This window comes from Herbidospora galbida (assembly GCF_005233835.1).
GTDB classification, from domain to species: domain Bacteria; phylum Actinomycetota; class Actinomycetes; order Streptosporangiales; family Streptosporangiaceae; genus Herbidospora; species Herbidospora galbida.
Genome location: NZ_SZQA01000052.1, coordinates 1 through 40,519, shown reverse-complemented (window position 1 = coordinate 40,519; position 40,519 = coordinate 1). Strand labels below are relative to the sequence as shown.

The window sequence follows — 40,519 nt, the reverse complement described above, 5'->3', positions numbered from 1 at the left end:
GACGCCCCCGCGACCGACGCCCCCGCGGCCGGCGGCGCCGCGCTCGCCGCGACGGCCGACGTGCCGGTCGGCGGCGGCGTGATCACCGAGCAGGCCGTGGTGACGCAGCCGGAGGCCGGCACCTACAAGGCCTTCAGCCCGGTCTGCACCCACCAGGGCTGCAAGGTCAAGAGCGTCGACGCGGGCAAGATCGTGTGCCCGTGCCACAACTCGCAGTTCTCGATCGCCGACGGATCGGTCCAGGGCGGCCCCGCCAAGAGCCCGCTCCCGGAGGTTCCGATCAAGGTCGAGGGCGACCAGATCCTCCTCGGATAAGTCCGAAAGTTTGGCACCATTACCACCAGTGGTACGTGGCCGGACGTACCACTTCCCACCTGCTTAAACTTCCTTTGAGCCAGGCGTTTCGGACGGACTCGGTAGCCGCGCGACCGCATCCCGGTGATGGACGCGCAGGTTGGACGGATCCTAGAGTCCTCTCATGACGTCCGGTGATCTCCAGCTTCGCAGAGCAGAGAAGACCGACGCGGAGCAGATCTTCGCGTTGGCTCGCGAATTCGCCGTGTCGTTCCGACCAGAGCGGGCCGCGTTCGACGCCGCCTTCCCCGAGCTCCTGGAGAACGAGGAGGCGCTCCTCCTCGTGGCCACCGTCGACGGCGTCGTCAGGGGCTACCTCCTGGGCTTCACCCACCTGACCCTGTTCGCCAACGGCCGGGTCGCGTGGGTGGAAGAGGCGATCATCGAGAGCGGCTTCCGCCGTCACGGCCTCGGCCGCCACCTGCTCGCGGAGTTCGAGCTCTGGGCGCGCAGCCGCGACGCGGGATACGTCGCGCTGGCCACGCGCCGCGCGGCCGAGTTCTACAAGGCGACCGGCTACGAGGTGTCGGCCACCTACTACCGCAAGCTGCTCCGCCCCAAGAACCCTTAGGACGTGAGCTGCGCGTCGAGCCGGTAGCCGTCGACGGTCACGTAGACCGAGTCGCCCGGCCGCGCGTTCAGCCGCATCAGCACCGGCTGCAGCGAGTCGAAGACCGGCTGCCGGTCGCGCCACACCAGCACCACGGCGTTGTCGCCGGGGCCGGTCACCGACAGCAGGGTGCCGGGACGCATGCCGAGCTGGGCCGCGTAGTTCTCGGGCACCGCCACCGGCTCACCGCGCAGGTGCCCGCTGGTGACGTCGATGCGCTGCCAGCGGCGCGGGTCGGAGGCCGGGCTCGGCGTGCTGCGCGGGCTGGGCACCAGGTGCGGGCGCGGGGCGCCGCCCGTGAGGGCGTTGAGCGCGGCCAGGGCGGTCGCCGGGTCGGGGCCGCTGTGGGCCATCTTCGGTATCGGCACGCCCGCCGGGCGGGCCGGGTGGCCGTTGGCGCCGGGGGTGCGGCGCGGCAGAGGCGCGTCGCCCACAGGGGCGCCGCCGTTGACGGGGGACGTCGCGTTCGCGGGAGTTTTCGGCAGGGCTTCCATCCAGGCCTTGGCGGAGTGGGAACGGATGCCGAGCTGGCCGAGCAGTTCGATCACGTCGGCGTCGGCCGGGTGGGCCGACAGCAGCTGGCGGGTGCGGTCGCGCAGGCCGCCCAGATCGCCCACGACGAGCCAGCCGTCCTGCAGCCGGCGGTCGGGCATGAGCGTCACCAGGACCCGCCACAGGGGCGTACGCAGCGCCGGGACCTCGATCGGGTGGGACGGGTCGGCGCCGATCAGCTGCTCCTGGGTGGCGGCGGTGCCGAGCCACTCGGTGAGGCCGAACAGGTGACCCGTCAGGGCGGCGGAGTCGGGGGAGCGCAGCCACATCAGCACCCGCTCCTCGGCGGTGCGCTGGGCCTGCGACAGCAGCTCGCGGTCGACGTTGAGCTCGTGGGCGAGGGTGCGGAGGCTGATCGGCTCGGCGGCGAACAGGCGCTGCGCGGCGACCGCGCGCTCCAGCTGGTTCCACTCGCGGAACAGGTGCTCGACCAGGCCGACCATCGGGTGTTCGGCCGTGTTGAGCGGGGCGGGCTTCTCGGGCTCCTTGGCCGGGGCCGGCACCACGGGGGTGCCGTTGACGGCCGGTTTCGCGCCGTTGACCTGGCCGCGCGCCGGGATCGCCGGGATCGCGGCCATCATGCCGGTCTCCTCGACGGCCGGCACGGGGGCCGACAGCGGGACGGACTTGGCCGGCTGCTGGACCGGGGCGGGCGCCTTGGCCTGCGGCGCGGCGGCCGTGGCGGCCGCCGCGGCGGCGGTCTCGGCGGGGATCTCGATGCGGATGTGCGTGAAGATCTCCTTGAACACCGCCGTCAGCACCACTTCGGGCGTCGCCGCCGCAGACGGGGTGTCGAGGTCGCCCGCGGTGAGGCGGCGCAGGCGCTGCCAGCCGCCCAGCCCGATGATCACCGAGCGGACGGGGTCGGGCCAGCCGGGCAGCTGACGGTCGACCGTGTGCACCTGCACGGCCGGCATGAAGTCGGTCAGCGGCAGATGGTCGAGGTGGGTCACGGCGAGCCGGGCGAGCCGCTCGCAGACCCAGTCAACTCCGGTCGTGCCGAGGGCACGGCCCAGTGCGACGGAGCCCCACCAGCCGCCGGGGAGGCGTGGATCTCCCAGCACCTCGGCCACCTGCTGGGGGCGGCTCCAGCGAAGAGCGGGAACCAGATCGCTCAGGCAGATCGTTGACTCGGCGTCCATCGGTTTGACCGCACCCTCCCGAGAGTGACGCTTGTTGCTAATGGTGCAGCTTACGCCGCAAGCTATCAATTGGTGTCAATAGGGTAAAGCTCTGTTGCGTTCTTGACGGCCGGAGGACGGCCGCCGACAAGCCCAACGGCCCGCCGGCCTGCGCGGCAGCCCGCTTCGAGACATTCGGAACGGGTGGAACCCGCGAGTCGTGCCGTGAGGAACCCGGCCGCGAACGCGTCTCCCGCGCCCGTGGAGTCGACGACGCGGTCGGCCGGCCCCGCCGAGACGGCACCGGCCCGAGCAACGATACGCCCGTCTTGGGCGAGAAGCGCGCCCGCCGGGCCGAGCTTCACGACGGCGGTTCCGTAGATGTCGCCGAGGAGTTCGGCCGCCCGCTCGGGTTCGGCGGCTCCGGTCAGCGCGAGCGCCTCGTCGCGGTTGGGGATGATCACATCCGCCGCCCGCGTCTCGGCGAGGAAACGTTCGGTCCCGAACTCGCGCAGGAACCTGGTCGAGGCGGGGTCGACGCTGACCGTGACGTCCTTCGCGGCCCGCATGGCGATCCGGGCCAGCTCCAGCCCCTCCGGCGTCCACATCAGGTAGCCGGACAGGTGAAGGCAGTCCACGCCGTCGAGCAGCGCGTCGGTCCAGTCTCCCGGGCCGAGGTGCCGCGCCGCGCCCCGGTTGGTCAGGAACGACCGCTCGCCGGCGTCGTCGACCATGGCGATCACGACGGCGGTGGGGCGGGCGGGGTCGACGGTCACATGCGTTTTGACGCCGCTCAGCGCGTTCAGGTGCCACGCCGCCGTGTCGGCGCCGACGCGGGCCAGCAACCGGGCGTCGCCGCCCAGGTGGGCGGCCCACGCGGCGGTGTTGGCGCCCGAGCCGCCGGGCCGCAGCGTGATGTCGGCCTCGGTGTCGGTGCCCGTGGCCACCGGCTCCGCATGGAGCGCGACGACGTCGGTCACGACATCGCCGATCACCAGTAGCCCCCTCACGTCCCGGGTCACGGGGCCCCGGATCCGGCGTCGGTCACGACATCGCCGATCACCAGCCGCGCCTGCATCCCCGATCCCATGTCCCTCAATTCTCCGGCGTCCAGGATGACGCGATTTCCGCCGCGAGGCGGGTGTTTCCGCGTACTGCCGCGAGGTTGGCCGCAAGTGAGGCGCCTTGGGTGGCCTCGACCAGGTATTCCAGCAAGTAGGGGGTGATGGCCTGACCTGTCACTCCGCTGGTCTCGGCGGCCGCGAGGGCCTCGGCGAGGACGCGGTCGTGCAGGGCCGGGTCGAGCTGCTCGTCCTCCGGTACGGGGTTGGCGACGATCAGGGCGGTCTCGGGGCCGCCGAGGGCGTCCTGGGCGCGCATGATGCCGGCGGCCTCCTCGGCCGACTCGATGCGCCAGTCGACCGGCTCGCCGGAGGTGTGCAGGTAGAAGCCGGGGAACGCGTTCGTGCGGAACCCGACCACGGTGACCTGGCGGGTCTCCAGGCGCTGCAGGGTGGCGGGCACGTCCAGGATCGACTTCACGCCGGCGCAGACGACGGTGATGCGGGTGCGGCTCAGCGTGTCGATGTCGGCCGACTCGTCCTGCACGGAGGTGTAGCCGCGGTGCACGCCGCCCAGGCCGCCGGTGGCGAACACCCGGATGCCGGCGCGGGCGGCCAGGAACGAGGTCGCCGAGACCGTCGTCGCGCCGCTCAGCTTGAGGGTCGCGCACGGCGCCAGGTCGCGGAAGCCGAGCTTGCGCAGCCCCGGCTCGGTCGCGACCCGCACCAGCTCCTCGTCGGTCAGCCCGGCGCGGGGCACGCCGTCGAGGACCGCGATCGTGGCCGGGACCGCGCCGCCCGCCCTGACGAGTCCTTCCAGCTCACGGGCCACTTCGAGGTTCCTGGGCTGCGGCAGGCCGTGGGAGATGATGGTCGACTCCAGTGCCACCACCGGCCGGCCCTCCGCGAGCGCGGTCGCCACTTCCTCGGAACGCTTGATCATTTGAAATCTCCCCATACGTCGCAGGTGGTCCCAGAGCACTCACAAATGTAAGGTGCGGGCATGGTGTCCCCGCCGCAGCCCCATTGGCAGACCGGTCTCTAGCCACGCTCCCGTTTTCGTTGCGAATCTGCCCAAACGACGGGTAAACGAGGGGAACCACCATGTTCGACGTCGTCATCTGCGGTGCCGGCCACAACGGCCTGGTCGCCGCCGCCTATCTCGCCCGCGCGGGCAAGAGCGTGCTCCTGCTGGAGCGGTTCGGCCACGTGGGCGGCCTGGCCATCTCGGCCCAGGCCTTCCCGGGCGTCGAGGCCCGGGTCTCGCGCTACTCCTACCTCGTCAGCCTGCTGCCCTCCAAGGTCGTGACCGACCTGGGGCTGCCGCTCGACCTGCGGCGGCGGCGCTACTCGTCGTACACGCCGGTCGGCGACGGCGGCCTGCTGGTCGACGGCGGCGACGAGGACCGCACCGCCGCCTCGTTCGCGAACATCACCGGTGGCGGCCACGAGATCGTGGCCTGGCGGCGCTTCTACGCCATGACGGCCGCCGCCGCGACCGCGATCGCGCCCACCCTGATCGAGCCGCTGATGCCGCGCGACGCGATGAGGAACCTGGTGGGCGAGGCGTGGACCGATCTGTTCGAACGGCCCATCGGCCAGGTGGTGAACGAGTGGTTCGCCGACGACGTGGTGCGCGGGGTGGTGCTGACCGACGCCCTGATCGGCACCTTCGCCGACCCTGACACCGACCTGCTGGCCAACCGGTGCTTCCTCTACCACGTCGTCGGCGACGGCACGGGTGACTGGAACGTCCCGGTGGGCGGCATGGGCGCCGTCACGGGCGGGCTGGCCGCGATCGCCCTGAAGGCCGGCGCGCAGATCCGCCTCAACGCCGAGGTGGTCGCGATCGACCCGGCGACCGGCGAGGTGACGTACCGGGACGAGACCGGCGAGCACACCGTGACCGGCGCGAAGGTCCTCGCGAACGTGCCGCCCTTCACGCTCGCGGGCCTGCTGGGCGAGGAGACCCCGCAGCGGCCCGAAGGCGCCCAGCTCAAGATCAACATGGTGCTGAGGCGGCTGCCCCGGCTGAAGGACCGCTCGGTCGACCCGCGCGAGGCCTTCAGCGGCACCTTCCACATCAACGAGAGCCGCGACCAGCTCGCCGCCGCCTTCCGGCAGGCGTCGGCGGGGGAGATCCCCGATCTGCCGCCCGCCGAGGTCTACTGCCACTCGCTGACCGACCCGTCGATCCTCGGCGCCGACCTGCGCACATCGGGCGCGCAGACGATGACGCTGTTCGGCCTGCACATGCCCGCGCGGCTGTTCGACCGCCCGGGGGCCAAGGACGAGGCGGTCCGCCGGACCCTCGCCTCGATCGACTCGGTCCTGGCCGAACCCATCGAGGACGTGCTGCTGCCCGGCTGCCTGGAGGCCAAGACCCCCCTCGACCTGGAAAAGGACGCGGCCCTCCCCGGAGGGCACATCTTCCACCAGGACCTGTCGTGGCCCTATGCCGAGGGCGAGGGCCGCTGGGGCGTGGAGACCGCCCACGAACGGCTGCTGCTGTGCGGGGCGGGCGCGCGGCGCGGCGGCGGCGTGAGCGGCATCCCGGGCCACAACGCGGCGATGGCCGTTCTGGAACGTTAAGGGTCCTCTCAGAGGCGGTCGTTACCGTGTGACCGTGACGGACGAGACACCCCGGCTCCTGGTCGTCGACGACGAGCCCGCCCTGCGTGAGGCGCTGCGGCGCAGCCTGGAGTTCGAGGGATACCGGGTCGGGACGGCCTCCGACGGGCTGGCCGCGCTGGCCGAGCTCCAGCGCGAGGCCTACGACGCCGTCCTGCTCGACGTCATGATGCCGCGCCTCGACGGGCTCACCACCTGCCGCCGCCTGCGGGCGGTGGGCGACAGCGTGCCGATCCTGATGCTGACCGCCCGCGACGCCGTCGGCGACCGCGTCTCGGGCCTGGACGCCGGAGCCGACGACTACCTGGTCAAACCGTTCGAGCTCGACGAGCTGCTGGCCCGGGTGAGGGCGCTGCTGCGGCGCAGCGCGCTGGCCTCCGCGGACGGCGACGAGCTGGCCTTCGAGGGACTGCGGATGCACCCGGCGACCCGGGAGGTGCGGCGCGGCCGCCGGCCGCTCGACCTGACCCGGACCGAGTTCCTGCTGCTGGAGCTGTTCCTGGCCCACCCCCGCCAGGTGCTCAGCCGGGAGCAGATCCTCAGCGCGGTGTGGGGCTTCGACTTCGAACCCTCGTCCAACTCCCTGGACGTCTACGTCATGTACCTGCGCCGCAAGACCGAGGCCGAGGGGGAGCCCCGGCTGATCCACACCGTGCGCGGGGTCGGCTACGTGCTGAAGGCCGCGCCGTGAGCCTGCGGCGGCGGGTCACGTTCGTGATCGCGGTGGCGGTGGCCGTCGCCATCGCCGTCTGCGCCGGGGCGAGCTGGCTCATCGTCCGCGACCAGATGCGCGACCAGCTGGTGGAGTCGCTGGAGCAGTTCCCCGTGCTCGACGTGCAGGTCGCGCAGGCGCTGGCCCGCTGCGGGGAGGACTACCGCGACCAGCCGTGGGACCCCTCGGGGCGCGGCTGGCAGCTCGTCAAGGCCGACGGGTCGATCTGCCAGGAGGGCTCCTCGGCGCTCGACCCCCTGCCGGCCGAACTCGCCCTCACCGCCGGCAAGGGCCGCCCGGTGGTGCGCGACGGCGTCCTGCGCGGCAAGTACCAGACGCCCGTCATCGCCTACACCGAATGGTTCAAGCCCGGCACCGCGCTGACCGTGTTCCGGTCGACCCGCGAGATGGACACCTCGCTGCGGGCGCTCGGCCTGGTGCTCGCCGGGGTCTGCGCCTTCGGGGTGCTCGGCGCCTGCGTCACCGGCCTCTATCTGGCCCGTACGGCCCTGCGCCCCGTCGCCTCGCTGACCGGCGCGGTCGAACACGTGGCCAGGACCGAGGACCTCGAGATCCGCATCCCCGTCGACGGCAAGGACGAGATCGCCCGTCTGGGCGCCGCCTTCAACACGATGACCGCCGCGCTGGCCGCCTCCCGCGACCGCCAGCGGCAGCTCGTCTCCGACGCCGGCCACGAGCTGCGCACCCCGCTCACCTCGCTGCGCACCAACATCGACCTGCTGCTCCGCAGCGAGAACACCGGACGGCCGCTGGAGGCCGAGAGCAAGCGGCTGCTCCTGGTCAGCGTGAAGGAGCAGTTCGAGGAGATGTCCTCGCTCATCGCCGACCTGCTGGAGCTGTCGCGGAACGCGGAGAACGCCCTGGTGTCCGGCGAGGTGGAGTTCCAGGACGTGGTCTCCGCCGCCGTCGACCGGGCCCGGCGGCGCGGCCCCGGCCTGGTCTTCGACGTGGAGTTGTCCCCGTGGCGGGTGTGCGGGGATGTGCGCGGGTTGGAGCGCGCGGCCGTTAACATTCTGGACAATGCGGTCAAGTTCAGCCCAGAGGGGGGCACCGTGACGGTCCGCTTGCGGGACGGCGAACTGACCGTCCGGGACGAGGGGCCGGGCATCGCCGACGAGGAACTCCCGCACGTCTTCGAGCGCTTCTGGCGCTCGCCCGCCGCCCGCAGCCTGCCCGGTTCGGGCCTCGGCCTGGCCATCGTCGCCCAGGCGGTCAGGGCCGCCGACGGGGAAGTGCGCCTGGCGAGCGGCCCGTCGGGCGGGACGACCGTGACCGTACGGCTCCCCGGTTCCGCCGCGTGATCGAGATCGTGCTGCCCGTCTACAACGAGGAACGGGTGCTGGCCTCCAGCGTGTCCACGCTCCTCGACTACCTGAAGCGGGAGTGCCCCTTTCCGGCCCAGGTGACCGTGGCCGACAACGGCTCGACCGACGCCACCTGGTCGATCGCCAGGTCTCTGGACGACGTCCGGACGATCCGCCTGGAGTCCAAGGGCCGGGGACTGGCGCTGCGGGAGGCCTGGTCGTGGAGCCAGGCCGACGTGGTGGCGTACATGGACGTCGACCTGTCCACCGACCTGGCCGCCTTCCTGCCGCTCGTCGGCCCGCTGCTGGCGGGGGAGTGCGACGTCGCGGTCGGCAGCCGGCTGGCCCCCGGCTCCTCGGTGGTGCGCGGACCCCGGCGCGAGCTCATCTCCCGCACCTACAACCGGCTGCTGCGCTCGCTCGGCGCGACCTTCACCGACGCCCAGTGCGGCTTCAAGGCGCTGCGCACACCGGTCGCGCGGGAGTTACTCCCGCACGTGGCCGACGACGCCTGGTTCTTCGACACCGAACTGCTGCTCAAGGCCCAGTGGCGCGGCCTGCGCATCCGCGAGGTGCCCGTGCGGTGGGTCGACGACCCCGACAGCAGCGTGGACGTCCTGCGCACCTCGATCGCCCAGCTACGCGGCCTCGCCCGGGTGGTGTCGGAACGCGATCGCGGGGTAGCCGCAGCCGCATGGACAAACAGGCATTCATCGCGCTCCTGAACGAGGACCTCGAGAGCGAATACCGCTCGATCGTCCAGTACACCCAGCACGCGGCGACCATCAAGGGCGCCGAATACCAGCCCATCGTCGAAGAGATGCGCGCCCACCTGACCCAGGAACTCGAACACGCCTCCGCCCTGGCGGAGCAGATCGACTTCCTCGGGGGCGTCCCCTCGGTGAAGGTCCCGCCCATCCCCGACACCCCCGACGGCGCCGCCGCCCTCCGGCTGGACCTGGAACTGGAGGAGACCCAGCTCGTCCGTTACCGCGAGCGGGTCGAGCAGGCCATCGAACTCGGCCTCCCCGACGTCGCCGAAGCCCTGCGCCCCCTGCTCCAGCAGACCCAGGACCACGTCATGGACCTGCAGGGCGCGCTCGGCAGATGACGGCGTCGACCGCCGTCGCGGTCCGGCCCCGCAGGATGACGGGGTTGACCTCCACCAGCGCGAAGCCTTCCTGACGGGTCATGTCGGCGATCGCGACGGCGGTCCGGGCGAGTGTCCTGATGTCCGGAACGAGCCTGGCGGCCTTCATCTTCTGTACGGCTCCCGCCACGCGCTCGGGCGTGACGGGGAGCGGGACGACCGCGGCGTCGTCGAAGACCTCCACCCAGGCCCCGCCGAGGGCGATGACGACGACCGGGGTGACGGCGTCGTACCTGACGGAGACCATGACCTCGACGCCCTGGGGGATCATCTCCTCGACGAGGACGGGCGGAGGAAGCTGCCTCAGGGCCCGTTCGAGGTCCTGCTCCGTGGAGACGCCGAGGATGACGCCGCCTTCGGCGGCCTTGTGGCGGACGTCGGCGGAGTCGACCTTGACCACGACGGTGCCCAGCTCCTTCAGGAGGGCTTCGGCCTCCTCCGCGTTCTCCGCCACCGCGCCCCGGGGGACGGCGACGCCGTGGGCCTTCAGGAGGGCCTTGCCCTCGACCTCCCTGAGCCAGCGATCCGGGCTCCGGGGGGCGCACGCGGCGATCTCGCGCAGGCGGCGCGGGTCGAAGCGGGCCGTGACGGCGTGGGCGCAGACCAGCCCCTCGGTCAGGCCCGCCACCGGGATCACGCCCAGGTCGATGAGGTGCTCGGCGGTCGCCTCCGGCATGAGCTCCGGGAGCGTGGCGGCCACGACGACCGGGACGTCCAGTCGCGCCGCCGCGTCCGTGATGCCGTTCAGGGCGGCGTCCCAGGCTTCGGTCTGCTCTGCGTCCATTTCCTCTGGACGGTCGTAGGAGGCGAGCACGACGCCGACCGCCGGGTCGTCGCCCGCTGCGGTGATGATGTCGGCCGTTCTTCGTGTCTCGCCGAAGACGACGGCGGTGTAGTCGAGGGGGTTGGCGGCGGTGGCCGTACCGGGAAGCAGGCTTTTGAGCCTCTCCACCGTGACGGCGTCGAGCGCCGGAAGCAAGACGCCGAGCCGGGCGGCCTCGTCGGCGGCGACGGCCGCGTCGCCACCCGAACACGTCACCACGAGGACACCGTCGCCGTGGCCGGCGTCGTGCATTCGGCCATGCGCGGGGCTGTGCCTCCCGACCTGGCTCAGGGCTTTCGACGACTCCAGGAGTTCGTGCGGGTTGCGGGCCCAGGCTCCGCCCGCCTCCTCGACCAGCGCCTTCAGGACGCGGTGGTCGCCCGCGACCGCGCCGGTGTGGGCGGACGCGGCGGCGGCGCCCCGCTCGCTGGAGCCCGCTTTCAGCACGGCCACGCGGATGCCGTGTCCGGCCGCCAGGGCGAGGGCGGCCGGGAGGCCGGGGTCCTCGGTCTCCAGGTAGAGCGCGACCGAGCGCACCCCGTCGAGTTCGGCCAGCGCGGCGAGGTAGTCGGAGGCGTTCAAAACCGCCTGGTTGCCGCACGAGACCACGGTGTGGAGGCGCAGCGCGCGCCTGCTGAGCAGCGCGTTGACCGCCACGTTGCCGCTCTGCGAGACCAGCGCCACCGGGCCGGGGCGTCTGGGCAGGTAGGCGTCGCCCCACATCGGGGCCCGCCCGACCACCGAGACGATGCCGTTCCCGTTGGGGCCGCAGACGGGGAGGTCGTGGGCGAGGGCGGTCCGGCGGAGGTCGTCCTGGAGGGCCCGGCCCCCGGGGATCTCGGCAAAACCGGCCGCCAGTACGACCGCACCGCCACAACCTCGTTCCCCCGCCTGCCGCAGCAGGCCGGGCACGGTGGCCGCCGGGGTGGCGATCACGAGCGCGTCCGGGGCGATCGGCAGGTCGCCGATGGTCGGCACGCACGACACGCCGTGGACGTCGCGGGCGGTGGGGTGCACCCCGTACACGGGGCCAGGGAAACCGGCGGTGACCAGGTTGGCGACCGCCTGGTTGCCGTAGGAGCCGGGACGGGTCGAAGCGCCGACGACGGCGACCGAACGGGGAGCGAGCAGGCGCGCGGGTCTCACCCTCACCACACTGGTTGGTCAACCAGTCAGCAGTCAAGGATGGTCGCCGACGCGAGGCGGTGCTGGGGTAGAGTTGCCGGGTGCGCAGCGCGGAGGGCGCCCGGAGCAGCCGGGCCGATCAGGCAGATCAGCGCCGGGCCGAACTGCTGGACGCCGCCCGGCGTGTGGTGCTGGAACGAGGTCTCGCCAGCACCCGGGTCTCCGACATCGCGAAAGCGACCAACGTCAGTGGCGGGTTGATCCACTACCACTTCGCCACCAAAGACGACCTGATCACCGCCATGCTGCGGGCCACCTCCGAGAGCGAGGTCAGGCGGCTGCGCGAGATCATCGCCGGCCCCGGCACCGCCATCCAGCGGCTCGATCGCGTGCTGCGCTTCTACATCCCGTCGTCGCGGTCCGACCAGAGCTGGATCCTGTGGCTCGACGCCTGGGCGCTGGGCGTGCGCGAGCCGCACGTCCGCGACATCCTGCTCGAACTCGAAGGCGGCTGGATCGAGATCCTGTCCGAGGTGATCTCACAGGGCATGGAGGCCGGCGAGTTCGCCTGCGACGACCCGCAGGGTGCGGCCGAGCGGCTCGACGGCATGCTCGACGGGCTCGTGGTCCGCTACACGCTCCACTCGGGGGCGATGTCGCGCAAGCGCCTGCTGGAGCACGCGCGGATCGCGGCGGCCCGCGAGGTGGGCGTCGACCGGTCGTCGTTTCCGGCTTGACAGGGTGATCGCTCCCCGATTTGACTGGGTCGCCAGTCAGGGATCGTGGGGAGAGCGACATGTCGCTGATACGGCTGTCGGACGAGCAGATCGAGTTGCGTGACCGGGCCAGGGCCTTCGTCGACGACGTGCTGATTCCACGCGAGGAGTCGGCCGAACGGGCCGGCGGGCGGCTGCCCTCCTCCGACGTCGGCGAGATCATGAAGGCCGCCCTGGCGGCCCGGCTCAACGGCGGGCGGCACTCCGTCGAGCACGGCGGTCAGGGATGGTCGGCCACCGACTACGTCGTGGTGCACGAGCAGTTCGGGCGCAACACCAACGGACTGTGGTGGTGGGTCCCCGACGCCTACAACGTCCTGTCGGCAGGCACACCCGACCAGATCTCCCGCTACCTGCGCCCCGCCCTCCTCGGCGAGGGATGGGTCTCCTACGCGGTGACCGAGGAATACGCGGGCTCCGACCCGTCGGGCATCTCGACCGTGGCCGAGCGGGTGGGCGACCGGTGGCGGCTCGACGGCGAGAAATGGTTCGTGACCAGCGGCGACGTGGCGGCCGTGCACATCGTGGTGGCCCTGGCCGAAGACGCCGGGCCGACGCTGTTCCTCGTCGACGCCGAGGCCGACGGGGTCGAATACCTGGACGATCCGCCCTTCACCCACTCCTTCCCGCACGGGCACCCGACCCTCCACCTGAACGGGGTGCTCGTCGGCGACGACGCCGTGCTCGGCGGGCTCGGCCAGGCCGACGCGCTGCAGCAGAACTGGTTCGTGGAGGAGCGCCTGGGCATCGCCGCCCACTGCGTCGGGGCGATGGGACGCCTGCTGGAGGAGGCGGTGGCCTGGGCCGCCGAGCGCGAGCAGGGCGGATCGCGGCTCATCGATCACCAGGGCGTGGCCTTCCCGCTGGCCGACTCGGCGGCCGACGCGGCGGCGGCCCGTTTGATGGTGTACGAGGTGGCGGCGCTGGCCGACGCGGGGGCCGACCGGAAGGTCGTGCACGCGAAGGCGTCACTGGCGAAGCTGTTCGCCTCGGAGGCGGCGTGGCGGTGCGCCGACCGGGCGGTGCAGACGTTCGGCGGGCGCGGATACATGCGGACCAACGTGGCCGAACGGTACCTGCGGGAGCTGCGGGTCGACCGGATCTGGGAGGGCACGAGCGAGATCCAGCGGCTCATCATCGCGCGGGCGATGGAGCGGCGGGGAGTCCGGCAGGTCATCGCCTGAGCTCGGCGGTCCCCGGCTTTGTCGGTGGGCGTTCGTAGGGTCGAGGCATGACTCCAGTCACGATTCTCGGGCTCGGGCCGATGGGACGAGCGCTGGCCCGAGCCTTCATCGCGAACGGCAATCCGACGACGGTCTGGAACCGGACCCCCGGCAAGGCCCCCGACGGGGCGGTCGAGGCGAAGACGGTCGCCGAGGCCGTCGGCGCGCTGACCATCGTGTCCGTGCTCGACTACGGCGCGGTCGAGGCGATCGTCGACGCCCAGGCGTTGCGCGGCAGGACGCTCGTCAACCTGACGGCCGACACCCCCCACCGCGCCCGGGAGATGGCCGCCTGGGCGGCCGACCACGACATCACCTACCTCGAAGGGGCCGTCGCCTGCCCGGCCGAGGCGATCGGCACGCCCAGCGGCACGATCTTCTACAGCGGGCCGTCGCCGGTGTTCTCCCGATGGGAGACCGAGCTGTCGGTGCCGGCCAACCCGATCTACCTGGGGGAGGACCCCGGGCGCGCGGCCGCCTTCGACGTGGCGGTGCTCGACGTGTTCTGGAACGCGCTGGCGGGGGTCGTCCACTCCTACGCGCTCGCCTCCGCCGAAGGCATCGAGCCGGGCGAGCTGACGCCGATGCTCAAGGGACTCGGTGAGATCCTGCCGACGCTCATCGAAGAGTGCGGGGCCAACCTCGAATCGGGCGAACACTCCGGCGCGGCCTCGTCGATCCGGTCGACCCACGCACAGATCTCCCACGTGATCGCGGCCTCCGAGCGGGCGGGCCTGGCGACCGGGGCCCTGCGGGCGGCCCGCGACTACGCCGAGCGGGCGACGGCCGACGGGCGGGGAGACGAGGCATTCTCCGCCCTGTCGGCATACGTCGCCGAACGCGGCAAGTGATCAGCGCCGTGCATCGTGGAGTGATCCCCGCCGTTGCACCAGCCGGCCGAGCAGCACGGCCAGCACGGATGCGACCACCAGCAATGTCGCCAAGGCGTTCAGCGCGGGGGTCGGCGCGTTCCGCACCGCGCTGTAAAGCTTGATGGGAACGGTCACCGACGACGCGTCGGGCGACAGGAACGCCGAGATGACGAAGTCGTCCATCGACGACGCGAACACGACCATGGCGCCGGCGAACACGGCGGGGGTCAGCAGCGGGAGCAGGATCAACCGGACGGCCGACAGCCGCCCACAGCCCAGGTCGCGGGCCGCCTCCTCGTAGTCGGTCCCGATCGACGCGAGCCGGGAGCGGACGATCACCACGACGTACGAGACGGAGAACGTCACGTGACCGATGACCTGCGCGGGCTGGCCCAGCGGCACGAACAGGTAGAGGTTGGTGAAGACGAGGTAGAGCGCCGAGCCCATCACGATCTCCGGGGTGGCCAGCGGCAGCAGGGTCAGGCCCCCGACCACGCGGCCCGGACGCCCCCGCCAGCGTGACAGCCCGAGCGCCGTCGCCACGCCCAGGGGAGTGGCGATCAGCGTCGTCAGGCCCGCCACCACCAAGCTGTTGACCAGGGCCAGCCGCAACGAGGGATCCTCGGCCACCGAGCCCGACGAGCCGAAGTACCACTGCAGGGAGAAGCCCTGCCAGGTGCTGCGCGAGCGGCCGTCGTTGAACGAGAACTGGATCGCCACCAGGATCGGCACCAGCGACCATACGACATACGCCCACGTCACCGACGCGAGCACCCACGGACGCCGTCTCATGAGATCTCCTTTCCGGCGGGAGTCACGTAACGTGAAAGCCCGCACGCCAGTGGCGACATGACGGGATGCGGATGGTGAAGTTCGTCAGGGTCGAACGACAGGCGGATCCCTATGGATTCCTGGTGAGTGCCGAGGAGTACCTTCAGGCCCTGCCCCGGTTCAAAGAGGAGCTTCCTCCCGGTGCCCGGGAATTCGCCTCGGATCCCGCCCACTACGACTTCTACGGTTCGCGCTGCGTGAAAGACCTGACCCTGGTCACCGTGCATCTCTCGGATGACGGCCTGCACCTCACCTTCGGCCCCAATGAATGGAAGCACGAAGGTGGGCTGGAAGTGAGCTACACCGAGGTCGGCGAATTCGACGTCCGGCTTCGGAGACGAGGCACGGAGGCGGCGGCACTCGGAAGCCTGATGCTCGATGAGATTCTCCCGCACTCATTGGGCTGCAGTCATGAATTCGTTTTCACCGGAGGCTCGGTGCGTATCGTTTCCGGCGATCTGTCCGCCAGATGGATGGACGCTGTCGCCGAGGACGCCGCGTCACGACACCTCCTCCTCGGCCCGGCGGCTGGAGATCAGGTAGTAGACCATCAGCACCATGAGCAGCGCCGACAGCAGCAGCACGAGTGACGCCCCGAGTTCCTTCCGCGTCCCGCCGAGCAGGTAGAACTCGATCTGGTTGGCGATCATCGTGGTGGTGGGGGAGCCCGACACGAGGGTGTTGGTGTAGTAGTCGCCGAACATCGGCAGCGCGGTGATGGCCGACGCGGTGAGCAGCCCCGGGCGGGACAGCGGGAGCGTCACGTGCCAGAACGCGCCCCGGCTCGAACAGCCGAGGTCGCGTGCGGCCTCCAGGAGCAGCGGGTCGATGCGGTCGAGGGTGGAGAACAGGGGCACGATGAAGAACGGGATGTACCCGTAGACCAGCGCCAGCACCACCGTCACCGGGTTGCCCGACAGCCAGCGCACCGGTTCGTCGACGATCCGGGTGAGCAGGAGCAAATCGTTGACGTAGCCGTCGTCCTGGAGCAGGTTCAGCCAGGCCAGCATCCGGGTCAGGTAGTTCACCCACCAGGGCGCGAGGATCAGGCCGAGCAGCAGGGCCCGGTGGCGTCCGGCGTGCCGGGCGACGTAGTAGGCCACCGGATACCCGATGACCACGCACAGCCCCAGGGCGAGGGCGACGTACAGCAGCGTGCGCAGGAAGACCGGTCGCAGGTCGCCGGTGATCGACCGCGTGAGGATCTCGGTGAACGCGGTGAAGTCCCAGTAGCGGGGGTCCCATTCCGGTACGGGCGCGTTGAACACCGGATCGGTGTAGCCGAAGGCCACGGCGGCGACGGCGTAGAACGGCACCGCGAACAGCAGCGACAGCCAGAGCGTGCCGGGCGCGGCGAGCAGAGCCCACAGCCCACCACCCGGGCCCCGGTGACGCCGCCGCCCAGACGTCGGCCCATCGGCTGGAGCCCCGACATTTCGGCGCCGCTTTTCTCCGACCTGGAGACGGCCGGGTGGTCTCGTGCCGGGTTCGGGCGGGTCGGTCTGCGGCGATTCCGCTGCTCCAGGGGAGTCCGAGGAAGCCTCACCGTCCCCGCTCACTGGCCTGCCTTGAACTGCGACCACGTGTCCAGCCAGACCGCCTCCGCCGCGGGCGAGATCTGGAAGATCTGCTGGCTGCGCGCGTAGACGTCCGGTGTCACGATCGCCGACTTCAGGCCCTCGGTCACGAACTCGTCGGTGACCATCTTCTCGGGCGTGATCGCCGACAGGGCCGGCTGGTAGCCCGTGAAGGAGAAGTTCTCCTGCGCCACCACCGGATCCAGCAGATGGTTCAGCAGCATGTGGGCGAGAACCGGCTTGGTCGCCGAGGCCGGTACGGCGAGGGAGTCGGTGCCGACCACGCCGAGGTCGTCGGACGGGTACCAGTAGCCGAGCACGTCCGCGTCCACCCCCTTGGGCAGATAGGACTGCGCGTTGATCATGTCGCCCGACCAGCAGTGATGCACCGTCGCCTGGCCCTCGGCCACCAGCTGGTAGGCCGCGATCCCGGTCTTGATGTTCATCAGCGGCACCAGCTCGGAGAGCCACGTCCCGGCCTGCTTGATCTTCACCGGGTCCTCGGTGTTGATCTCCCGCGACCCGTTCTTGAGCATCGCCAGGGCCAGCCCCTCGCGATGGTCGTCGATCAGGTACGCCTTGCCCTTGTAGGCGGGGTCCCAGAGCAGCCCGTACCCGAACCCGGCCGTCACCTCGTCGGCCCGGTAGCCGACCCCGGAGGTGTAGGCGCAGTAGGGCACGGAATACCGCGACCCCTCGTCGTAGAAGGGCGACTGGAGCTGCGGCCACGCGTTGGCCAGGTTCCCTAGGTACGTCTTGTTCAGGGGGAGGAGCAGCTTCCCGACGGCCGCCTTCCCGATCACGTCGGGCGTCGGGAACCACACGTCGAACGACGCGCCGGGCGTGCGGAGCTTGGAGATCGCGTCTTCCATCGTGTTGAAGGTCGTCACCTCGACCTCCACCCCGTGCTTCTTCCCGAAGGCCTTCAGCACGTCGGGGGAGACGTACTCGGGATAGTTCAAGATCTTGAGCACCCCGCCGGACTCCGGGGAGAGCCCGTCCGCGATCGGAGGGATGTCGTCGTGCAGTGGCAGAGCGCCGGGTGAATCCGTTCTGGTGAGCGGCACTGCGGAGGACCCCGTCGAGCGGCCGGGCCGCTCGCCTCCACATGCCGCCGTCGCAGCTAAGGCGCTGACCAGCAGAAACCTGCGTCGATCCATGCTGTTCCCTTTTCTGGTACCGAATCTCCTCTTGCCAGACTGACTGGTTAACCAGTTAGTCTGCTGGTGTGGCCCCCAGGGGCCGCAAGGCGTGCGGGCATAAGTTTTCCGGGTCGTAACGCCATGCAGAAGGGGTACAGCCGGTGAAACACGCATACGACGCGATCATCGTCGGGGGCGGGCACAACGGGCTCGTCGCCGCGGCCTATCTCGCCCGAGCCGGACTCTCCACCCTCGTCGCCGAAGCCCGCCCGGTCACCGGCGGCGCCGCCACGACCGAAACCCCGTGGGGCCCCGAGTTCAAGGTCACCGCTCTCTCGTACGTCATGAGCCTGATGCCCCCCACGATCCTGCGTGACCTGCGGCTCAAAGACCACGGCTACGACGTGATCCCGATGGGTCCCAGCTTCGTCCCCTTCCCCGACGGCCGTTCCCTGCTGACCGAGACGGGCGACCCGGCCCGTGACCACGCCCAGCTCGCCGCGTTCTCCGCGAAGGACGCCGAGGCGATGCCCCGCTACGAGGCCTGGCTCCAGGGGATCGGCGACGTCCTGTCCCCACTGCTCATGCGCACCCCGCCCAACGTCGGCTCGCTGCGGCCGAAGGATCTGATCGACCAGCTGCGACTGGCCTGGGGGCTGCGCGGCCTGCGGACGCGGGGCACCGCCGACGCGGTCCGCCTGTTCACCATGTCCGTCGAAGACCTGCTGAACGAGTGGTTCGAGTCGCCCGAGGTCAAGGGCGTGATGTCGATCAACGGCGTCATCGGAACCTGGGCCGGGCCGGCCGAGCCGGGCACCGCCTACGTGATGATGCACCACACGATCGGCGACGTCGGCGACGGCCGGATGGGGTCGTGGGGCTACCCGATCGGGGGCATGGGCGCGGTCAGCGACGCGATCCGCCGGTCGGCCGAGGCGTTCGGCGCGACGGTCATCACCGAGGCCCCTGTCCGAAAAATCCTCATAAAAGGGGGCAGGGTGGTGGGGGTCGCCCTCGAAGACGGCCGCGAGTTCACCGCCTCCACCGTCGTCGCCGCCACCCACCCCAAAACCACCTTCCTCACGCACGTCGGCCGCGACCACCTGCCCGACGACTTCGCGCGCGACATCGAACGCTGGCGCTCCCGCTCGGGCGTCGTGAAGATCAACCTGGCCCTCTCGGAGCTCCCGACCTTCCCGTCCAGCCCCGAAGCCGACCTGACCGGCTCGGTCGAGCTCTGCCACTCCATCGAGTACGTCGAACAGGCCTTCCAGGACGCGAGGTCGGGCGTCGCCGCGCGCAGGCCGTTCTCCGACTCGGTCATCCCCTCGACGGTCGACCGCACGCTCTGCCCCGAGGGCACCCACATCATGTCGATGTTCACCCAGTGGGTCCCGCACACCTGGAACGAGGAGCCCCGCACCGAGGAACTCGACGCCTACGCCGACCGCGTCATCGACGGCTACGACCAGTTGGCCCCCGGCTTCAAGGCCTCGGTCATCCACCGCCAGGTCATCGGCCCCCACGAGATGGAACACGAGTACGGCCTGCTCGGCGGCAACATCTTCCACGGCGAGCTCTCCCCCGACCAGCTCTTCCACCTGAGGCCCGCCCCCGGCTACGCCGACTTCACCACCCCGGTGAAGGGCCTTTACCAGTGTTCCTCCGCCACCCACGGCGGAGGAGGGGTGACGGGCATCGCCGGCTACCTGGCCACCCGCCGAATCCTGAACGACCGCAAGAGGTGGTGGAACCGATGATCCAGGCTCTAGGGAAGGCGTTGTTGAGCGCCTTGGCCCAACCTGACAAAAAAGGTGGCCTCGTCTGGCCGCCCAGCCAGGCCGGTGCCGTCAAGCCGTCGGACTGGTGCGGCTCCGGCAAGGCCCCCACGGGGTGGTGCAAGCGATGAACTCCGCCCCGCTCGACCTCGACGAGGTCCGTGAGTGTCTCAAGGCCCCGGGGCAGATGCTCCCGCAGGCCGCCTACATCGCCGACGACGTCCTCGACTGGGAGCGCAAGGTCGTCTTCGCCGGTGGGTGGGTCTGCGCGGGACGCTCGTCGGACATCCCGAACCGGGGCCGGAAGGCCGTCGCCGTCGGCGACGACTCGGTGCTGCTGGTCCGCGACGACGACGCCACCCCCCGGGGCTTCTACAACGTCTGCCGCCACCGGGCCCACGAACTGCTCCCGTGCGGTTCGAGCGCGACGGGCCGGTTCATCGCCTGCCCGTACCACAACTGGGTCTACACCCTGAAGGGCGACCTGCACCGCATCCCCGGAGAGCCCGCGCCCAAGCTCGGCCTGGTCGAGGTCCCGATCACCGAGTGGCACGGGTTCGTGTTCGTCAACGCCGACGGCCAGGCCCCGCCCATCCACGACTACCTCGACGGCCTTGAGGAGATCGTGGCGCCGTACACGCTGAACGAGCTCGACGTGGCCGCGTCGCACGAATACGAGCTCGACGCCAACTGGAAACTCGCCGTCGAGAACTACCACGAGTGCTACCACTGCCCGGCGATCCACCCGGAGCTCTGCGCGGTGTCGCCCCCGGACAGCGGCGACAACTACGTCCCGACCGGCCTGTGGGCGGGCGGCCGCATGGACCTCGTCGACGGCGCCGAGACGATGTCGTTCGACGGCGCGTCGGCGGCCGGGCCGCTCCCGGGCATCACCGGCGAGCGGCTGCGGATCGTCGAATACCTGCACCTGTTCCCGAACCTGCTGCTCAGCCTGCATCCCGACTACGTCATGACGCACGTCCTCGAACCGCTCACCGCCACCCGGACGAAGGTCACCTGCCAGTGGCTGTTCCCCAAGGGGACCACCGACGTCGGCTACGCCGTCGACTTCTGGGATCTCACCAACCGGCAGGACTGGCAGGCCTGCGAAGGGGTGCAGCGGGGAGTGAGCTCGCGCGGCTACCGGCCGGGCCCGTTCTCCGCCGACGAGGACGTCACCTTCCAGTGGATCGCCACCGTGGCGACCGCTTATCTCACGGGCCGCGCGCCGGCCCTGCCCGAAAGGATCTAACGATGACCGTCGTCAGCGAGCGGACAACGGCTCGCGTACTGGACGACCTGATCGCCCTTCAAGAAGGCGCGTTCCTCGCCCGGACCGTCGAATCGCGGCGAGTGCGCACCGAATGCTCCGATGTCTTGCCCGGAGGAGTGGCCTCCAATTGGCAGGACGCACCCCCCGGCGCCGTGTGGATCTCGCACGGCCAGGGCTCCCGGGTCGTCGACCTCGACGGCACCTCCTACGTCGACCTGCACGGCGGATTCGGGGTCAACCTCGTCGGGCACGCCCACCCGGCCGTCGTCGAGACCATCGACGAACGGGTCAGGAAGGGCACGCACTTCGCCCAGCCGACCCGGGACGCCGTCGTCGTGGCCCGGCTGCTGGCCGGGCGGTTCGGGCTGCCCATGTGGCGGTTCGGCAACTCCGGCACCGAGGCCACGATGGACGCCGTCCACCTCATGCGGGCCGCCACCGGGCGCATGAAGATCATCAAGGTCGAGGGCAGCTACCACGGCCACCACGACTCCGTGCAGGTCAGCGTCTATCCGTCCATCGAGGAGGCCGGCCCGCCGCTGCGGCCCCGCTCGGTGCGCTACAGCGTCTCGGTGCCGCCCGACCTGGCCCGGCTGACCGTCGTCGTCCCCTTCGGCGACCTGGAGGCCGTCGAGCGGGCGCTGATCGAGAACTCCGGCGAGATCGCCGGGATGATCCTCGAACCCATCATGATGAACATCGGGCTCATCCCGCCGCCCGACGGCTACCTCGCCCAGCTCAAGGACCTGCTGCACCGGCACGGCGCCTACCTCGCCTTCGACGAGGTCAAGACCGGGCTGTCGGTCGCACCGGGCGGGGCCTCCGAACTACTGGGCGTGACGCCCGACCTCATCTGCCTGGCCAAGGCCCTCGGCGGCGGGCTGCCGTGCGGGGCGATCGGCGGCACGCCCGACCTGATGAGGCTGATCTCCGAGGGGGTGTACGAGCAGGTCGGCACCTTCAACGGCAATCCGCTCACCATGGCGGTCGCGGCCGTCGTGCTGCGGGACGTGCTGAATGCGGACGCTTATCGTCACTTTGATCGGTTGCGCTCGGTCATGACGGAAGAGGCGACCGCCATTCTTCGCAGATGGGGTATGCCGGGATATGTCCAGTCATATGGCGCGAAGGGCTCAGTAATATTCCACCAGAAACTCCGCGACTATCGCGACTTTCTGGACTACCCCGACGAATGGGGACACACGCACTGGCTTTACCAGCACAACGGCGGGGTCTTCCTGCCGCCCTGGGGCAAGACCGAACAGTGGACCCTGTCGGTCCAGCACGGCGACGACGACGTGCGCAGATTCCTGACCAACCTCGACGCGATGGGGCGTGACTACGCCGGAAGCGCCGCCATCAGGTAGGCGAGGCGGGCGGCGGCGTCTTCGACCGACTCGACCGTGCCGAGGCGGTAGCCCCACGAGGTCACGAAGGCGCCGCAGTCGGTGCAGGTCACCGTTTCGGCGAGGGTGTCGGAGAAACGGTTCCGGACGTGTACCGCCGGCGGGCTGGCGCTGAGCAGGCGCACCGAAAGGTCGATGTGCTCCCGTGTCGCATCGGCGAATCGCTCAAGACACCACAAAGTGTCAAGCATCGCACAATCACCTCCCGGCTGAGAGGAAAGGATTGCACGCTCCCGTCACATGAGGCAAGCAATTGCTCTTATGAATCAGCGGATTGTTTCCCCAATTCGTCGATCACTCTGACGATCACCGCGCGGGCGTCGTCGCGATAGACCGCGGCGCCCGCGAAGTCGTCGTACGCGCGGCCGTAGAAGGCGATGTCGTCGGGGTCTCTGAGCAGCAGGTCCTTGGTGAACGTGGCCACGCCGACGAGGGCCTCGTTGTAGATGGCGAAGCTGTGCAGCGGGGTGGCCGGCAGCATCGTCTCGAACGGGATCACGCCGAACTCGACGTTGGGCAGCGTCGTGATGGCCAGCAGCCGGTCCATCTGTCCGCGCATCACGTCGACCGGTGCGAGCCGTATGTGCAGCACCGCCTCGGGCACCACGAACCGGAACTGGCGCTGCGGATCGTAGAGGATCTCCTGCCGCTGCATGCGCACCCGGATCGCCGCGTCGACGTCGTCGACCGCCTCGTACACCCGGCGCACCTTCTGGAAGATGTGCCGGGAGTACTCCGCGGTCTGCAGCAGGCCGGGCACCAGCCCGGCCTCGAAGATCCGCAGCGTCCGGATGCGGGCCTCGAGATCCCGTACGTCCTCTTGGAGCGCCGCCAGCCCGCCCTTGTGCCGGGCCTTCCACGAGTCGTGGCGCTCGCTCAGCCCGACCGCCTGCTGGATCAGGCTGTCGACCATGCCGGGTTCGGCGGCGACGGCCTGGGCCCAGACGACCACGTCGTCCTCGGTCGGCGTCTGGCGGGCGTTCTCGATGCGCGAGACCTTCGACGGCTGCCAGTTGAGGCGCTCGGCGAGGTCCTTGCCCGACAGGTGAGCGACCTCCCGGAGCTGCCTGAGCTGGATGCCCAAGTCGATGCGCGCCTGCTGGAAACCGCTCACTCGATCCCTCCCGCCATGGTGCGGACCAAGGTAGACCTCAGTTCGCCGCCCAGGCCATAGGGAGCTCCCTAATCGTGATCAGGTCAAGACCTTGCGCGCGATCTCGACCAGGAGCTCACGGGGGACCTCGACGGCGGTCTCGTAGTCGGCGAGGTGCCGGAGGTCGGCTCTGGCCTCCGGATCCACCACCTCCGTGCCCTGCACGACGATGGTGCCGCGGTCGGTCTCGTACAAGGTGGGGCACGACGTGGCCTCGGAGGTGGTGCCGAGGAAGCGGAGGCGCATGAGGGGTGTCCTTCCGTACAGTCGCAATTGCGAGCAATTGTAGGAGGGCTCACGTTTCGCTGCGATTGCGGTATGGACTCAGGGCAGCGGCACCAAAGCCGCCCGCAGGCGTTCACCGAGGGCCTTGGCCTGCGCGTCCGTCAGCGGGCTGGCGGCGACGCCCCGGCCGAGCAGGCCGTGGACGACGAAGTTGACCGCGAGCAGGTTCGGGAACAGATGGCGGTCGACGCGCAATCGGCCCACTTCGGGCAGCAACTCGGGCAGCCGGCCGGCCGTGAGGTAGCTCGCCAGCCAGGGGTAGTGGTCGGCGTTGCGCACCCACACGCCCAGGTTGGCGTCGCCGCCCTTGTCGCCCGACCGGGCGCCGGCGATGAGGCCCAGAGGTCGGAGCTCTTCCTCGACGGTGAGCGGGATCGGCATCGGGGTGGAGAACCACGGCCCGGCCGCTCCGGGCGTCTCGAGGTCGGCCGGCGCGGCCGCCCCCGCCTCGGGCACGGCCTCCTCGAACGGGACCTCGGCGCCGTCGAGGGTGACCGACGCGGTGACCCGGGGCACCGCCACCGGCCAGTAGATCCCGTAGAGAGAGGCGTCGCCCGGCGGGGTCAGGCCGTGGAAGCCGGGATAGCTGGCCAGGCCCGTCTCGACCACGGCCGAGGAGAACAGGCGTCCGGCCTTGCGCTGATCGGGATCCATGACCGTGATCCGGAGCAGGTCGCCGATCCGCTCCGTGTACGTCTGCTCGAAGGTCTCCCTGGGCACCCGCGCCCAGACGGCCTCCTCGGCGACCTGGGCCTTCCGCTCCACGTCGAGGCCGGTCAGCACCAGGGTCATCGTGTTCCGGTAGCCGCCGAGCACGTTCACCGCGGCCTTGAGCGTCGGCGGGGGCGCCTCGCCGCGCACGCCGCTCACCGACACCCGGTCGGGGCCCTCCTGCATGAGGCGGATCGTGTCGAACCGGGCCGTCACGTCGGGGCCCTGGTAGCGGGGGCCGGCGATCTCGTACAGGAGCTGGGCGGTGACGGTGCCCACGGTGACCGCGCCGCCCGTGCCGGGGTGTTTGGTGATGACCGAGGAGCCGTCGTCGTGGAGTTCGGCGATGGGGAAGCCGCAGTGGGCCAGGTCGGGGATCTCGTCGAAGAAGGCGTAGTTGCCGCCCGTGGCCTGGCAGCCGCACTCGATGACGTGACCGGCCACGACCGAGCCGGCGAGCGCGTCGAGGTCGGTCGGGCGCCAGCCGTACCGCCAGATGCCCGGACCCGTGACCAGGGCCGCGTCGGTGACGCGGCCGGTCACCACGACGTCGGCGCCCGCCGAGAGCGCGGCGGCGATGGGGAAGCCGCCCAGGTAGGCGTTGGCGGTGATCGGCTTGGCCGTAAGGGTCTCGCCGGTGTCGAGGTTGACCAGCGGCCCGAGCTCGGACAGGCGCGGCATCAGGTCGTCGCCGGTGACGGTCGCGACCTTGGCCGGCAGGCCGAGGTCCCTGATCGCCTGCGCGCAGGCCTCCGGGTCGAGCCCGCCCGCGTTCGACACGATCTTGATGCCGCGGTCGAGGCAGGTCGCCAGGACGTCGGAGAGCTGCTTCACGAACGTCGTGGCGTAGCCGGGGCGGCCCTTCGCCCGGTTCCCGGCCAGGATCAGCATGGTCAGCTCGGCGAGCCAGTCGCCGGTGAGGACGTCGATCGGGCCGCCCTCGACCTGCTCCCGCGCGGCCGAGAGGCGGTCGCCGTAGAAGCCCGAGCAGTTGGCGATGCGCAGCATCAGACGGCCCAGGCGGGCGGGCGCTTCTGCAGGAACGCGCTCATGCCCTCGCGTGCTTCGGGTGAGGAGAACAGCTTGGCCGACAGGGTCGCCATCTCGTCGCCGCGCTCGGCCAGCAGCCGCCGGACCGGCTCGGTGACCAGCCGCTTCGACTCCGCGAGGCCCTGCGGCGAGGCCGCCCGCAGCCCGTCGAGCACGGTCTCGACCGCGTCGTCGAGCTGCGGCAGCGGGACCGCCCGCGTCAGCAGGCCGATGCGCTCGGCCTCCATCGCGCCGAACGTCTCGCCGGTGATGAAGTAGCGCCCGGCGGCCCGGCCGTCGAGGCGCGGCAGCAGGGTCAGCGAGATCATCGCGGGCGCGAGCCCGAGGCGGGCCTCGGTGAACGCGTAGTCGCCGCCGTCGTCGGCCACCACGACGTCGCACGCGCCGAGCAGGCCGAGCCCGCCCGCCCGCGCCTTGCCCGCGACCCGGCAGACCACCGGCTTGGGCAGCTCGACCACCAGTGTGAACAGGTCGATCATGCGGCGGGTGCCGGCCTCCATGCCCTCGGCCGCCGCCTCCGACAGGTCGGCCCCGGCGCAGAACACCGGCCCGGTGTGGGTGAGCAGCACCGCCCGGACGTCGTCGTCGGACCCGGCCGCCTCCAGGTGGGCCGACAGCTCCTCGACGAGCTGCCGCGACAGGGCGTTGCGATTGCGCGGCGAGTCGAGGGTGACCGTGGCCACCCCCCGCTCGACCGTCAGATGTACTACCTCGGTCACTGTTCCACTTCCTTGATCACGGCCAGTGGCGTACCCGCGTCGACCTGCCGCCCGGCGACGGCGGTCAGTTCGGCCACCACCCCCTCGGCGGGGGCCGTGATGCGATGTTCCATCTTCATGGCCTCCAGCACCACGACCGTCTGCCCAGGTTTCACCGCGTCACCCACCGCGACCTCGACCCGCAGCACGGTTCCCGGCATCGGGGCGGGCAGCGACCCAGGAGGAGTCTGCACCACGGGTTCGGGCAGGCGCGGCAGCGGGGTCAGCCGGACCGAGCCGAGCGAGGAGTCGACGTGGACGGCATCGTCGTAGGAGGCCACCGAGAAGACCCGGCGCACGCCGGCGATCTCCAGGACCACCTCGTCCGGCGCGGCCGACACCAGGGTCGCCTCGGGCGAGGAGCGCAGGCCGTCGCGGGTGTGCAGGAAGGTGACCTCCCCGGCCTCGGCGAAGGCGACCCTGTGCGGCTGCGAGACGACGTTGCGCCAGCCCGCAGGGAGGTCGCCGAGCGTCGTCCTCGGCCGGGCGGCCTGCGCGAGGGCCGCCGCCAGCGCCGAGAAGCGCACCGACTCGGGGCCGGTCAGCGGGCCCGGCTCGTGGCGGGTCAGGAAGCCCGTGTCGGTCTGGCCCCGGAGGAACTCGGGGTGGCGCAGGACGCCGACGAGCAGGTCGCGGTTGGTCGCCGGGCCGTGCAGCCTCGCCCCGGCCAGCGCCGTGGCCAGCCGCCTTGCCGCCGCGTCACGGGTGGGGGCGTAGGCGATGACCTTGGCCAGCATCGGGTCGTAGAAGGTGCCGATCTCGTCGCCGGACACCACGCCCGAGTCGAGCCGCAGGCCGCCCTGTCCGAACTCGGCCTCGACGCCGGGCACCTCGAAGCGGTGCATCCGGCCGCTCTGCGGCTTCCAGTCGTCGGCGGGGTCTTCGGCGTACAGGCGCACCTCGATGGCGTGGCCCACCGGGCTCGGCGGCAGGCCCGGAAGGGCGGCGCCCTCGGCGATCTCGATCTGCAGGCGGACCAGGTCGACGCCGTAGACGGCCTCGGTGACCGGGTGCTCGACCTGGAGGCGGGTGTTCATCTCGAGGAAGTGGAACCGGTCGCCGGCCAGCAGGAACTCGACGGTCCCGGCGCCGGTGTAGCCGATGGCGCGGGCCGCGTTCACCGCCGCCTCGGCCAGCGCGCGCCGCAGGTCGGGGGTGACGCCGGGGGAGGGCGCCTCCTCCAGGACCTTCTGGTGGCGGCGCTGGATCGAGCACTCGCGCTCGCCGAGCGCCCAGACGGTGCCGTGGGTGTCGGCGAGGATCTGCACCTCGACGTGCCGGGCCTGCTCCAGCAGCGGCTCGGCGAACACGGTCCCGTCGCCGAACGCCGCCGCGGCCTCCCGGCCGGCCGATTCGAGCGCCTCGGGGAGTTCGTCGGCCGACCGCACGACCCGCATCCCGCGCCCGCCGCCCCCGGCCGACGCCTTCAGCAGCAGCGGATAGGCGAGGTCGGCGGGCGGCTCCTCGAACGCGATCGTCGGGAGCAGCGGCACCCCGGCCGCCGCCATCAGCGCCTTGGCCTCGATCTTGTCGCCCATCGCCGCGATGGCCTCGGGGGACGGGCCGATCCAGGTGAGCCCCGCCTCGACCACCGCCCGCGCGAACCCGGCGTCCTCGGAGAGGAACCCGTAGCCCGGGTGCACCGCGTCGGCGCCGGCGGCCCTGGCCGCCGCGACCAGCTTCCCGGCGTCCGTGTACGCCTTCACGTCACCGAGGCCCACCGCCGACCCGGCCTCGGCGACGTGCCGCGACCCCGCGTCGGCGTGGCTGAACACCGCGACCGTCTCGATCCCCAGCGCGTCGCACGCGCGGATCACCCGGCGCGCGATCTCGCCCCGGTTGGCCACCAGAACCCGTCTGATCATCTGACTCACATCCGGAAGACGCCGAAACCGGCGGCGGGCGACTCGGGGGCCGAGCCGATGGCGGACAGGCACAATCCAAGGACGGTCCGGGTGTCGCGCGGGTCGATCACACCGTCGTCGTAGAGGCGGCCGGACAGGAAGAACGGCAGCGACTCGGCCTCGACCTGCGCCTCGACCATCGCGCGCATGGCGGCGTCGCCCTCCTCGTCGAACGCCTGCCCCCGCGCCTCGGCGGCGGCCCGGCCGACGATCGACAGCACCCCGGCCAGCTGCGCCGGGCCCATCACCGCCGACTTCGCGCTCGGCCAGGTGAACAGGAACCGGGGGTCGTACGCCCGCCCGCACATCCCGTAGTTGCCCGCGCCGTAGCTGGCCCCCATGACGACCGTCAGATGGGGGACCGTGGAGTTGGCCACCGCGTTGATCATCATCGAGCCGTGCTTGATGATGCCGGACCGTTCGTAGTCCTTGCCGACCATGTAGCCGGTGGTGTTCTGCAGGAACAGCAGCGGCGTGCGCGACTGGTTGGCCAGCTGGATGAACTGGGCCGCCTTCTGCGCCTCCTGGCCGAACAGCACGCCCTGCGCGTTGGCCAGGATCCCGACGTCGTAGCCGTGGACGGCAGCCCAGCCGGTCACCAGGCTCGGGCCGTAGAGCGGCTTGAACTCGTCGAACTCGCTGGCGTCGACGATCCGGCGGATCACCTCGCGCGGGTCGAACGGGATCCGCAGGTCCTCCGGGACGATGCCGAGCAGCCCGTCTTCGTCGAGGAGCGGCGGGCGGCTCGGTTTGGCGGCCCGGCCGAGCTTGCGCCAGTTGAGCCGCCGGACGATGTCGCGCCCGATGCGCAGGGCGTCGTGCTCCGACTCGGCGAGGTAGTCGGCCAGGCCCGAGTCGCGGGCGTGCATCTCGGCGCCGCCGAGCGACTCGTCGTCGGCGTCCTCACCGGTCGCGACCTTGACCAGCGGCGGCCCGCCGAGGAACACCTTGGCGCGTTCCCGCACCATGACGACGTGGTCGGACAGCCCCGGCACGTAGGCGCCGCCGGCCGTGGAGTTGCCGAAGACCAGCGCGATCGTCGGGATGCCGGCCGCCGACAGCCGGGTCAGGTCGCGGAACATCCGCCCGCCCGGGATGAAGATCTCCTTCTGCGTCGGCAGGTCGGCGCCGCCCGACTCGACCAGGTTGACGAGCGGGAGCCGGTTCTCCAGGGCGATCTGGGTGGCCCGCAGCGTCTTGCGCAGCGTCCACGGGTTCGACGCGCCGCCCCGTACGGTCGGGTCGTTGGCGACGATCACGCACTCGACGCCCTCGACCACCCCGATGCCGGTGACCACGCTGGCGCCGACGGGGAAGTCGGACCCCCAGGCGGCCAGCGGGGACAGTTCGAGGAAGGGCGCGCCGGGGTCGAGCAGCAGTTCCACGCGTTCACGGGCCAGGAGCTTGCCCCGGGCGTGGTGGCGGTCGACGTACTTCTGCCCGCCGCCTTCGACCGCTTTGGCGTGCTCCGCCGCCAATTCGGCGATCTTGCCGAGCATCGCCGTACGTCGCTGCTGCGTTTCCGCCGAGTCGGGAGGTTCGATCACGTTCGGTGAGTTTAATCTTCTGCGCGGGGGGACGACCCCCGAACCCCCTGACATGCGGCTTTCACCCTAATTTCAGATGAAGTAAGGCTGACCTTCTCATCGGCGCAGCTCAGCGTGGCCCCGCTTGACTCCGGTTCGTGGGAACCCCTGTCCGGCCTTGTCCGACCGTGGCGACCTCATCAGAATCATTGAGTCTTCAACTAACTGCACGGATGAGGAGAGGCATGAAGCGCACCATCTTCGTACTCATAGGCGTCCTCGGCGCCATGCTCACCGGCATCACTCCCGCGTCCGCCTCCGCGGTCGACTGCTCCACCGGCACCTACACGCGGGTGCACAACAGCTACGTGCCCACCAACATGGAGCGGGGGGCCATCGACGGGCGCAGTTACAACATCGGCGCCAACATGGCGTACGACTACGAGATCTGCCTCGACATCCCCGACAACGAGACGTTCACGATCGAGGTGCGCATCTACAACAACGGAAGCTGGAGCACGTTCGTGGACGACCGGCCCGGCGACAAGGTCTTCCGCTACTCGCTGGCCCCGAACAGCTTCTGGCAGGTCTACGGCACGCTGACCGGGCCCGGCAGCACCTACCTCTACTACACCTGGAACGAGAAGCGGCTCTAGCCGCAGTGGGTCCAGCCGCTCTGCCAGGTGGCCTTGGCGAATCCGCCGCCCCAGACGACGCACTTGTTCTTCGCCAGTAGGCGGATCGGGCCGGCGTAGGCGGTGTAGCGGCCCCAGTCGTTGCCGTGGGCGCCCTTCTGCACGCGCAGCAGGGCGCCCATCTTGATGGTGCCCGGGATGACGTTCTTCGACAGGGTGACCACGCAGTTGAGGCCGGTCGCCTGTTCGTACAGGAGATAGGTGGTGGCCCGGCCGTTCTGCCAGCGGTGCCGGTCGACGACGGCGAACCCGGCCCCGCACAGGCCCTCGGGCGTGTTGGGGTTGGGTTCCCTGACCTTCGTCGGGCTCGGGCTCGGCGAGGGAGAGGGCGACGGGGACGGCGAGGGGCTGGGCGACGGCGAGGGCGTCGGGGTCAGGCTCGGGCGCGGCTTGTCGACCACGTCGGGACGTTCGGCCGGGGCGTCGGTCGTCGGCGCCGGCGCTTCGGGCTGGGCGGCGACCGGGGACAGCGACGGGCGGGGGGCCCGCTTGGTCGGGGTGAGCTGGGCGATGACCGGGGCGGCCGTCGGCGCGGCGATCGCGGTGCCCGGGTCGGGCCGGGTCAGGGCGTAGGCGGCGCCGCCCAGGAGGAGCACCGCCGCCGCGCCGGCCAGGACCGTCCGGCCGCCGCGCTTCGCGGGGGTCGCCTTGATCACGCCGTGGTCGCCGCGCAGGTAGGCGATCAGCTGGTCGGGGGTCGGGCGGTCGGCCGGGTTCTTGGCCAGGCAGCGCGCGACCAGGGTGCGCATCGGCTCCTCGACCTCGCCGAGGTCGGGTTCGGAGTGCAGGATCCGGTTCAGCACGACCGGGATCGAGTCGGCGCCGAACGCCGGGCGGCCGGTGGCCGCGAAGACCATCGTGACGCCCCACGCGAACACGTCGGAGGCGGGGCTGGCGGTGGCCTCGCTCAGTAATTCGGGGGCCAGGTAGGCGGGGGTGCCCATGGTGGTGCCGCTCATCGTGGCCTGCGGCGCGTCGAGGGCCTTGGCGACGCCGAAGTCGATCACGACCGGGCCCTCGGGGCCCATCAGCACGTTGGCGGGCTTCAGGTCGCGGTGGGTGATCCCGGCCTGGTGGATCGCCGCCAGGGCGGTCGCGGTCGCGATGCCCAGCCGTTCGAGCGCCGCGCCCCGGCGCGGGCCCTCCCGCTCGACGAGGTCTTTCAGGGACGGGCCCGGGACGTACTCGCTGACGATGTAGGGCCGGTTTCCGGCGAGGTCCGCGTACAGGACGGGCGCGGTGCTGAACCGGGCCACCCGCTGGGCCAGGCTGACCTCGCGCAGGAAGCGCGCGCGGGCCGCCGGATCGGTGCTGAGCCGGGTGTGCAGCAGTTTCACGGCCACGGTCGCGCCGTCGGGGGTCACGCCCCTGTAGACGACGCCCTGGCCACCCTCGCCCAGCCGGCCGACGATCTCGAACGGCCCCAGCCGTGAGGGGTCGCCTTCCACCATGGGAGCACGCTACCAGTGGGTCAGATGGCCTTGCCCGGGTTGAGGATGTTGTGGGGGTCGAAGACCCGCTTTATGCCGGTTTGGAGGGATGCCACGACGGGCCCGCTCTCCAGCTCCAGCCACCGCTTCTTCAGCAGGCCCACGCCGTGCTCCCCGGTGAGGGTGCCGCCGAGGCGCAGCGCGGCCCGGAAGATCTCGTCGGCCGCCGCCCACACGTGCGGGGGCGGCTCGGGCAGGCCGCGCTCGAAGATGAACACCGGGTGCAGGTTGCCGTCACCGGCGTGGGCGACGGTGCAGATCATCAGGCCGTGCCGCTGTCCGACGGCCTCGATCTCGGCGATCATCTCGGGCAGCTTCGACCGGGGCACGCAGACGTCCTCGGTCAGGCACTCGCCGAGGCGCTCCTTGGCCTGGTAGGCCATCCGCCTGACCGCGATCAGCTCGTCGGCCTCCTCGGGGGTGGTCGACCGGGCCGCGAACGTCGCGCCGTGGTCCTCGCACAGGGCGGCCATGCGGTCGGCCGCCGCCTCGCCGTCGGCGGCGTCGGACTGGGCCAGCAGCATGCCCTGCGTCGTGGGCTCCAGGCCGATGTGCCGCCAGTCGTCGATCGCGACGAGGGTGTTGCGGTCGATGAGCTCCAGCATCGAGGGCTGGCAGCCCGCCGCGATGATCGCGGCCACCGCCGAGGCGGCGTCGCGCAGCGAGGTGAACTCGGCCGCCACCGTGATCGGCGGCTTCGCCGGGGCCCGGCGCAGCCGGACGGTGGCCTCGGTGATGATCCCGAGCGTGCCCTCGGAGCCGACGAACAGGCCGGTCAGGTCGTAGCCGGTGACGCCCTTCATCGTCCGGCGGCCGGTGTTGACCACCTGGCCGTCGGCCAGCACGACCTCCAGGCCCAGCGCCGAGTCGCGGGTGACGCCGTACTTCACGCAGCGCAGGCCGCCGGCGTTGGTGGCCAGGTTGCCGCCGATCGTGGAGATCTCGTAGGAGGACGGGTCGGGGGCGTACATCAGCCCGTGGGCGCGGGCGGCGCGGTCGAGGTCGGCGGTGATCACGCCGGGCTGGACGACCGCGATCTCGTCGGCGGGGGAGAGCTCGACAATCCGAGTCATGCGGGCCAGTGACAGGACGATTGACCCGTCGCCCGCCACCGCCCCTCCGGCCAGCCCCGTGCCGGCTCCGCGCGGCACCACCGGGACCCCGTTGGCGGTGGCCCATTTCATCGTCGTCACGACGTCGTCGCGCGACTCCGCCAGGACGACCGCGCGAACCGCCCCGGCCTGCAGGAACGTGCGGTCACGGGCGTAGGAGGCGGTCACGTCGGGGTCGGTCAGCACCCGTCCGGGAGGCAGCGCTGAGATGAGGTCGTCCACATCCCGAAACAGTACCAATCGGCCTGACATGTGCGGTAAGGCGATCAGTCGATATCGGTTTCGCAACATCCCCCATTCACTTTACTTTTCCTTTACCGAGTGATCTAACGTCCCGGTTGCGGCTGGTGTGGCGGTATTGCCACAGCCGCAGCGGTGGCGCGCAAACACCCCCCGCGCGCCTCAACAAGCCCGGCTGACTACCGGGTGAGGGAGGAATCACTTGTCAGCCTTTGCAGCATCCCCTCGCAGGGCGCGGCGGTTGGCCGCCATCGTGCCCGCGCTCGGGCTGCTGGCCGCGGGTCTCACCGCGGCCACGGTCCCGGCATCGGCGGACTCCACGGAGGCCCGCTGGATCCCGTCGCTGAGCGACCACTACATCAACTACACGCCCCCGCGCGCGCAGTCGGACGTCTCCGACCGCTCGGACGAGAAGCTGAGCGAGGCCGCCAAGGCCAGCCGGCAGGCGACCCAGGCGATCGCCGACGAGATCGACCACAAGTACGCGGGCGGCAACCCCGTCGCGGCCCGCGGCCTGGCGAACAACGAGCGCCGCGCCATCCGCACCGGCCAGAACCCGTTCGACTTCATCTACAAGAAGGCGGGCACGAAGCGTACGGCCAAGCTGCTGACGCTTCTCGTGGAGTTCAACGAGAACGCCAACGACGACTTCTCCGGGTTCGTCCGGCCGGTGTCGACCGCCGACATCAACACCTGCGTGACCGAGCCCGCGGGCACGAAGATGAACGGCCCGCTGCACAACAACATCCCCGACCCGGCCACGGCCGCGGGCGGCGGCAAGGACAACAACTCCTTCTGGGTGCCGAACTTCAGCACCGACCACTTCAACAAGATGCTCTACTCCGACGCCGGGATCACCGAGCGGGTCCGCAAGGACCTCAAGGACCCCCGTGACGGGAAGAAGGGCATCGACATCTCCGGCTTCACCATGAAGAAGATGTACGAGGAGATGTCCAAGGGCGCCTACACCGTCTCCGGTGCGGCGATCGGCTGGCTGAAGGTCCCCCACTCCGAGGCCTGGTACGGCGCCGGTCAGTGCGGCACCTACCCGCAGCAGATGGCCGGCCACCCCGACAACCCGGCGGGCCCGGCCACGCTCGGCATCGACGCGGTGAACGTGCTCGCCCAGCAGCAGCCGAACTTCCCGTGGGCCGACTACGACATCGAGGACACCGCCGACGCCGACGGCGACGGCAACGTCCTGGAGCCCGACGGCGTCATCGACCACCTCGTGCTGGTGCACGCCGGTGAGGACAAGTCGGGCGGCGGCGGCGCCGAGGGCACGTACGCCATCTGGGCGCACTCCTCGACCATCCCCGGCGGCTACACCATCCCGGGCACCAACAAGAAGATCGCCAACTACATCGTGCAGCCGGAGGACTCCGGCGTCGGCGTCTTCGCCCACGAGTACGGCCACGACCTGGGCCTGCCCGACCTGTACGACGCCTCCGGCGCCGGCGACAGCTCGGTGGAGTTCTGGGACCTGATGTCGACCGGCTCGCACTCGGGCCCGATCTTCCAGTCCATGCCGACCCACATGGGCCTGTGGGACAAGTGGGTGCTCGGCTGGGTCGACCCCGAGGTCGTCAACCCCGGTGACAAGACCAAGCTCGTCACCATCGGCCAGACCTCGCGCACGCCCAAGCTGACCGAGGACGGCCTGCGCATCAACCTGCCGTCCAAGCACGTCGTCATGGCCACGCCCCACTCGGGCGCGAACATGTGGTGGTCGAACAACGACCAGATGTGGGCCGACAGCAAGCTGACCCGGACCGTCCAGGTCCCGGCGACCGGCGACCCCCGCTTCTGGATGTGGAACGACTACACCATCGAGGAGGAGTGGGACTTCGGCTTCGTCGAGGTCTCGACCGACGGCGGCGCCACCTGGGCGCAGCAGAAGGTCTACTCCGAGGACGGCACGCTCGTCACCACCGACGACGGCTACGCCGACCCGAACGGCCGCATGCACGACTTCGGCAACAAGAAGTACGGCCTGACCGGCGACACCCACGGCTGGCGGCACGACTACGTCGACCTGACGCCGTTCGCGGGCGCCACCGTCCAGATCCGCCTGACGTACAACACCGACGAGGCCGCCATCGAGCGCGGCTGGTTCTCCGACGACTTCGCCGTCACCGCCGGTGGCGCGACCGTCTGGAGCGACGACGTCGAGGGCGGCGCCAACGGCTGGACCGCCACGACCGGCACGTTCACCGACACGACCGGCGCGGGCTGGAACATCCACGGCGGCTCGATCAACTCCGAGCAGTACTACCTGGCCGAGTGGCGCAACTACGACGGCTTCGACCAGGGCCTCAAGTACACCTATGACACCACCTGGCAGCGCGACGGCGCCTGGAAGGTCGAGAAGGTCGCCTACAACGCCCCCGGCCTCCTGGTGTGGCTGCGCGACGCGTCGTACGGCATGAACAACCCGGCCGCCAACCAGTTCAACCTGCCGTCGGTGGGGTCGAAGGGCCAGCTCCTGCTGGTCGACTCGCACTTCGAGCCGCTGCGCCGCTCCGGCGTCGCCGCGACGAAGGACACCAGCGCTCTCAAGAACATCCCGATGCGTCCGCAGGCCGCCAACGCCGCCTTCGGCTTCGGCAAGACGTATCCGTTCAAGGAGTGCCTGGAGCCGGCGGCCGAGCCGTTCGTCGAGTACTGCACCAGCTTCCCGGCGCAGAACCCGGTCAAGGAGTTCACCGACGCCAAGACCTGGTACCCGGGCCTGGAGAACCGTCCCGACGGGCTCTACTTCCGCCTGCGCGACGCCTCGGCGGTCGTGCCGTCGAAGGACAACCAGGCCTACACCGCCCGGATCGTCAACCCCGACGGCAGCCCGGCCACCGACCTGTACGGCGAGAACGTCAACGGGTTCGTGCTCGGTTCCGGCAACCCCGGTGACGAGGGCAAGCAGCTCGGCGTCAAGCTGAAGCTCGTCAGCCCGCTGCCGCTGAACCTCGGTGTCATCGTCCAGGTGACCCCGTCGAAGAAGTAGTCGTTAAGATCACGTTCGGCTGACCGGTGCCCGGCGGGAGACCGCCGGGCACTACCATGTGCAGGGTGCGGAGCAAGCTCGACCATACGGCGGCCATCCGGGAGAATCGCCGGGCCGCCGTCGTCGTGAACACCAAATCACGCCGGGGCCGCAAACACTTCTCCGAGGTCGTGCGGCTCATCCGTGAGGCGGGGTTCTCCCCGCTCGGCGTGTTCCCCGTCGACGACCCGCGCCGGCTGCGCGACCGTCTCGACGAAGCCCTCGGCCTCGGTCCCGACCTGCTCATCGTGGGCGGCGGCGACGGCACCCTGTCCAGCTCGATCAAGCACATCGCCCACCGCGACGTCGCGCTCGGCGTGCTGCCGCTGGGCACCACCAACAACTTCGCCCGCAGCCTCGGCCTGCCGCTGACCCGCCAGGGCGCGGTGCGCGTCTTCACCGAGGGCAAGGTCGCCGACATCGACCTCGGCCTGTGCGGCGACCGCCCGTTCGCCAACCTGGCCAGCTTCGGGGTGTCGGTCGAGGTCGCCGGAACCGTCAAACCGTGGCTGAAGCGGCTGGCCGGCCGGGCCGCCTACCCGCTCACCGCGCTGACGATCCTGCCCGGCCACACGCCGTTCCGGGCCTTCATCACCGTCGAGGGCCGCCGCCACGAGCTGCTCACCCACCAGCTCAACATCGCCAACGGCCGCTTCCACGGCGGCTGGCAGATCGCCAGCGACATCTCGATCGACAACCGCAACCTGGTCGCCTACCAGCTCGGCTCGGGCAAGCGGCTGCGCCTGCTGGGCGAGACCTTCCTGCGGGCCACCACCGGCAAGTGGCGCAGCCTCGCGGGCGGCCCGTTCGTGGTCGGCAAGGAGATGCTCCTCGAAACCGACCCGCCGATGGCCGCCGACATCGACGGCGAGGTGCGGCTGATGACCCCGCTGGTGATCAAGACGGTCCCCAACGGGGTGCGGGTCATGGTGCCGCAAGGCTTCGTCGACACCTGAGCCCTCGAAGCGGCCGCGGTCAAGCGTCGCCCAGCGGTTCCTCCGGCCCGGTGAAGCTTCGATAGGCCGGTCGCAGCAGGTCGAGCAGCGGGATGTGCCTGACCTTCACCTTCGGCGGTTCGAGCGCCCTGAGCAGCAGGTCGGGCGGGGTGTCGGGGGTGGGCGGGCCCTTCAGCCGGGCCGCCGAGACGTTCAGCGTGTAGAAGTCGGCGAGCCGGTCTTCCAGCGGTTCGTCGGCGGGGGTGCGCAGGTCGTGCAAGAGCTGCTCCCGGGGTTTGCCGCGCCAGGCCAGCACCAGGAACGGGTCGTCGTCGAACGCCTCGGCCAGCAGATAGAGCACCGCCGAGACGTGTTTGCACGGATTGCCCCAGTCGGGGCACCCGCAGGTCATCTCCAGTTCGCCCTGTTCGGGGAAGAGCGGGTATCCGGCGCCCGCGAACAGCGCGTCCAGCTCCTGCGGCATCTCACCCGCCAGCAGCCGGGCCCGGTGCCCGGCCTGCCGCGCGATGACCTGTTCGAGCTCGGCCCACTCCGCCGGGCCGTAGGCTTCGATCTCGATCTCCACTGTGTACGGCTCTGGGCGCGACCCCTGGACCACCGCTTCGACGGTCCCGGCTTTGACGGTCATCGAGACCACCTGACCCTGGCGGGCATACGCGCGGCCCCGCGCGAGCCGCCCGGGGTCGCAGACGCGTTCGAGGATGTCGACGAACCGCCGCGACCACCACTTCTCGCCGATGGTGCCGCGCCGCCCGCGCGCCCTGATGCCGCCCTCGACCTTGATGGGCGTGCCGGCCTCGAACCAGCCGTCTTTCCCGACGGGACTCATCGGACCACCTCGAATCTTGGGGGCCGGCCTGGTTCACCGAGGCGTATACGTGCGCGGGTCATGCCACCGCCTCCGGTCCCAGGGTGAACAGGTCGCGGAGCTGCTCGGTCGACAACGACGTGAGCCAGTCTTCGCCGGTGCCGACCACGCGCTCGGCCAGGGCCTGCTTGCGTTCGATCATCTCGTCGACGCGCTCCTCGATGGTGCCCGTGCAGATGAACTTTCTGACCTGCACGTTCTTCGTCTGGCCGATGCGGAAGGCGCGGTCGGTCGCCTGGTTCTCCACCGCCGGGTTCCACCACCGGTCGACGTGGATCACGTGGTTGGCCGCCGTCAGGTTGAGGCCGGTGCCGGCCGCCTTCAGCGACAGCAGGAAGATCATCGGCTCGTCGTCGGTCTGGAAGCGGTCGACCAGCTCGTCGCGCCGCTTCTTGGCCAGCCCGCCGTGCAGCCACAGCACCGGTCGGTCGAGCCGGGCCGAAAGGTGAGGGAGGATCAGCGAGCCGAACTCGGCGTACTGGGTGAAGACCAGCGCCTTCTCGCCCTCGGCCAGGATCTCCTCGCAGAGCTCCTCCAGACGGGCCAGCTTGCCCGACCGGCCGGGCAGCCGCGAGCCGTCTTTCAGCAGGTGGGCGGGGTGGTTGCAGACCTGCTTCAGGCGGGTCATCGCGGCCAGCACGTTGCCGCGCCGTTCGATGCCCTCGCTGCCCTCGATGCGGCCCATCATGTCGTCGACGACCGCGCGGTAGAGGGTGGCCTGCTCGGGGGTGAGCGTGCACCACACCTTCATCTCCAGCTTGTCGGGCAGGTCGGAGATGATCGTCTTGTCGGTCTTCAGCCGCCGCAGCACGAACGGGCCGGTCGCGCGCTTCAGGGCGGCCACGGCGTTCTCGTCGCGGCGGACCTCGATCGGCTCCTGGAACCGGTCGCGGAACGCGCGGGCCGAACCGAGCAGGCCCGGATTGCAGAACTCCATGATCGACCAGAGCTCGGCGAGGTGGTTCTCGACCGGGGTGCCGGTGAGCGCCAGCTTGGTCCGGGCCGGGATCGACCTGACCGCCTGCGCCTGCCGGGCCGCGCTGTTCTTGATCGCCTGCGCCTCGTCGCAGACCACCCGCTCCCACGGGTGGGCGGCCAGGTGCCCGATGTCGCGCAGCGCGGTGCCGTAGGTGGTGAGCACCAGATCGGCGTCGGCGAGTTCGCGGCCCGACCCGTGGTAGACGTGCACCCGCAGGCCGGGGGCGAACCGCGCGGCCTCCTTCTGCCAGTTGCTGAGCAGCGACATCGGGCAGACCAGCAGCGTCGGCGCGGGCACCCTGCTCGGTTTCCCCGAGGCAGATTCAAGGCGCGAGCCACGGCCGGCCTCCGGCCGTCCGTGGCTCGCTTCGCGCTCGGACAGCAGCAGCGACAGCGTCGTGATCGTCTTCCCGAGGCCCATGTCGTCGGCCAGCACCCCGCCCAGCCCCAGGCCCGACAGGAAGCTCAGCCAGGCCAGGCCCCGCTGCTGGTAGGGCCGCAGCGTCCCGGTCAGCCCCTTGGGCGCCGGGACCGGCTCCAGCCGCCGGTCGGCCTCGCCCGACAGCAGGTCGCCGAGCAGCCCGTCGGCGTCGACCGCCGTGATCGGCAGGTGGTCGTCACCGCCGAGCACGACCTCGTTGATGACCTCCCGCGCGGTGCGCGAGCCGTCTCGCCGCTGCTCCAGGATCTTGAGCGCGGCCTTCAGCTGCCGGTCGTCGAGCTCGACCCACTGGCCGCGCACCCGGACCAGCGGCACCTTCAGCCGGGCCAGCTCGGCCAGCTCCTCCTCCGAGATGACCTGCTCGCCGACGGCCAGATCGACCCGGAAGTCGACGATCTGGTCGAGCCCGAACCCCTGGCCGCCGACCGCCTTCGGCCCCTGCCGGGTGCGGGTGGTGAGCTTGAGCCCCAGCTTCGTCTTCCCGGCCCAAGCGGGCAGGCGCACCCCGAAACCGGCCGCGCCCAGGAGCGGCGCCGCGTTCTTGAGGAAGGCGAACGCGCCCCGGGTGTCGAGCGCGAGCCCTTCGGGCCGGGGGTCGCGCAGCGCCCGGTCGAGCTCCGGATAGAGCCGGACCGCCCGGCCCAGCCCCGCGAGCAGCTCGTGCTCCGCGACGACGCCCGGGAGCCGCGCCCCCCGCCACACCTCGGCGGCCGGCAGGTCGAGGCTCGGGTCGTCGGCCGACTGCAGCGAGAAGCCGACCTCCCAGTCGTCGTCGCCGGTCTCGCCCAGTCGGAAGGCCACCCTGACCGGGCCGTCGAAGGCGTGCGCGGCGTCGTGCCAGCGGTCGAGCTCCGCGCGGAGCTCGCCCAGGTCGCCGTCGAGGTGGACGTCGTCGCCGATCAGCTTCACCGCCCACTGGTCGGCGATCGGGCTGCGCTTCCCCGGTCGGTGGCCCATGAGGATGCGGTC

The 40,519-nt window shown here is 70.9% G+C and carries 35 protein-coding genes; 17 read left to right on the top strand and 18 right to left on the bottom strand.

Annotated elements, in window-relative coordinates; genetic code table 11:
* The coding region (locus tag FDA94_RS34935; protein ID WP_137251331.1) for a Rieske (2Fe-2S) protein at nucleotides 1–315 on the top strand (315 nt) is incomplete at its 5' end.
* A gap of 163 nt (nucleotides 316–478) precedes the next feature.
* The gene (locus FDA94_RS34930) at nucleotides 479–925 is read left to right on the top strand and encodes a GNAT family N-acetyltransferase (protein ID WP_062333678.1); all 447 of its coding nucleotides are present in this window, start codon (nucleotides 479–481) and stop codon (nucleotides 923–925) included.
* Here FDA94_RS34930 and FDA94_RS34925 read toward each other — a convergent pair.
* The 3 genes from FDA94_RS34925 to FDA94_RS34915 form a co-directional block, all read right to left on the bottom strand.
* Nucleotides 922–2,658, bottom strand: a complete 1,737-nt coding sequence (locus FDA94_RS34925) for a hypothetical protein (RefSeq protein ID WP_137251330.1) — start codon at nucleotides 2,656–2,658, stop codon at nucleotides 922–924. The two genes, FDA94_RS34930 and FDA94_RS34925, sit on opposite strands and share 4 nt — an antisense overlap.
* Before the next feature lie 65 nt (nucleotides 2,659–2,723).
* Nucleotides 2,724–3,632 (bottom strand): carbohydrate kinase family protein, encoded by a 909-nt coding sequence (locus tag FDA94_RS34920; protein ID WP_246060325.1) that lies wholly within the window; start codon nucleotides 3,630–3,632, stop codon nucleotides 2,724–2,726.
* 100 nt (nucleotides 3,633–3,732) lie between these two features.
* On the bottom strand, nucleotides 3,733–4,641 hold the full coding sequence (locus FDA94_RS34915; RefSeq protein ID WP_137251328.1) for a pseudouridine-5'-phosphate glycosidase: 909 nt from the start codon (nucleotides 4,639–4,641) through the stop codon (nucleotides 3,733–3,735).
* A gap of 161 nt (nucleotides 4,642–4,802) precedes the next feature.
* Here FDA94_RS34915 and FDA94_RS34910 point away from each other — a divergent pair, with 161 nt between their 5' ends.
* From FDA94_RS34910 to FDA94_RS34890, 5 genes are read left to right on the top strand one after another with little or no spacing between them, the layout of a single operon-like run.
* Nucleotides 4,803–6,290 (top strand): phytoene desaturase family protein, encoded by a 1,488-nt coding sequence (locus FDA94_RS34910; protein ID WP_137251327.1) that lies wholly within the window; start codon nucleotides 4,803–4,805, stop codon nucleotides 6,288–6,290.
* A gap of 34 nt (nucleotides 6,291–6,324) precedes the next feature.
* Complete coding sequence (locus FDA94_RS34905; protein ID WP_170991257.1) at nucleotides 6,325–7,020, top strand: response regulator transcription factor; 696 nt, start codon at nucleotides 6,325–6,327, stop codon at nucleotides 7,018–7,020.
* On the top strand, nucleotides 7,017–8,363 hold the full coding sequence (locus tag FDA94_RS34900; RefSeq protein ID WP_137251325.1) for a sensor histidine kinase: 1,347 nt from the start codon (nucleotides 7,017–7,019) through the stop codon (nucleotides 8,361–8,363). The genes FDA94_RS34905 and FDA94_RS34900 overlap by 4 nt, the downstream gene beginning before the upstream one ends.
* Complete coding sequence (locus FDA94_RS34895; protein ID WP_137251324.1) at nucleotides 8,360–9,091, top strand: dolichyl-phosphate beta-glucosyltransferase; 732 nt, start codon at nucleotides 8,360–8,362, stop codon at nucleotides 9,089–9,091. The genes FDA94_RS34900 and FDA94_RS34895 overlap by 4 nt, the downstream gene beginning before the upstream one ends.
* Nucleotides 9,061–9,477: a ferritin-like domain-containing protein gene (locus tag FDA94_RS34890; RefSeq protein WP_137251323.1), complete on the top strand. Its 417-nt coding sequence runs from the start codon at nucleotides 9,061–9,063 to the stop codon at nucleotides 9,475–9,477. Before FDA94_RS34895 ends, FDA94_RS34890 begins: the two co-directional genes overlap by 31 nt.
* Here FDA94_RS34890 and FDA94_RS34885 read toward each other — a convergent pair.
* The gene (locus tag FDA94_RS34885) at nucleotides 9,446–11,485 is read right to left on the bottom strand and encodes an acetate--CoA ligase family protein (protein WP_170991256.1); all 2,040 of its coding nucleotides are present in this window, start codon (nucleotides 11,483–11,485) and stop codon (nucleotides 9,446–9,448) included. The two genes, FDA94_RS34890 and FDA94_RS34885, sit on opposite strands and share 32 nt — an antisense overlap.
* A gap of 80 nt (nucleotides 11,486–11,565) precedes the next feature.
* On the opposite strand from FDA94_RS34885, the gene FDA94_RS34880 reads away from it, so the two are divergent.
* From FDA94_RS34880 to FDA94_RS34870, 3 genes are read left to right on the top strand one after another with little or no spacing between them, the layout of a single operon-like run.
* A complete protein-coding gene (locus tag FDA94_RS34880; RefSeq protein ID WP_137251321.1) occupies nucleotides 11,566–12,201 on the top strand; it encodes a TetR/AcrR family transcriptional regulator in 636 nt (211 codons plus the stop codon).
* A gap of 59 nt (nucleotides 12,202–12,260) precedes the next feature.
* On the top strand, nucleotides 12,261–13,424 hold the full coding sequence (locus FDA94_RS34875; RefSeq protein WP_137251320.1) for an acyl-CoA dehydrogenase family protein: 1,164 nt from the start codon (nucleotides 12,261–12,263) through the stop codon (nucleotides 13,422–13,424).
* 47 nt (nucleotides 13,425–13,471) lie between these two features.
* Nucleotides 13,472–14,314 carry an NAD(P)-dependent oxidoreductase gene (locus FDA94_RS34870; RefSeq protein WP_137251319.1) on the top strand — a complete coding sequence of 281 codons (843 nt, stop codon included), beginning with the start codon at nucleotides 13,472–13,474 and terminating at the stop codon, nucleotides 14,312–14,314.
* Here the strand turns inward: FDA94_RS34870 and FDA94_RS34865 are convergent, their stop codons facing one another.
* Nucleotides 14,315–15,127 carry an ABC transporter permease gene (locus tag FDA94_RS34865; RefSeq protein ID WP_137251318.1) on the bottom strand — a complete coding sequence of 271 codons (813 nt, stop codon included), beginning with the start codon at nucleotides 15,125–15,127 and terminating at the stop codon, nucleotides 14,315–14,317.
* Nucleotides 15,128–15,198: 71 nt separating this feature from the next.
* On the opposite strand from FDA94_RS34865, the gene FDA94_RS34860 reads away from it, so the two are divergent.
* A complete protein-coding gene (locus FDA94_RS34860; RefSeq protein WP_137251317.1) occupies nucleotides 15,199–15,756 on the top strand; it encodes a hypothetical protein in 558 nt (185 codons plus the stop codon).
* On the opposite strand, the gene FDA94_RS39615 is transcribed toward FDA94_RS34860, so the two are convergent.
* Together FDA94_RS39615 and FDA94_RS34850 are read right to left on the bottom strand one after the other, a co-directional pair.
* Nucleotides 15,667–16,482: an ABC transporter permease gene (locus FDA94_RS39615; protein WP_170991255.1), complete on the bottom strand. Its 816-nt coding sequence runs from the start codon at nucleotides 16,480–16,482 to the stop codon at nucleotides 15,667–15,669. The genes FDA94_RS34860 and FDA94_RS39615 overlap by 90 nt on opposite strands.
* 239 nt (nucleotides 16,483–16,721) lie before the next feature.
* Nucleotides 16,722–17,717 (bottom strand): polyamine ABC transporter substrate-binding protein, encoded by a 996-nt coding sequence (locus FDA94_RS34850; protein ID WP_170991254.1) that lies wholly within the window; start codon nucleotides 17,715–17,717, stop codon nucleotides 16,722–16,724.
* A 329-nt stretch (nucleotides 17,718–18,046) separates the two neighbouring features.
* On the opposite strand from FDA94_RS34850, the gene FDA94_RS34845 reads away from it, so the two are divergent.
* The 3 genes from FDA94_RS34845 (at nucleotide 18,047) to FDA94_RS34835 (ending at nucleotide 22,303) form a co-directional block, all read left to right on the top strand.
* Entirely contained in the window at nucleotides 18,047–19,645 is a 1,599-nt protein-coding gene (locus FDA94_RS34845) for a phytoene desaturase family protein (RefSeq protein ID WP_137251314.1), read from the top strand.
* Nucleotides 19,646–19,790: 145 nt separating this feature from the next.
* Nucleotides 19,791–20,915 (top strand): aromatic ring-hydroxylating oxygenase subunit alpha, encoded by a 1,125-nt coding sequence (locus FDA94_RS34840; protein ID WP_137251313.1) that lies wholly within the window; start codon nucleotides 19,791–19,793, stop codon nucleotides 20,913–20,915.
* Between the two features lie 2 nt (nucleotides 20,916–20,917).
* On the top strand, nucleotides 20,918–22,303 hold the full coding sequence (locus tag FDA94_RS34835; protein ID WP_137251312.1) for an aspartate aminotransferase family protein: 1,386 nt from the start codon (nucleotides 20,918–20,920) through the stop codon (nucleotides 22,301–22,303).
* Here the strand turns inward: FDA94_RS34835 and FDA94_RS34830 are convergent.
* The 7 genes from FDA94_RS34830 to FDA94_RS34800 form a co-directional block, all read right to left on the bottom strand.
* A complete protein-coding gene (locus tag FDA94_RS34830; RefSeq protein ID WP_062333585.1) occupies nucleotides 22,276–22,533 on the bottom strand; it encodes a hypothetical protein in 258 nt (85 codons plus the stop codon). The two genes, FDA94_RS34835 and FDA94_RS34830, sit on opposite strands and share 28 nt — an antisense overlap.
* Nucleotides 22,534–22,601: 68 nt before the next feature.
* Nucleotides 22,602–23,456 (bottom strand): helix-turn-helix domain-containing protein, encoded by an 855-nt coding sequence (locus tag FDA94_RS34825; protein ID WP_137251311.1) that lies wholly within the window; start codon nucleotides 23,454–23,456, stop codon nucleotides 22,602–22,604.
* Between the two features lie 78 nt (nucleotides 23,457–23,534).
* Nucleotides 23,535–23,741, bottom strand: a complete 207-nt coding sequence (locus tag FDA94_RS34820) for a hypothetical protein (RefSeq protein ID WP_137251310.1) — start codon at nucleotides 23,739–23,741, stop codon at nucleotides 23,535–23,537.
* Nucleotides 23,742–23,819: 78 nt separating this feature from the next.
* Nucleotides 23,820–25,499 (bottom strand): acyclic terpene utilization AtuA family protein, encoded by a 1,680-nt coding sequence (locus FDA94_RS34815; protein ID WP_137251309.1) that lies wholly within the window; start codon nucleotides 25,497–25,499, stop codon nucleotides 23,820–23,822.
* The gene (locus FDA94_RS34810) at nucleotides 25,499–26,260 is read right to left on the bottom strand and encodes an enoyl-CoA hydratase family protein (protein WP_137251308.1); all 762 of its coding nucleotides are present in this window, start codon (nucleotides 26,258–26,260) and stop codon (nucleotides 25,499–25,501) included. The genes FDA94_RS34815 and FDA94_RS34810 overlap by 1 nt, the downstream gene beginning before the upstream one ends.
* Nucleotides 26,257–28,164 carry an ATP-binding protein gene (locus FDA94_RS34805; RefSeq protein WP_137251307.1) on the bottom strand — a complete coding sequence of 636 codons (1,908 nt, stop codon included), beginning with the start codon at nucleotides 28,162–28,164 and terminating at the stop codon, nucleotides 26,257–26,259. The genes FDA94_RS34810 and FDA94_RS34805 overlap by 4 nt, the downstream gene beginning before the upstream one ends.
* Before the next feature lie 5 nt (nucleotides 28,165–28,169).
* On the bottom strand, nucleotides 28,170–29,702 hold the full coding sequence (locus FDA94_RS34800; protein ID WP_170991258.1) for an acyl-CoA carboxylase subunit beta: 1,533 nt from the start codon (nucleotides 29,700–29,702) through the stop codon (nucleotides 28,170–28,172).
* Nucleotides 29,703–29,974: 272 nt separating this feature from the next.
* Between FDA94_RS34800 and FDA94_RS34795 the strand changes: the two genes are divergently transcribed.
* Nucleotides 29,975–30,385: a hypothetical protein gene (locus FDA94_RS34795; RefSeq protein ID WP_137251305.1), complete on the top strand. Its 411-nt coding sequence runs from the start codon at nucleotides 29,975–29,977 to the stop codon at nucleotides 30,383–30,385.
* Here FDA94_RS34795 and FDA94_RS40145 read toward each other — a convergent pair.
* A complete protein-coding gene (locus FDA94_RS40145; RefSeq protein ID WP_212735644.1) occupies nucleotides 30,382–31,875 on the bottom strand; it encodes a serine/threonine-protein kinase in 1,494 nt (497 codons plus the stop codon). The genes FDA94_RS34795 and FDA94_RS40145 overlap by 4 nt on opposite strands.
* Nucleotides 31,876–31,895: 20 nt before the next feature.
* Nucleotides 31,896–33,248 (bottom strand): FAD-binding oxidoreductase, encoded by a 1,353-nt coding sequence (locus FDA94_RS34785; protein WP_246060324.1) that lies wholly within the window; start codon nucleotides 33,246–33,248, stop codon nucleotides 31,896–31,898.
* A gap of 259 nt (nucleotides 33,249–33,507) precedes the next feature.
* Between FDA94_RS34785 and FDA94_RS34780 the strand changes: the two genes are divergently transcribed.
* Together FDA94_RS34780 and FDA94_RS34775 are read left to right on the top strand one after the other, a co-directional pair.
* Nucleotides 33,508–36,267, top strand: coding sequence for an immune inhibitor A domain-containing protein (locus FDA94_RS34780; RefSeq protein WP_246060323.1), 2,760 nt, complete (start codon nucleotides 33,508–33,510; stop codon nucleotides 36,265–36,267).
* Nucleotides 36,268–36,323: 56 nt separating this feature from the next.
* Nucleotides 36,324–37,262, top strand: coding sequence for a diacylglycerol/lipid kinase family protein (locus FDA94_RS34775; RefSeq protein WP_137251302.1), 939 nt, complete (start codon nucleotides 36,324–36,326; stop codon nucleotides 37,260–37,262).
* A 19-nt stretch (nucleotides 37,263–37,281) separates the two neighbouring features.
* Here the strand turns inward: FDA94_RS34775 and FDA94_RS34770 are convergent, their stop codons facing one another.
* Both FDA94_RS34770 and FDA94_RS34765 read right to left on the bottom strand, forming a co-directional pair.
* Complete coding sequence (locus FDA94_RS34770; protein WP_137251301.1) at nucleotides 37,282–38,091, bottom strand: SWIM zinc finger family protein; 810 nt, start codon at nucleotides 38,089–38,091, stop codon at nucleotides 37,282–37,284.
* Nucleotides 38,092–38,149: 58 nt separating this feature from the next.
* The coding region (locus tag FDA94_RS34765; RefSeq protein WP_137251300.1) for a DEAD/DEAH box helicase at nucleotides 38,150–40,519 on the bottom strand (2,370 nt) is incomplete at its 5' end.

Excerpts from the sequence above, each read along its gene's own strand:
- FDA94_RS34930 (WP_062333678.1), top strand. The coding sequence starts at position 479 with ATGACGTCCGGTGATCTCCAGCTTCGCAGAGCAGAGAAGACCGACGCG.
- FDA94_RS34925 (WP_137251330.1), bottom strand. The coding sequence starts at position 2,658 with ATGGACGCCGAGTCAACGATCTGCCTGAGCGATCTGGTTCCCGCTCTT.
- FDA94_RS34915 (WP_137251328.1), bottom strand. The coding sequence starts at position 4,641 with ATGATCAAGCGTTCCGAGGAAGTGGCGACCGCGCTCGCGGAGGGCCGG.
- FDA94_RS34910 (WP_137251327.1), top strand. The coding sequence starts at position 4,803 with ATGTTCGACGTCGTCATCTGCGGTGCCGGCCACAACGGCCTGGTCGCC.
- FDA94_RS34890 (WP_137251323.1), top strand. The coding sequence starts at position 9,061 with ATGGACAAACAGGCATTCATCGCGCTCCTGAACGAGGACCTCGAGAGC.
- FDA94_RS34875 (WP_137251320.1), top strand. The coding sequence starts at position 12,261 with ATGTCGCTGATACGGCTGTCGGACGAGCAGATCGAGTTGCGTGACCGG.
- FDA94_RS34870 (WP_137251319.1), top strand. The coding sequence starts at position 13,472 with ATGACTCCAGTCACGATTCTCGGGCTCGGGCCGATGGGACGAGCGCTG.
- FDA94_RS34865 (WP_137251318.1), bottom strand. The coding sequence starts at position 15,127 with ATGAGACGGCGTCCGTGGGTGCTCGCGTCGGTGACGTGGGCGTATGTC.
- FDA94_RS34860 (WP_137251317.1), top strand. The coding sequence starts at position 15,199 with ATGGTGAAGTTCGTCAGGGTCGAACGACAGGCGGATCCCTATGGATTC.
- FDA94_RS34840 (WP_137251313.1), top strand. The coding sequence starts at position 19,791 with ATGAACTCCGCCCCGCTCGACCTCGACGAGGTCCGTGAGTGTCTCAAG.
- FDA94_RS34835 (WP_137251312.1), top strand. The coding sequence starts at position 20,918 with ATGACCGTCGTCAGCGAGCGGACAACGGCTCGCGTACTGGACGACCTG.
- FDA94_RS34830 (WP_062333585.1), bottom strand. The coding sequence starts at position 22,533 with ATGCTTGACACTTTGTGGTGTCTTGAGCGATTCGCCGATGCGACACGG.
- FDA94_RS34820 (WP_137251310.1), bottom strand. The coding sequence starts at position 23,741 with ATGCGCCTCCGCTTCCTCGGCACCACCTCCGAGGCCACGTCGTGCCCC.
- FDA94_RS34815 (WP_137251309.1), bottom strand. The coding sequence starts at position 25,499 with ATGCTGCGCATCGCCAACTGCTCGGGCTTCTACGGCGACCGCCTCTCG.
- FDA94_RS34805 (WP_137251307.1), bottom strand. The coding sequence starts at position 28,164 with ATGATCAGACGGGTTCTGGTGGCCAACCGGGGCGAGATCGCGCGCCGG.
- FDA94_RS34800 (WP_170991258.1), bottom strand. The coding sequence starts at position 29,702 with ATGCTCGGCAAGATCGCCGAATTGGCGGCGGAGCACGCCAAAGCGGTC.
- FDA94_RS34795 (WP_137251305.1), top strand. The coding sequence starts at position 29,975 with ATGAAGCGCACCATCTTCGTACTCATAGGCGTCCTCGGCGCCATGCTC.
- FDA94_RS40145 (WP_212735644.1), bottom strand. The coding sequence starts at position 31,875 with ATGGTGGAAGGCGACCCCTCACGGCTGGGGCCGTTCGAGATCGTCGGC.
- FDA94_RS34775 (WP_137251302.1), top strand. The coding sequence starts at position 36,324 with ATGTGCAGGGTGCGGAGCAAGCTCGACCATACGGCGGCCATCCGGGAG.
- FDA94_RS34770 (WP_137251301.1), bottom strand. The coding sequence starts at position 38,091 with ATGAGTCCCGTCGGGAAAGACGGCTGGTTCGAGGCCGGCACGCCCATC.